Annotated in this window: 51 protein-coding genes, 2 pseudogenes and 1 other annotated feature (1 of these 54 only partly in view); of the genes and pseudogenes, 46 read left to right on the top strand and 7 right to left on the bottom strand. The window is 37.6% G+C overall.

All coding sequences use genetic code 11. The features are described from left to right. Positions 1-98: 98 nt before the first annotated feature. On the bottom strand, positions 99-689 hold the full coding sequence (locus ACRX5O_RS15740) for a guanylate kinase (RefSeq protein ID WP_433906806.1): 591 nt from the start codon (positions 687-689) through the stop codon (positions 99-101). Positions 690-1,200: 511 nt separating this feature from the next. On the opposite strand from ACRX5O_RS15740, the gene ACRX5O_RS15735 reads away from it, so the two are divergent. The 6 genes from ACRX5O_RS15735 (at position 1,201) to ACRX5O_RS15710 (ending at position 7,361) form a co-directional block, all read left to right on the top strand. Further along, on the top strand, positions 1,201-2,250 hold the full coding sequence (locus ACRX5O_RS15735) for an NAD(P)/FAD-dependent oxidoreductase (protein ID WP_433906805.1): 1,050 nt from the start codon (positions 1,201-1,203) through the stop codon (positions 2,248-2,250). Between the two features lie 137 nt (positions 2,251-2,387). Further along, positions 2,388-3,836: a 4-hydroxyphenylacetate 3-monooxygenase, oxygenase component gene (gene hpaB, locus ACRX5O_RS15730; protein ID WP_433906804.1), complete on the top strand. Its 1,449-nt coding sequence runs from the start codon at positions 2,388-2,390 to the stop codon at positions 3,834-3,836. Positions 3,837-4,080: 244 nt separating this feature from the next. Then, positions 4,081-4,428 carry a PadR family transcriptional regulator gene (locus ACRX5O_RS15725; RefSeq protein WP_251517842.1) on the top strand — a complete coding sequence of 116 codons (348 nt, stop codon included), beginning with the start codon at positions 4,081-4,083 and terminating at the stop codon, positions 4,426-4,428. Beyond that, the gene (locus tag ACRX5O_RS15720) at positions 4,409-5,044 is read left to right on the top strand and encodes an HAAS signaling domain-containing protein (protein ID WP_433906803.1); all 636 of its coding nucleotides are present in this window, start codon (positions 4,409-4,411) and stop codon (positions 5,042-5,044) included. Before ACRX5O_RS15725 ends, ACRX5O_RS15720 begins: the two co-directional genes overlap by 20 nt. Before the next feature lie 69 nt (positions 5,045-5,113). Beyond that, positions 5,114-6,580 (top strand): DUF4153 domain-containing protein, encoded by a 1,467-nt coding sequence (locus ACRX5O_RS15715; RefSeq protein WP_433906802.1) that lies wholly within the window; start codon positions 5,114-5,116, stop codon positions 6,578-6,580. A 145-nt stretch (positions 6,581-6,725) separates the two neighbouring features. Continuing rightward, entirely contained in the window at positions 6,726-7,361 is a 636-nt protein-coding gene (locus ACRX5O_RS15710; RefSeq protein ID WP_433906801.1) for an FMN-dependent NADH-azoreductase, read from the top strand. A 37-nt stretch (positions 7,362-7,398) separates the two neighbouring features. Here the strand turns inward: ACRX5O_RS15710 and ACRX5O_RS15705 are convergent, their stop codons facing one another. After that, entirely contained in the window at positions 7,399-7,944 is a 546-nt protein-coding gene (locus tag ACRX5O_RS15705; RefSeq protein WP_433906800.1) for a GNAT family N-acetyltransferase, read from the bottom strand. Positions 7,945-8,171: 227 nt separating this feature from the next. Here ACRX5O_RS15705 and ACRX5O_RS15700 point away from each other — a divergent pair. The 7 genes and pseudogenes from ACRX5O_RS15700 to ACRX5O_RS15670 form a co-directional block, all read left to right on the top strand. Next, positions 8,172-8,678 (top strand): annotated as a pseudogene (locus tag ACRX5O_RS15700) (GNAT family N-acetyltransferase); the annotation flags it as partial. Positions 8,679-8,687: 9 nt separating this feature from the next. Next, positions 8,688-9,164, top strand: a complete 477-nt coding sequence (locus ACRX5O_RS15695; protein WP_433906817.1) for a GNAT family N-acetyltransferase — start codon at positions 8,688-8,690, stop codon at positions 9,162-9,164. A 197-nt stretch (positions 9,165-9,361) separates the two neighbouring features. After that, positions 9,362-11,473: a putative bifunctional diguanylate cyclase/phosphodiesterase gene (locus ACRX5O_RS15690; protein WP_433906799.1), complete on the top strand. Its 2,112-nt coding sequence runs from the start codon at positions 9,362-9,364 to the stop codon at positions 11,471-11,473. A gap of 102 nt (positions 11,474-11,575) precedes the next feature. Continuing rightward, positions 11,576-12,181, top strand: coding sequence for a DUF3267 domain-containing protein (locus tag ACRX5O_RS15685; protein WP_433906798.1), 606 nt, complete (start codon positions 11,576-11,578; stop codon positions 12,179-12,181). Positions 12,182-12,275: 94 nt separating this feature from the next. Next, positions 12,276-13,895, top strand: coding sequence for an ABC1 kinase family protein (locus tag ACRX5O_RS15680; RefSeq protein ID WP_433906797.1), 1,620 nt, complete (start codon positions 12,276-12,278; stop codon positions 13,893-13,895). Between the two features lie 67 nt (positions 13,896-13,962). Beyond that, positions 13,963-14,312, top strand: a pseudogene (locus ACRX5O_RS15675) (PTS sugar transporter subunit IIB). Next, complete coding sequence (locus tag ACRX5O_RS15670) at positions 14,309-14,674, top strand: nuclear transport factor 2 family protein (RefSeq protein ID WP_433906796.1); 366 nt, start codon at positions 14,309-14,311, stop codon at positions 14,672-14,674. The pseudogene ACRX5O_RS15675 and the gene ACRX5O_RS15670 overlap by 4 nt, the downstream one beginning before the upstream one ends. Positions 14,675-14,704: 30 nt before the next feature. On the opposite strand, the gene ACRX5O_RS15665 is transcribed toward ACRX5O_RS15670, so the two are convergent. Together ACRX5O_RS15665 and ACRX5O_RS15660 are read right to left on the bottom strand one after the other, a co-directional pair. Then, complete coding sequence (locus ACRX5O_RS15665; RefSeq protein ID WP_433906795.1) at positions 14,705-15,379, bottom strand: hypothetical protein; 675 nt, start codon at positions 15,377-15,379, stop codon at positions 14,705-14,707. Between the two features lie 80 nt (positions 15,380-15,459). Next, positions 15,460-15,651: a DUF5370 family protein gene (locus ACRX5O_RS15660; protein ID WP_433906794.1), complete on the bottom strand. Its 192-nt coding sequence runs from the start codon at positions 15,649-15,651 to the stop codon at positions 15,460-15,462. Positions 15,652-15,757: 106 nt separating this feature from the next. On the opposite strand from ACRX5O_RS15660, the gene ACRX5O_RS15655 reads away from it, so the two are divergent. The 10 genes from ACRX5O_RS15655 (at position 15,758) to ACRX5O_RS15610 (ending at position 24,569) form a co-directional block, all read left to right on the top strand. Next, positions 15,758-15,964, top strand: a complete 207-nt coding sequence (locus tag ACRX5O_RS15655; protein WP_433906793.1) for a hypothetical protein — start codon at positions 15,758-15,760, stop codon at positions 15,962-15,964. Between the two features lie 112 nt (positions 15,965-16,076). Beyond that, a complete protein-coding gene (locus ACRX5O_RS15650) occupies positions 16,077-16,394 on the top strand; it encodes a putative quinol monooxygenase (RefSeq protein WP_433906792.1) in 318 nt (105 codons plus the stop codon). Positions 16,395-16,592: 198 nt separating this feature from the next. Continuing rightward, positions 16,593-17,339 (top strand): hypothetical protein, encoded by a 747-nt coding sequence (locus ACRX5O_RS15645; protein ID WP_433906791.1) that lies wholly within the window; start codon positions 16,593-16,595, stop codon positions 17,337-17,339. Between the two features lie 105 nt (positions 17,340-17,444). Next, positions 17,445-17,759: an MGMT family protein gene (locus ACRX5O_RS15640; protein WP_433906790.1), complete on the top strand. Its 315-nt coding sequence runs from the start codon at positions 17,445-17,447 to the stop codon at positions 17,757-17,759. Positions 17,760-17,836: 77 nt separating this feature from the next. Continuing rightward, the gene (locus ACRX5O_RS15635) at positions 17,837-18,358 is read left to right on the top strand and encodes a MarR family winged helix-turn-helix transcriptional regulator (RefSeq protein WP_433906789.1); all 522 of its coding nucleotides are present in this window, start codon (positions 17,837-17,839) and stop codon (positions 18,356-18,358) included. A 4-nt stretch (positions 18,359-18,362) separates the two neighbouring features. Then, positions 18,363-18,568 (top strand) — a binding site (T-box leader). A gap of 44 nt (positions 18,569-18,612) precedes the next feature. Next, positions 18,613-19,863, top strand: a complete 1,251-nt coding sequence (gene tyrS, locus ACRX5O_RS15630) for a tyrosine--tRNA ligase (protein WP_433906788.1) — start codon at positions 18,613-18,615, stop codon at positions 19,861-19,863. 8 nt (positions 19,864-19,871) lie between these two features. After that, positions 19,872-20,711 (top strand): Cof-type HAD-IIB family hydrolase, encoded by an 840-nt coding sequence (locus ACRX5O_RS15625; RefSeq protein WP_433906816.1) that lies wholly within the window; start codon positions 19,872-19,874, stop codon positions 20,709-20,711. Positions 20,712-20,809: 98 nt separating this feature from the next. Further along, a complete protein-coding gene (locus ACRX5O_RS15620) occupies positions 20,810-21,376 on the top strand; it encodes a hypothetical protein (protein WP_433906787.1) in 567 nt (188 codons plus the stop codon). 213 nt (positions 21,377-21,589) lie between these two features. Then, a complete protein-coding gene (locus ACRX5O_RS15615) occupies positions 21,590-22,771 on the top strand; it encodes an acetyl-CoA C-acetyltransferase (RefSeq protein ID WP_433906786.1) in 1,182 nt (393 codons plus the stop codon). 106 nt (positions 22,772-22,877) lie between these two features. Beyond that, on the top strand, positions 22,878-24,569 hold the full coding sequence (locus ACRX5O_RS15610; protein WP_433906785.1) for a methyl-accepting chemotaxis protein: 1,692 nt from the start codon (positions 22,878-22,880) through the stop codon (positions 24,567-24,569). 40 nt (positions 24,570-24,609) lie between these two features. Here the strand turns inward: ACRX5O_RS15610 and ACRX5O_RS15605 are convergent, their stop codons facing one another. Next, on the bottom strand, positions 24,610-26,211 hold the full coding sequence (locus ACRX5O_RS15605) for an ATP-binding protein (RefSeq protein ID WP_433906784.1): 1,602 nt from the start codon (positions 26,209-26,211) through the stop codon (positions 24,610-24,612). A 234-nt stretch (positions 26,212-26,445) separates the two neighbouring features. Between ACRX5O_RS15605 and ACRX5O_RS15600 the strand changes: the two genes are divergently transcribed. The 19 genes from ACRX5O_RS15600 to ACRX5O_RS15510 all read left to right on the top strand — a co-directional run bounded on the left by ACRX5O_RS15600 (position 26,446) and on the right by ACRX5O_RS15510 (position 38,954). Continuing rightward, the gene (locus tag ACRX5O_RS15600; protein WP_433906783.1) at positions 26,446-27,612 is read left to right on the top strand and encodes a TraB/GumN family protein; all 1,167 of its coding nucleotides are present in this window, start codon (positions 26,446-26,448) and stop codon (positions 27,610-27,612) included. A 363-nt stretch (positions 27,613-27,975) separates the two neighbouring features. Next, on the top strand, positions 27,976-28,428 hold the full coding sequence (locus ACRX5O_RS15595) for a GNAT family N-acetyltransferase (RefSeq protein WP_433906782.1): 453 nt from the start codon (positions 27,976-27,978) through the stop codon (positions 28,426-28,428). 20 nt (positions 28,429-28,448) lie between these two features. Beyond that, positions 28,449-28,742, top strand: a complete 294-nt coding sequence (locus ACRX5O_RS15590) for an antibiotic biosynthesis monooxygenase family protein (protein ID WP_433906781.1) — start codon at positions 28,449-28,451, stop codon at positions 28,740-28,742. A gap of 14 nt (positions 28,743-28,756) precedes the next feature. Further along, positions 28,757-29,044 (top strand): hypothetical protein, encoded by a 288-nt coding sequence (locus ACRX5O_RS15585; RefSeq protein ID WP_433906780.1) that lies wholly within the window; start codon positions 28,757-28,759, stop codon positions 29,042-29,044. Positions 29,045-29,139: 95 nt separating this feature from the next. After that, positions 29,140-29,970, top strand: a complete 831-nt coding sequence (locus ACRX5O_RS15580; RefSeq protein ID WP_433906815.1) for a pentapeptide repeat-containing protein — start codon at positions 29,140-29,142, stop codon at positions 29,968-29,970. A 105-nt stretch (positions 29,971-30,075) separates the two neighbouring features. Continuing rightward, a complete protein-coding gene (locus ACRX5O_RS15575; RefSeq protein WP_433906779.1) occupies positions 30,076-30,639 on the top strand; it encodes a histidine phosphatase family protein in 564 nt (187 codons plus the stop codon). Positions 30,640-30,761: 122 nt separating this feature from the next. Beyond that, positions 30,762-31,115 (top strand): MerR family transcriptional regulator, encoded by a 354-nt coding sequence (locus tag ACRX5O_RS15570; protein WP_433906778.1) that lies wholly within the window; start codon positions 30,762-30,764, stop codon positions 31,113-31,115. A gap of 14 nt (positions 31,116-31,129) precedes the next feature. Continuing rightward, the gene (locus ACRX5O_RS15565) at positions 31,130-31,444 is read left to right on the top strand and encodes a thioredoxin family protein (RefSeq protein ID WP_433906777.1); all 315 of its coding nucleotides are present in this window, start codon (positions 31,130-31,132) and stop codon (positions 31,442-31,444) included. A gap of 78 nt (positions 31,445-31,522) precedes the next feature. After that, complete coding sequence (locus tag ACRX5O_RS15560; RefSeq protein WP_433906776.1) at positions 31,523-32,050, top strand: dihydrofolate reductase family protein; 528 nt, start codon at positions 31,523-31,525, stop codon at positions 32,048-32,050. Between the two features lie 12 nt (positions 32,051-32,062). Then, entirely contained in the window at positions 32,063-32,767 is a 705-nt protein-coding gene (locus ACRX5O_RS15555; protein ID WP_433906775.1) for a YjjG family noncanonical pyrimidine nucleotidase, read from the top strand. A gap of 136 nt (positions 32,768-32,903) precedes the next feature. Next, positions 32,904-33,701 carry an SRPBCC domain-containing protein gene (locus ACRX5O_RS15550; protein ID WP_433906774.1) on the top strand — a complete coding sequence of 266 codons (798 nt, stop codon included), beginning with the start codon at positions 32,904-32,906 and terminating at the stop codon, positions 33,699-33,701. Between the two features lie 31 nt (positions 33,702-33,732). After that, positions 33,733-34,173, top strand: coding sequence for an SRPBCC family protein (locus ACRX5O_RS15545; protein ID WP_433906773.1), 441 nt, complete (start codon positions 33,733-33,735; stop codon positions 34,171-34,173). 95 nt (positions 34,174-34,268) lie between these two features. After that, positions 34,269-34,346, top strand: a complete 78-nt coding sequence (locus ACRX5O_RS15540) for a YjcZ family sporulation protein (RefSeq protein ID WP_084362022.1) — start codon at positions 34,269-34,271, stop codon at positions 34,344-34,346. A gap of 159 nt (positions 34,347-34,505) precedes the next feature. After that, positions 34,506-35,525, top strand: a complete 1,020-nt coding sequence (locus tag ACRX5O_RS15535) for an ROK family transcriptional regulator (RefSeq protein ID WP_433906772.1) — start codon at positions 34,506-34,508, stop codon at positions 35,523-35,525. Between the two features lie 24 nt (positions 35,526-35,549). Then, positions 35,550-36,770, top strand: a complete 1,221-nt coding sequence (locus ACRX5O_RS15530; protein WP_433906771.1) for an MFS transporter — start codon at positions 35,550-35,552, stop codon at positions 36,768-36,770. A gap of 23 nt (positions 36,771-36,793) precedes the next feature. Beyond that, on the top strand, positions 36,794-37,174 hold the full coding sequence (locus tag ACRX5O_RS15525; protein WP_433906770.1) for a VOC family protein: 381 nt from the start codon (positions 36,794-36,796) through the stop codon (positions 37,172-37,174). A gap of 190 nt (positions 37,175-37,364) precedes the next feature. Continuing rightward, positions 37,365-38,051, top strand: coding sequence for a hypothetical protein (locus ACRX5O_RS15520; RefSeq protein WP_433906769.1), 687 nt, complete (start codon positions 37,365-37,367; stop codon positions 38,049-38,051). Positions 38,052-38,143: 92 nt separating this feature from the next. Then, complete coding sequence (locus ACRX5O_RS15515) at positions 38,144-38,320, top strand: hypothetical protein (RefSeq protein ID WP_433906768.1); 177 nt, start codon at positions 38,144-38,146, stop codon at positions 38,318-38,320. 28 nt (positions 38,321-38,348) lie between these two features. Continuing rightward, positions 38,349-38,954, top strand: a complete 606-nt coding sequence (locus tag ACRX5O_RS15510) for a dienelactone hydrolase family protein (protein ID WP_433906767.1) — start codon at positions 38,349-38,351, stop codon at positions 38,952-38,954. A 42-nt stretch (positions 38,955-38,996) separates the two neighbouring features. On the opposite strand, the gene ACRX5O_RS15505 is transcribed toward ACRX5O_RS15510, so the two are convergent. Together ACRX5O_RS15505 and ACRX5O_RS15500 are read right to left on the bottom strand one after the other, a co-directional pair. Further along, positions 38,997-39,257, bottom strand: a complete 261-nt coding sequence (locus tag ACRX5O_RS15505) for a hypothetical protein (RefSeq protein WP_433906766.1) — start codon at positions 39,255-39,257, stop codon at positions 38,997-38,999. A 154-nt stretch (positions 39,258-39,411) separates the two neighbouring features. Continuing rightward, a complete protein-coding gene (locus ACRX5O_RS15500) occupies positions 39,412-40,833 on the bottom strand; it encodes a sigma-54 interaction domain-containing protein (RefSeq protein WP_433906765.1) in 1,422 nt (473 codons plus the stop codon). A 212-nt stretch (positions 40,834-41,045) separates the two neighbouring features. Between ACRX5O_RS15500 and pruA the strand changes: the two genes are divergently transcribed. The 4 genes from pruA to ACRX5O_RS15480 form a co-directional block, all read left to right on the top strand. Then, the gene (gene pruA / locus ACRX5O_RS15495) at positions 41,046-42,590 is read left to right on the top strand and encodes an L-glutamate gamma-semialdehyde dehydrogenase (RefSeq protein WP_433906764.1); all 1,545 of its coding nucleotides are present in this window, start codon (positions 41,046-41,048) and stop codon (positions 42,588-42,590) included. Between the two features lie 17 nt (positions 42,591-42,607). Next, the gene (locus tag ACRX5O_RS15490) at positions 42,608-43,813 is read left to right on the top strand and encodes an ornithine--oxo-acid transaminase (protein ID WP_433906763.1); all 1,206 of its coding nucleotides are present in this window, start codon (positions 42,608-42,610) and stop codon (positions 43,811-43,813) included. 45 nt (positions 43,814-43,858) lie between these two features. Continuing rightward, positions 43,859-45,151 (top strand): Glu/Leu/Phe/Val family dehydrogenase, encoded by a 1,293-nt coding sequence (locus ACRX5O_RS15485; protein WP_433906762.1) that lies wholly within the window; start codon positions 43,859-43,861, stop codon positions 45,149-45,151. 83 nt (positions 45,152-45,234) lie between these two features. Beyond that, positions 45,235-45,384: the 5' portion of a biotin/lipoyl attachment domain-containing protein gene (locus ACRX5O_RS15480; protein ID WP_433906761.1), read on the top strand. Its footprint extends 108 nt past the window's final position; only the first 150 of its 258 coding nucleotides appear in the window; it begins with the start codon at positions 45,235-45,237; its stop codon lies beyond the right edge, outside the window.

Here is a 45,384-nt window from a genome sequence, read left to right as displayed (position 1 = left end):
GTCTCTTTTTATAAGACATAGAAAAACCCGAATAACGTCCCTTTTTAAAAGGTGTCCATTATTCGGGTTATAGTTCATATTTCAATCGTCCTTTTCTTTTAATAATCTGTCACAACGAAGTCTCTATCAAGGAAAGCTTCAATTACTTCACTAATGCGGAAAGAAGTTTGTGGTGAATCATAGTTTTCAAATGCATGCTCACAGCTATTTTTATAAGCCATAGTTTCGTCATAATGAGACATATGGCGGTTAATAACTTCCTCATTGTCCTGACGTTCCTTTTGACGGGAAATAACCGTATCACGATCTGCATAAATGAAGAACCGCATAACACGGTCACCATACATTTCCTTCAATTTTTCAGTACCTTCAGGATTGAGTGTCAAATAAACCAGATTATGCGATTCAAAGGCTTTAACAATATCTTCTTCACGTATTCCGTAATGGAAACCATCAATTTCTACGCTCTCAAGAAATTCTCCATTGTCCTCCATTTTCTTGAAGGTAGCTTCATCAATAAAATGATAATCTTCTCCATTTTGTTCGTAATGACGTGGTGAACGAGTGGTATAAGAAAGAACTGTTTCCATGTCAAAAGCAGTAGCAACCATTTTAGCAATCGTTTTTCTTCCTGAACCATCAGGACCTGTGTAAATAAATAATTTTTCTTTATCTTTAATTTCGTACATAGATTACCTCCTGAAAAATATATTTAAAATGTTTAAAACAAAGTAAGAGGATTCAAATAAATACCTATATCATACTATTATAACAGAAAAATCCCTAATAAGTTGATAACAAATATTTGAATTACATACATTAGAAGACGAATCTAGGAGGCATTTGGTTTCATCATATATAATAATTATGTAAAATATTCTGATAACTTAAGAATGCCAAATTAGGGAGAAAAACGCAAGAGATTTCCCCGTTTTTGTAAGATAATTTGACAGAAGAGAGAATTGTGAGTACTATCTTTGACACAAATGGTAGCCATTAATGTGATTAGCGAGATCAAGGGAGAACGCTATGTGCATCACGATGTATTAAAAGCATAATTTAAAAGGGCAAAAAAGTGTGTTACTTCACTTTCTGCCCTTTTTTTGAATATTTTGATTGTCATAACGTTAAAAAGGTCGTATAGTTGTAGTTAATGAGAATGATAATCAATAACAATTGGTTATATAGGAGTGTGTGACAATGGAGAAAATGGATCTTTTTGATGTAACAATAATTGGAGGTGGGCCGGCAGGGCTGTACTCTACTTTTTATAGTGGTTTAAGGGAAATGAAGACGAAACTAATTGAATTTCAGCCCCAATTAGGTGGAAAGATTCATGTATATCCAGAAAAAATGATTTGGGATGTTGGGGGGATGACACCAGTTCCTGGAGCAAAACTCATCGAGCAACTGGTTGAACAAGGACTTACTTTTAACCCTACCGTGGTACTTAACGAAAAGGTTGTTTCTATCTCACGGACTGAAGATGGGATTTTTGTTCTTGAAGGGTCTTCAGGCGATTTTCATTATTCGAAAACGGTGATTGTTGCCGTTGGCAGTGGAATCCTTAAACCGCAAAAGCTGAACATAGAAGGAGCCGAACGGTTTGAGGTATCGAATTTGAACTATACCGTGAAATCATTAAAGCAATTTAAGGATAAAACCGTAATAATTTCAGGTGGGGGAAATTCTGCGCTCGATTGGGCAAATGAGCTAGAACCTATTGCGAAGAAAGTCTACATTACATACCGAAAAGACAAAATGTCAGGTCATGAAGCACAAGTGTCCCAATTACAAAATAGCTCTGTGACTTGTTTAAGTAACACGTCCATAACGAAATTAATAGCTACTAACAATCAGGAGATGATTGAAAAGGTAGAGATTACTAATAACGTGACTGGGGAAGTCACTCTGTTATCTGTTGATGTGGTAGTGATTAATCACGGTTATGAACAGGATACGGGCCTTTTGAAAAACAGCCATTTACATATCAATATGCTCGAGGATTTTTATATTGAAGGGAACTCTTGTAGTGAAACCTCGGTTCCTGGATTATTTGCGGCAGGTGATATTCTTAAGTTTGATGGGAAACTGAATTTAATTGCGGGAGCCTTCCAAGATGCTGCAAACGCTGTGAATAAAGCAAAGAAATATATCGAACCAGATGCTCATCAAGCAGCAATGGTTTCTTCACACAATGATGTGTTCAAGCAGCGTAATCGGGAGCTAGTGAAACAATTGGTTAGATAGTTAAGAAATATTATTGTGTGCGAAGAAGGTTAACGAAATGGTTAACCTTCTTTTTTTTTATAATATTGATATGGAAAAGCAATATCTCAAGGTTTATACATATGTATTTATAAACCTTTTGAACGGAGGTGTGTTTTTTGCCTGCAATAAATGGTCAGGATTTTTTGAAAAGAATTCGGCAACTTCAACCTGAGATATGGCTTGAAGGGAATAGAATTACAGATATTTGTAATCACGAGGCGTTTAAAGGCATTTTACAAAGTAAAGCAGCACTGTTTGACTTGCAGATGAACAAAGATCACATGGATTTGATGACCTACGTTTCTCCAGTAAGTGGAGAACGGGTAGGAACGTCATTCATGCAGCCGAGAACAAAAGAAGATCTTGAAAAGAGGAGGCTTTCTACTCAAGCATGGGCGAAGTTGTCTGGAGGAATGATGGGAAGGTCACCAGATTATATGAATTCCTGCCTGATGGCTCTTGGAACGGCCTGGGATCATTTTCAAGATTCGCGTTTAATAGGAAAACATATATTACAAATGTATGAGCGTGCTAGAGAAAATGATTTAACGCTTGCTCATACATTTGTGAACCCACAAGTGAATCGATCCATGCTTTATTTTGAAGATGAAGAACATCCGATTTCCGCAAAAGTGGTAAAGGAAACGAGCGATGGAATTATTATTAAGGGTGCTAGATTGTTAGCTACTCAAGGTGGAATCACAGATGAGTTGCTCGTCTTACCAATCGGGGGAAAGTATATCGGAGAATCATATATTTACGCATTTAGTATCCCAAGTAACACCCCAAATTTACGATTTATTTGTAGAGAATCTTTTCGTTATCGCTCTTCCGCATTTGATCATCCACTAAGTGCTAGATTTGAAGAAATGGATACCATAGTTGTATTTGACGATGTTTTGGTCCCCTGGGAACGGGTATTTTTATACAACGATTACTCCATTTCTATGGAACTAGCAAGTGAAACAAGGTATTTTACTTTTTTACTTCACCAAGCAACTGCTCGCCAGGTGGTGAAAACAGAGTTTCTTTTGGGACTCGCACAGTTGATTGTGGATTCGATTGATATAGGAAGCTATACGCATGTTCAAGGAAAGGTAAGCGAGATCATATCCGCACTAGAGACATTAAAAGCTTTATTACTGAGTTCGGAGATGAATGCGAAGCTTGATAAGAGAGGGAGGATGGTTCCTGATGTTAATCCATTATCGGCGGCCATTACCACCTTTCCACGATTGTATCCTAGATTCATTGAAATTTTAGAAACGTTAGGAGCAAGTGGTTTAATATCGATTCCAACTGAAAAAGACTTTGAATCTCCCATACGTGGAGATCTGGACCAATATCTACAAGGTGCGTCTTGCGAAGCCAAAGAACGAACCCAATTGTTTCGTTTAGCATGGGATGTCTGTTTGAGTGCATTTGGGGGAAGACAAAAACAATACGAAAGATTCTTTTTTGGAGATCCGGTTCGATTAGAATCTGGGCTATATAATAGCTACTCTAAGGAATCTGCTGTGAATTTAGCAAAATCCCTACTAAATAGTAATCAGAAAAAGGAATAACAGTAGCAAGCATCTGCTTTTATTGGTAGATGCTTTTTTACTAGTGAAAAAACAGTCGGTTTTTAGTAAAAGTTTATGTTGACATGAAAATCTTAAGGATGGATACAACGAAGTCTAAGCATACTAAAGCGTTTTCTTATGGAGGTATTAATGTGAATAATTTTTTTTATCAAGAATACCTTTACAGGAAGAAAAGTTAGATGTAGAATTTCTATATACCTAAAAAAACTAGGTAGGTGAGAAGATGTTTAATCGTGAATTGGTTAAAGGTAGTACTTCGCTTTTGTTACTTCAGCTTTTAGAAGAGCGAGATATGTATGGCTACGAGCTTGTTAAAGAACTAGAAAGCAGAAGCGGAAATGAGTTTTCAGTGAAAGAGGGCACTTTATATCCGGCACTACATAAGCTTGAAAAGCAGGAATATATTGAGTGCTACTGGAAAGAACAGGAGAAAGGTCCAGCTCGAAAATATTACAAAATTACAGAAGCGGGAAAAGAGATGCTGCTGGAAAAAACACGTGAGTGGAATGATTTTGTTTCAGTAATGAACAAGATGATGGGGAGAAAAAAACATGGAACGGCTGAAGAGTGAGTTTTTAGAAAGCCTGGAAGAAAGCCTCGGAAACCACAAGGAGAAGGAAACCATTATAGCTGAATATGAAATGCATCTGGATGAGCTTTTATTAAGTTTATACAAAATGGAGTATGACGAGATTCGGGAAGAAGTCTACTCAAGATTTGGCACACCAGAAGAGATTGCTGCGATATGGAAAGAAGAGCTTTCTTTTACTCCGAGCAATATGAAGTGGTTGTTTATTGCTGTGAATATTCTTTTCTTTGTAGGTGGGGCCGTTCTTACAGTTGCTCATAATCTTCTTGATTGGAAGTGGCTGACAAATTTATGGTCTAATCTTACGTCCTTTCCTATCATCATTGCTTTCATTTATATGTTCTTTTGGGCACTTCTAGGATATGAGATTGGGAGGGGCTTTGGTCATAAAGGGAAAAGGGTTATGAAAAAGACCTTTATTTTAGCATTAATACCGAATGTAACTTTAATGGTCTTAACGGTCTTCCATCTTATTCCACGTGAATGGTTTCATCCACTATTAACTGAAACCTTTATCGGCGTCTGTATTTTTTTAACACTTCTACTTTATCCAGTATGCATCATCAGCTATCGCTGGGGGAAAAAAGCGTCAATCTGAGCTTTTTTTTGCCATAGTACATAGTAAAACTATGTATATAGAAAAACGATATAAATGGAGGAAACCGTGATGAATGAAAAACTGTTGAAAAACGATTGGATCTTTTTGGCTCTATGTTTCATTATAGGAATCGTTGGGGAAGAGGCTTTTTTAAAAGATCAAATTGGAATATCCTATTTTGTTTTTATCATTTTGTTCTATACGGTATTTTTCTGGAGATTTCGTAAGTTTCCGTTTTCACACCAAAGGGTTGGATATTTCGTATTAATCTGTATTTGGTTATTAACAGCTGGATACTATCTTTATGACACACAGCTTTTTTACGCTTTAAATATTGTTGTCATCCCAGCTCTTGTGATCTTTCATTTGTCTCTAGTAACATCCTCTAAAAATAGAGTTTGGCATAATTTGTATTTCTTCCTTTACACGTTTCTACGTGTAATTGATGGCTTGCGCTATCATGTGTTCTTTACCAAATACATTACAAACCTATCAAAGAAGGGGAATCAAAGGAACACTGAAGTATGGAAAAAAATAATACTAGGTATTACCTTATCCGTTCCCGTTTTGTTTATTGTTTTAAATCTTCTCATCTCTGCAGATGCCCAGTTTGAACGATTGGTAATGGAGATTCCGTATTTATTTAGCATTAATGTGGAGTTAGTTATTAGAACCATCATTGTACTTGTTTATACATTTGGCTTCTTCGGATTTATGCAAGCCCTATTTATAATGAACAATAAAATCATACAAAAAGAAGGACCATTAAAGCCCTTATCGATGGACGGAGTCGTTACACTGACCGTATTACTTTTGTTAGATTTCGTGTATATCGCTTTTGTTGCCGTACAATTTACGTACTTTTTTAGTGGCTCTTTAGAGGATGGATATACGTATGCCGAATATGCACGGCGCGGTTTTTTTGAATTGCTCTTTGTAACCATGATCAACCTATCTGTTACAACAGGTTCTATTCAACTTTCGAGAACAGTATACGGTACGTTAAAGAAGTTCATTCGTATCGCTTTGTCTGTTTTAGTTCTTTCAAGTGTTGTTCTTCTTATCTCGGCGTTTATGCGTATGATGATGTACGAAGAGGCGTATGGCTTTACTTTTATAAGAGTACTTGCTCATTCGTTTATGATCTTTTTAACGGTGGTATTTGCTTATACACTGGTGAAAATTTGGCTTGAGAAACTTTCTTTGTTTCATTTTTATTTCATTGCGGCCCTCGTCTATTATGTAGGTATCAATGTTGTAAATATAGACCAGTTTGTTGTCGAACAAAATATTAAGAGGTACGAAACTACCGGAAAAATTGACATTTATTATTTAAATAATCTCTCAGACACAGGAACACTTGGACTTATTGATCTTTATCAAAGTGGAGCCAATATACCAGGATTAGAAGAGTTGCTTAAGCAGAGAAAAGCAGAACGATTTTATTTTAAAAATACCTCTTGGCAGTCCTATAACTTAATCCGAATGAAGACGTATAATGAGCTAGGAAAGTTAAATATTTTAGATGAAAAGTAACTAATCACAAGAGTATTATGGAAGGAAAGGGGCATTCGAAGGAGCGTCCCTTTTTAAATTTGAAAAATTTCAGTTAGATGCATACAAAAGTCGTTTTCTCACAAACTAGAATGCACAACAAAGGAAAGAAAGGAAAGATGAGAAAATGACAAAAGTTCTATACATTACTGCACATCCACACGATGACACACAGTCTTATAGTATGGCTGTAGGTAAAGCATTTATTGACACGTACAAACAAAAGAATTCAGATCATGAAGTCTTACACTTAGACCTTTACAAAGAGGATATTCCTCATATTGATGTTGACGTGTTCAGTGGCTGGGGAAAACTACAGTCAGGAAAAGGGTTTGACGAGCTTTCTTCAGAGGAAAAGGCGAAGGTGGCGCGCCTTGGAGAACTATGTGATCAATTTATCTCTTTTGACAAGTATGTATTTGTTACTCCACTTTGGAATTTCTCATTTCCTCCAGTGATGAAGGCGTATCTTGATGCAGTTTCTGTTGCGGGGAAAACATTTAAATACACAGCCGAAGGCCCAATAGGCTTATTAACGGATAAAAAAGCGTTACATATTCAGGCGCGTGGTGGGATATACTCCGAAGGGCCTGCTGCAGACCTCGAAATGGGGCACCGTTATTTAAGTGTTATTATGCAATTTTACGGAGTGCCATCGTTTGAAGGATTATTTGTAGAAGGTCATAATGCAATGCCAGATAAAGCACAAGAAATCAAAGAGAATGCTATTGCAAGAGCAAAGGATTTAGCTCATACATTTTAAAACAAAGAGCCAGCGAAAATTCGTTGGCTCTTTTGATCTATTGTTTTAGATTTTGTTGTTCCCATTCTGATTTTAAAATTCCCATCATAATACGATCGGAATAATGGCCGTCTCGATAAATGGCAGAACGAATTCTTCCTTCTTCGATAAAACCTACTTTTTCATATGCGCGGATTGCACGACTGTTATAGCCAATGACGTCCAAACCGACTCGATGTAAATTTAATTCATGAAATGCATAACGAAGGATTAGCTGTAATGCCTCACTACCATAACCTTTATTTTGATAGTTCGTATCTCCTATTCCAATAGCTAAAGAACCGACCCGATTATTCCATTCAATGGAGTGGATGACCACAAAGCCGATTAATGTGTCATCCTCTATCGTTCGTAAACGAAAATACGCTGAATTATGGCTTCGTTCTTTATCCTCTTCAAGTTCCGCAATCGAATGCGGGTATGCGATATCCGTATCAAGATTGCGTAAATAGTCTGAGTTTTCCTCCCAAGACGCCATAATCGCTGCATCCTCTGCTCGGACCGTAGTAAGTTTTAATAATTTCCCCATAAATAAATTCGTCATACTGTTCTCCCTTTTTTTGTATTTATATGAAGGAATCACATCATGCTACGCAATAAAATCTTGCCTCCTAAAATCTAGATAACTTAATTTTAATGTTCTTCTTTGTATTCAGCAATCACTTCTTATAAAAGTTTATTAGCTCTATGATTAGGAAGAAGGAAATATTTCCATATATATCGAATGTTTAGTCTAGGAGATTTACATCATGTTTTATAGGAGTGGCAACGATGGTCATAGAAACAGAACGGTTAATTATCAGAGGTTTTGATAAAAACGACTACCTTGCAGTTTACGAATATACATCAAATCCTGATGTGATGAGGTATATTCCAGAAGGGGTTTTCACTAAGGAAGATGCCAAGCAGTTTGTGGAGAAAAATATGGGGGAGAAGGTTGAGAAGTACCCGGTAATTTTAAAAGAAAGTAATACTCTGATCGGACATATTGTATTTCATCGTTACTTTGGCGAACATACTTATGAAATTGGATGGGTGTTTCATCCGGATTATTATAACAAAGGTTTTGCCTCAGAGGCTGCGAAGGCGGTTTTGCAATATGGGTTTGAGGAATTAAAGTTACATCGAATCATCGCTACATGTCAGCCTGAAAATATTGGTTCCTACCGTGTAATGGAAAAAATCGGGATGAGACGGGAAGGATATTTTAAAAAATGTATCCCTGATGGTGATAGCTGGTGGGATGAGTATTACTATGCCATTCTTGAAGAAGAGTGGAGGGTGCAAATGAGTCAAACAATGAATATCAGTATTCATCTTTACGAACCTAAATATAGGGAAGGGTTGCTTTCCTTTGAACTTCCTAACGATCAAGAGAAGTTCACTGCCTTGCCGAGTAAAGCGCTAGATGTACAAGAGGGACAATTTTCGATTGTGATTGTGGAAGATAACATTCCAGTTGGTTTTTTTATGTTGCATTCGACTTCACGTGTTAAGGAATATTCAAACAACCCCAATGCCATGCTTTTAACGGCATTCTCCATTGATTACATAAAACAGGGGAGGGGCTATGCAAAACAGGGATTGCGTTTGCTAAAGAAATATATACAAAATCAATTTCCAAACTGTGACGAAATCGTTCTAGGGGTTAATCACCAAAATATCCCCGCACAAAAACTGTATGTAGGAGTGGGATTTCATGATACGGGTAGAAGAGTGATTGGTTCGCTCGGAGAACAGTTTGTAATGAGCCTACATATATAGTAGAGACATATCACGTCCTACAACCGTAAAAATGGATACGTTCCGACAACGGAACCGATGGAATACTTTCCTAGCTAAGAGCTGCTATTTAGGTAGCTCTTTTTTATATTGAGGGATATTTTTCCGCTGTTGCACTTAATAAATTGCAGGGTAATACCGATATAAAGAGTATTAGTCGGTGAAAGTAGGAAAATAGTATGACTTCCCTAGAATTAGACTTTAATATTAATATACTATTGTTTCTTTTTGTGAACTTACTAGCTATTTTGACAGTGGTACTGCTTTCAAGGAAACTAGTAATAAGAAAATTGTCTGAACCCCCTAAGCAGTTTGGGAAAGCTCCCACCTTATTATTTGTGTTATTATCAATGGTCCTTTTGGTTTTCGGATGTGTACTAGATAGTACTTTACGAGAAAAAGAGTATAACGAGTACTATGACATGGCCAAAAATATGGGAACTATTTTTAGTCGTGATCTAAGAAATGAAGGTCATGCTACTTTGTATCAATCAGATACAGTTAGGAGTAAGGAATATACGCGGATCCATAAAAAAATGACAGAATGGCAAAATCATATAAAAGAAGTCCAATCTGTTTATACGATGAGAATGAATGAAAATGGTCAAATATACTTTGTAGTCGCCCCTGCGACTGATTATAACAAGGATGGTAGGTTTCGTGGAGAAATTGAAAAAAATATACCTATGGGGACCATTTATACGAAAGATATTCCTGAATTAAAACGTGCTTTTGATGGAGAATTTTCGATGGAGAAGGAACCTACAAACGATAAATGGGGTTACAGTATTGGTGCCTTTATTCCTGTTTTTAATGGGAAAGGAGAGGTGGAATCTGTTCTAGGAATTGATTTTGATGGATATCAATTTGTGGAACGCAAAGCAAATGAAAGATGGAAAGTTTTAAGTCTTGTCGTATTGATTTTCATTGTCTTTGTATTAATTTATGTACTCACTCTTTTATCTTCAGCAGAAAGAATTCTTACAAATAAACATAAAAACGAGCTTCGTAAAATGGCTTATTACGATGAACTTACGGGATTACCTAATCGAAATTATCTAAAAAACATTCTACCTTTAGTTGAGTGGGGGGAAGAGAAAGTAGTTGCAGTGATACTCTTCGGGTTTGAAGGATTGGATGCCATAGATGATCTACTTGGGAATTCGAAATGCGATAATGTGTATGTAGCTTCGATAAGAAGAATCCAAGCAAGTTTGAAAGAACATATGAAGTTGGTCAGATGGAGCGAAAGGGAGCATTTAATCATTGTAAAGGACCACGCTTCTGAACAGGAGATTGTTAGTTTTGCAGAATCGTTGGTTAAACAATTTTCAACCCCTATTCATGTGGGAAGTAGAGATTTTTATATCTCGCCGAAGTTTGGCATTTGCTTTTATCCTAATGATGGGTTCGATTGGAACGCACTTGTAAAAAATGCGAATTTAGCCAAAATGTATGTTCCTTCAGAAAATGACAAAAGAGTCATGATATATAATAGCCATCTTCTTACAGAATCCAATGAAAAGAGAGACATTGAGCTTGAGCTTCACCACGCTGTAATTGCAGAACAATTCGAAGTGTTTTATCAACCTCAGCTTTCCTTAATTTCTGGGAAACCTATTGGGATGGAAGCTCTCATTCGTTGGAACCACCCAACGAAAGGGATTATTTCACCCTTGAAGTTTATTCAGCTTGCGGAGGAATTACATTTAATTAATCAGATTGGGTTATGGGTATTGAAAAAGGCTTGTACGCAAACGGTACAGATAAATGAGTTGTATGGACTTGATTTACGGGTATCTGTTAATTTATCCTCGGTACAACTTCAGCATCCTCAATTCTTGCAAGATATTAAAAAAATTCTTAAAGAAACGGGATTGGAACCGAGGTTATTAGACTTAGAAATCACAGAAGGCAGCCTGTTTAATTTTGAAAAATCGAGTCAAATACTTGAAGATATTAAGAAATTAGGAATTCATATTAGCTTAGATGATTTCGGAGCGGGCTATAGCTCACTAAGTTATCTAAAGAAGTTAAGCATCCATCGTCTAAAAATCGATCGGATATTTCTATTAAATATACCGAAAGAGGAAGATACCCTCATGACATCGATCGTTACCCTGGGTCATAACCTGAACCTAAAGGTACTGGCAGAGGGCGCAGAAACGATCGAGCAGGTGAATTTTCTAAAGACAATTGAGTGTGATGAAGTGCAAGGCTATTATTTTGCAAAGCCTTTACCTTATCATGAGTTTATTGCTTATCTTGAGAAACAGTTAAATAAAGACTAACACGCGATTAATAAGGAAAATCGCGTGTTTTTTTGATTAGAAAAATGAAACCAGCGTAACAGTGGATCCGTATACATGTACAACAAGTAAAGGAGGGTCTAGATGAAAATCAGTCGGAAGTACCCATCTTTTGATGAAACTATAGAGAGAGAGTTGCTTACCAAAAGCTGGATTGCTCTACGAGAACCGAAAAATGTATGGAGTTCTATTTTACTATCATTGCCGTTCATGTTCTTAACTGGTTGGATAACGATTGCGATCGTAAATCTATTTTATCCTTTAACTCTCAAGGAATTTGGAATGACAGATAACGGAGTAGAAATAACCTTCAACCTATTTTATGTTGTAGCTCTATGGCTTTTGGTTGTAATCCATGAGATATTACATTTAGTATTTATCCCTAATTTTCTTAAATCGAAAAAAACATATATAGGACTTAGTTGGTTTGGCGGTTTTGTACTAACAGAAGAGAAAATGAGTAAAATCAGGTTTATTATCATCTCGATTGCTCCTTACATATTCCTTTCTATCTTATTACCAGTGGTGCTAGGATGGTTAGGATTTTTATCAACGCCTATTAAAATCATAATTCTAATAAACTCATTTGCTTCTTCGGTTGATATGCTCGTTCTCTTTCTTATCTTATTTCAAGTACCTAAGAATGCAGTAATAGTAAACTGTGGACCAAGAACGTATTGGAAGTTGTAGGAGGAGGCATGGAGATGTTTGAGGTTTTTAAAATAAATAATCTATCTCTGACATGCTTTCTTTTTTTACTCTTAAAGGGAAACGAGGATTCGGAATGAAAGTTAAAAGTAAGTTCATTCGTATGACAAAGGTGTTGTCTCTAGCATTTACTATTTTTCTACAAATCTACTGGTACAAGCTACGAAGAAAGCCTGAGTCAGAGTGGGAAAAACTGTGGGGGAAAATCGGTGAGAGGTTTCGGAAAACTCTGTTCGAATTAGAAGGACTATTGATTAAAATTGGACAAATATTAAGCATTCGTTCAGATTTACTTCCACATGCTTTTATCAAACAGATGGAGGACCTGACTGATCATGTGCCGCCATCAAAATGGGAGGATATAGAGCACATTCTTGAAAAAGAGTGGGGAGGCTCTATTTACCAGTATGTAGAATATATAGAAAAAGAGGCGATCGCATCTGCCTCTATCGGCGAAGTGTACCAAGCGTTATTAAAAAATGGAACCAAAGTGGCTGTAAAAGTTCAGCGTCCAAACATTCAATCTATCGTTCAAATAGATTTTCGGACACTGCGAATCATCATTTGGTTTGCTGACCATTTTGTACCCGTACCTAAAGGATTTATTAATTTTCAAATGTTATATAAGGAATTAAAAGAAGTGATTGAGAGGGAACTAGACTTTGCAAAAGAGTTGGAGGCCCTGCAATCATTTAATATTCGATTCAAGGATCATGATACTGTTAAAATACCTAATGTATTTCCAGAGCTTTGTACGAACAAGGTGCTTGTCATGGAATGGGTAGAAGGAATAAAGCTAACGGATGTCGAAGGACTAGAACAAGTAGAAATTAGTCGAAAAGAAATCGCACAAGAACTTATTGAACTCTTCCTTCCACAATGGTTAGAACCAGGTTATTTTCATGCCGATCCCCATCCGGGAAATGTTATGGTTAGTCAAGAAGGAAGAATTATTTTATTAGATTTTGGAATGGTAGGACAAATCAGTAAAAAAGATGCCTCCTATTTTCAATCACTCATTGAGGCATTCTTAGCCAAGAATTACAAAAAAGCAGTAGAGTGTTTGGCACAATTAGGATTTTTGCTTCCAGATGCGGATCCACGAACAATGGAGAGACTTTTATCTGAGCTATTGTCCTTTCAAATGGGCGAATTGAAAAATATGGACCTGCTTGCTTTAAAATTAGAAATGAACGACATGATTCAAGCCCTTCCAATTCAGGTGCCAACAAGATTCGTGTTTTTAGGACGGTCTGTTGGGACGATAGAGGGGATTTTACGAAACGTGGCGCCAGAAGAAGAACCACTCGATCTTGGGAAGCCTGTGTTCATGGAATGGCTTAGAAACCAAAGTAATAAATGGACCTTGATCTGGCAGTGGTTACAATCACAACCGATCTTTAAAATACTTCACTCAGCCAATGAATTTCTTCAATCACCGCAAAAGCTTGAGCAACAAAAGGAAACCGAACAAAGAAGAGAATTTTTATTTATCACTCAAGAAAATCATAAAAAACAAATGTTTCAGCTTTTGTTAGTCGGTTTAATGGGTGTAGGGTTTGGGTTGTATGTAATGAACCCTTTCATTTGGAAAATAGGAGTGGGATTATCGGCAGCCTCCTTTGTAGGCTATTGGGTGGCGAGCTATAAGCAGAAAAAATGGATGAAATACATGCCGGAGAGGAAGCGGGGATGAGTATTGGGGAGTGTGCTAAGTTGGTGATCTCATTTTATACTATAAAAAGAAAAGAGGCTTAATAATAATGAGACATATCCTTTTATGCTGTGGTGGGGGATATTCCTCAAGTTTATTAGTAAAAAAAATGCAGGAAGTAGCGAAGCAATACGGAGAGGATGCCTATCATATTTGGGCAATTGGTGTTGGAGAGGTTGAGCGGCATTTAGAACATTTACGAAAAGCAGATGTATTACTCGTTGCTCCGCAGGTACGTTATTTACTTCCTGACTTTCAAAAATTAGCACAAAAAGAGGGGTTTCGCTTCCGATAGATATGATTCAACCCATGCACTACGGAACTTGTAATGGTGAAGCCGTTTTAACATTCGCAAATGAATTAATTAATAAAAATTTCTCAAAAGGGGATTTGAGATGAATTTAAAAGAGCATTTAAGACAGTTAGAGGAGAGTCATACCAATCTTGAAATCCGAAGAAGTAAGAAAAAACTAGATGAAATATTAGCAGATGATTTTTTTGAAATTGGCAGTTCGGGTACCATGTTTACGAAAAAAGAATGTCTGGTGACGGGTGTCGTATTAACAGAAATGACGCTCCACAATTACGAAATTCATCCTTTAGCAAATGATGTCGTATTATCCACCTATTTTATAAAAGATACAACAAGAAACCGGAATACCCTTAGAAGTTCCATTTGGAAACTGATAGATGGCAGATGGCAGCTTTATTTTCACCAAGGGACGATTACGGATCAAGAACCCGATGAGTTAAAAAAATAGATCACTCAAATCGAGTGATCTACCTGCAGTTTACCGGTCATAGTTAAAGTCAGATAAGGAATCCATATGGCTCGCGATCATGGCGATAATCGTACTCGCTTCCTCTTTAGAGAAGATAAAATTGGTTTCGTCTCTAATTAACTCGTCGTCATCTGTCCAAATTCGGTTTACTCTGCGGAGAACACCGTCCCCTGTTTCTTGGACAATACCGAATTGGTAGGAAACTTCAATTTCATCTTCGTACATAAAGGCCGTCACTTCTGGCGTTTCCCACTCGACATCAACTTGTTCTAGTATATCATCGCTTTCATCTTCATCGTCCATGAGAACATAATCAACTTCAACATCGTCATCGTCGTCCACTTCGTAGTAATCATCATCATCGAAATCATCATCATTCATAAAGTCATGCAAACTTTCATGAACCGCATCTATTATGTCCTCAATATCAGCAAGGATTGTTTTTGACGTTTGCCCAAGCTCTACATCAATCGAATCAATGTAGAACTCTTCGTTATGTGGATCGAAATAAAGGGTACAAAAATACTCGCGATCATCGTCCTCAGTTTCTACGTAAAACTCCATTCGTGGATGTTTTGCACCACGATCAACAGACATATGCCCCACTTGATCATACTTATCACAGATTGACTCTAGATGATCTTGCAATTCGCCACTTACTCGGTCAAACCATTCTAAAGACATAGAAAATCCCTCCCTTTCAAGGTTATCGTTCATATTATTACCTACTTTTTCATTAAGGAACGTACCATAAAAAACCAATATTAAATATGGTGGCTTTCACAATAAATATCGACGATCTTTTCTATTTCATCGTGGTTCGGAAATTTCCCGTGAAAATTAAAGGTAATTTCTTCTTTAAAATCACCATGATGATACACTTGAATCGATCCCTTTTGTTGAATCACGCTAAATTCGGTCTCAAACGTCCAGCCATTTCTTTCAATTGCTCCCAAACTTTATTCCCTCCTAGGCCTTTTAACAATAGTATTTACCTAACTGAATTTTTTCGTACATAGTTCTGATTCTTTAAAGCATCCTATCATTAGGAGGTGTTTGAACGTGGAACCAAGAAAACCTGGAAGCGATAAACTACCCGATTTTGAACAACTAGATGATCGTGTAATCGCAAAACATACAGAAGCACCTATGCTAGTCATTAAAACGAATTTAGATCCTGAGGATTCTACAGTAGATAATCCTTATTATAAAAATAAAGACCTAACAGATACGAAAGACTTTAGAGACTACTTTGAAGAGAAAAAGTAATGTACACCAACGCTTCTTCTAATAGGGAGAAGTGTTTTTTTCTGTAAAGAAGGACAATTACATGCCTTTCAAGAATGTATTATATGGATTTCCATAAAAAGGAGCTGGTTTTATGAGTAATTATGGTTTGTTTGGTAAGTTTACCGTCAAAGAAGGGGAACGTGACTCAATGGTAAGGATTTTGCTAGAAGCTGCTCAGTCAATGAATGATTTAGACGAATGTCAAGTGTACTTAGTAAGTACATCTGATTCAGAGCCAAACTCAGTTTTTGTGTACGAAGAGTGGAAAAATGAAGATGCTCACCAAGCTTCTCTTGGGCTTGAATCAACACAAACCTTAATCAAACAAGCGAAGCCAATTATTACGGGCATGGAACGAATAAGTACATTAAAGCCAATGGGTGGAAAATCTTCTCAAGTGAAATCATAATGAAAAAAATTTAAATATCTATTCACAAGCCGCATATTTAATCAAAAGATCTTCTATTTAGTAAGGTCTTTTTTTGTGTGAAAAATATGTAACATTAACAAAAAAATCCCGTCTACCTTAATAGTGGAAACAGATACAGCAAACATCATAGCGTTGGATAAACCACCCATTTATTGTTAGGAAAGGGTGCAAGGCGGAATGTTAAAAACTAGATTATTATTACTTATTGGGATCGGACTCTTTATGGTGTTGCTATTTCTAACACCAAGTTTCTTACCTGCAAAAGCCGTCCCGGTATTGGATCTTTCTGCAAAGGCAGAGGAAAAGGTAGCAAAAGAAGTAAAAGAAAAAAAGAAAATCACAAGTGTTGAATGGAAAGGAAATATATATCGGGACCTTGAAACACATTACTATCTTTTTTCTACCACTAAAAAAGGCACGATTAATGTAATTTGGGGACCGAATACAGTTGGTTCGGATTTTATCATTACTGATCCAAATTGGGGAGCCATGTATGGTAATGGAGATGTATTACCAGCAGGTGACTATATGTTTGTTGTCACTTCCAATCCTGCTGAATCACCGGAAGACCCGTCACTTCTTGCTTACAAATTTACGCTTAAAGGGCTATCGTTCAAAGAAGCACCAAATACTACTCTTCCTAAATTAACAATCGATAATCCTGTTAATTTGGTAACGCATCTACCTGAAGGAGATCATACCATCACCTTTAAAGGTAGTTCAGATGCTGATTTCTTACTATTTGGTGCTTCTGGATTTGGGGATGAAGTGACGGAGACCTTAACTAGTTCATTTGAAAAGAATCTTGTATTTAATGAAAATAGTCCAGCCTATAATTTTTTTAGAATATCTGCTACCAATGATTCTGGGAATGCTGTTAATCGTTATTTTGAAGTATTGTATGAGGGTGGTATAAGAGAATAAAGACTGGGAGCTGAGGTGCTATTTAAGTAGCCCTCAGCTTTTTTTATATAGGTCTGATTTAAGTAATGTTATAATTATTAGATGGAAAGAAAGGGGATATTTCACATGCAGCCATTTACACAGCAAGTAGTAATGATTATTAAAAATATCCCCGAAGGAAAAGTAATGACATTTGGTCAAATTGCCAGACTTGCCGGTAGTCCAAGAGCTGCTCGTCAGGTTGTTCGCATCCTTCACTCGATGAGTAAAAAGCATTGTTTACCTTGGCATCGTGTCTTAAATGCTAAAGGGCATATCTCTATCCAGGATGATTCTTCTTATCATGATCAAGTCTTATCCTTGCAAAGCGAGGGAGTGAAAGTAAGCGAAACGGGGATGGTTTGTTTAGATAAATATCAGTGGTACCCAGAAGGGAAATAGATTAGCAATTAGTTGTTGCTATTTCTCTATCTTTTTGATAATATCGTTTCATAGCTAACGATTATGAAAATTAAGAGGTGAGAAATATTCACTCATTTAACGAAAATGGTAATTTACTTCCTGAAGAGATTGACACTATTAATCTTCTTACAAAATTGCCAATTCATTCACTAAATATAGAAGCAATTGCAGTAGTGACTAATATATATCGTATTGCACAGGGCTTAAGAAATAAGATGGAAAGAGATGTCTTATCTGAATATGGATTATCGTGGACGTCGTTTTCGATTCTTTATGATTTGTGGATTTGGGAATCTGTAGAGACAAAAAAACTAGCTGAGTCTGCTGGAGTATCAAAGGCAACGATTAGCAATATTACGAATACGCTAGAACGAAAAGAGCTCTGCTATCGTAAAGTCGATAAAAGAGACCGTAGAATTACGTATGTTGTTTTAACCGAAAAGGGGAAAAAAGTGATGGAAGAGCTTTATCCACGATTTCATGTGGGAGAAGTAGATATAGTCTCAAGTTTGTCTGAAGCTGAGCAACGAAGTATTTCTTCACTATTGAGAAGAGTTATAAAGGAAAATAAATTTTAGTATAGTAAAAGTGATGACGGGAAACCGAGTAGTAGTTATCTCCCTGTAACAGAGAGTCGGTGGTTGGTGTGAATCGACACAAAGATAACATGAAATACATTCCCTGAGCTGTCTTTGCCGAGCAAAGAACGGACGATCCGTTATTCGTTAAGTGGGAGAACTAGATTCTTCAATTAGGGTGGTACCGCGTGCAAAAACCACGTCCCTTTTTTTAGGGATGTGGTTTTTTTATTTATATAAAGGAGGAAGTAGAGATGACAAAGTTATTGCAGGAACTAACGATGGAACAAAAGCAAGAAGTGAAAAGGCAGATGGCAATTTATACTCAAGGAGTACAAGAAATCATCCCGACCGAAGAGCTTGAAGCGAAAATAGCCAAATCAGTAAAAGAAAATAAGCCTTTAAAAATTAAGCTTGGATTAGACCCATCTGCACCTGATGTTCATCTTGGACATACGGTAGTGTTAAATAAGATAAGGCAGTTTCAAGAGAATGGTCATATCATTCAAGTAATTATTGGTGATTTTACTGGGAAAATTGGTGACCCTACTGGAAAATCAGTGGCAAGAAAACAATTATCAGATGAAGAAGTGAAGCATAATGCCAAAACATACTTCGAACAGTTTGCCAAAATTATAGATATGTCTAAGGTCGAACTTCATTACAATTCTACCTGGTTATCCAAGCTAAACTTTGAGGATGTTATCCAATTGGCGGGAAAAATTACGGTTGCTAGGCTGCTAGAAAGAGACGACTTTGAAGAACGAATTGCCTTTGGAAAGCCCATCTCCTTGCATGAGTTTTTCTACCCATTAATGCAAGGGTACGATTCTGTAGTGTTAGAATGTGATATTGAACTAGGTGGGACGGATCAACATTTTAATATTTTAATGGGCAGACATTTCCAAGAGAAGTTTGGGAATGAAAAGCAAGTGGCCATGTTAATGCCTCTATTAGAGGGGCTTGATGGCGTGGAGAAAATGTCTAAATCTAAGAAAAATTACATTGGTATTGATGAGAGTCCAAAAGAGATGTATGGAAAAGCGATGTCGATTCCAGATGAGTTAATGATTAAATACTTGGATTTGGTAACCGATATACCGCCTGAACAGGTTCAAGTCATGAAAGAGGAAATAAATAATGGGGATTTACATCCTAGAGATGCAAAAATGTTACTAGCCAAAACAATTGTACGCATGTACCATGGAATAGAACAAGCTGAATTAGCAGAACAAAATTTTATTTCAGTTTTTCAAAAAGGCTCAATGCCAAATGATATCCCAACCGTGAAATGGGAAGGGGAAACGAAGACGTCCTTGATTGGGCTTTTGTTAGCACTAAAAATGTTGAATTCGAAAAGTGAAGCAAGACGAATGATAGAGAACAAGGGTGTTAGAGTAAATGGAGAAAAGGTAGAAGATATCCATTCTCATTTAACCATTACTGACGGTTTAATTATTCAAGTCGGTAAACGGAAATTCGTCCAATTACAATTAAACAAGTAAAGGTGATCATATTGAAAAAAGTAATTTTTATGGATATCGATGGAACACTTGTAAATGAACACGGAGTAGTTCCTGAATCAGCGAAAATGGCCATTCAACAGGCGAGAAAAAATGGACATCAAGTATTTATTTGTACCGGCCGTTCAAAGGCAGAGTTATTTCATGATATCATGGAAATCGGGTTTGATGGGATTATTGGTGCTGCTGGAGGTTACATTGAAGTAGATGAAAAAGTCTTAATTCATGAGCGAGTTTCTACGGAAGATGTAATACATTTGGTTGAGTTTTTCAATAAACATCAAATAGATTTTTATCTTGAGTCAAATGGGGGCTTATTTGCAAGTAAGAATTGTAAGAAGCATATACAAGGGATTATTAATAACTTTTTAGCAGAAAATCCAAATGCCGAAGAAGAGGTCAAAAAGGGAATTCAGCCTTTTCATGATTGCTTAATTGATAATGAGGATTTAATTCGTGATGATATAAATAAAATTTCTTTTTTAGGCTCTAACGTTCCCATTGAAAAAATCAAGCAAGAATTCTCATCAAAATTTACTGTAATACCAAGTACGGTTCCGCTTTTTGGAGAGAATAGTGGAGAATTATCTGTACCTGGAATTCATAAGGCGGTGGCGATTGAGAAATTGCTTGAACATTTACAAGTTGATCGGGAGCACACATACGCGTATGGAGATGGTATGAACGATTTAGAGATGCTGCAGTTTGTACAATTAGGCATTGCGATGGGCAATGCGAAAAAAGCATTAAAAGATGCTGCCGATGATATCACAGATACGCATGATAACGATGGCATTTATAATAGTTTTAAAAAATATCAATTAATTTAAATCATTGTTAGCTACCACTATGGTAGCTTTTTTCATGTGTTAATGATTTTCGGCTTTTTGGGAAAACTATGAAAAAAGTGAAGAGAAGGATGGTTGTTTTGAATACTCATCAAAGTGAGTTCTTTGAGAAATTAATTTCAAATCAAGAGAAGGTCACGAGAGAATTTACAGATTACTGGCAAACCTATTCCGATTTTGGGGCATGGCAATTTTGGGTTATCCTGTTAATGCTCATCCTACCGTTAATTCTATTATATTTTACAATCGACCGAACGAAGATATTTGTCGTTTGTTTCTTCGGTTTTGCGACTCATGTATTGTTTGCTTATGTAGAGATTTTTGGAGTAAGAAGTGGTCTTTGGGGTTATCCCTATCAATTAGTGCCATACCTTCCTAGCATCTCTCTTGATGCATCCATTATCCCAATTGGAGCCATGCTCGTTTTCCAGTGGACGTTAAATAAGAACAAGAACTTCTATTTATATGGAACTCTTACAGCAGCAGTCTTTGGCTTTGCTTTTAAACCTTTATTAACTAGTCTAGATTTGTTTCAAATGTATAAGTGGGTTAATATTCCGCTTGTCTTTTTATTGTATGTAGTAATATTTTTTATTGCCTATCTTGCTACCAAGCTATTTATGCGGATGCAAGAAAAAAGTGTGTAACGGATGTAGTTGAAGCTACTTCCGTTTTTTTCTGTACTTAAATGGGTTGATATAATAGGTAAACCTTTGATACATTATTTTTGTATTGAATATTCAGAATACTCAGTTGGTGTACAAAATAAGATAGTGTTTAAAAGCGTTTACCATCATTCGGTGTTCATAGGCAGAAAAAAGAATCAGACAGGAAACCAAAATGCGGGGAGGGAACCAAAAATGACAGATGTATATATCGTAGATGGCGCACGTACGGCTTTTACGAAATTTGGTGGTGTGTTTTCACAAATGGGTGCTACGGAGCTAGGGACAGCGAGTGCTATTGGAGCACTTCGTCGTTCGAAGGTGGAGCCGAGTCAGATAGATCATGTAATTTATGGAAATGTAATTCATACTGGTAAAAATGCATCCTATTTATCAAGACATGTCGGATTACACAGTGGAGTTCCTCAAGAGGTTCCAGCGCTCACCTTAAATCGATTGTGCGGTTCGGGGCTTCAATCCGTTGTAACAGCAGCACAGCATATTTTAGTAGGTGATGCAAACATCGTTCTTGCAGGAGGAGCAGAAAATATGTCGCAATCTCCCTACTCTAATTTCTCACAGCGTTTTGGCGGATCTAAAATGGGGAATCTCCAATTTGACGACATGCTGCTGGAAACATTGACAGACCAGTATACAGGATGCGGTATGGGGATGACTGCTGAAAAGCTGGCCCAAATGTATGAGATTGCAAGAGAAGAGCAGGATCAATTTGCCGCAGAATCACATCAGCGAGCGGCAAATTCTGCCAGAATGGGAATTTTGGAAGAAGAAATTGTACCTGTTGAGGTGAAAACAAGAAGGAGTATTCAGGTTGTTAAGGCAGATGAACATATTAAGCCTGATGCAAATATAGAGGCACTTCAAGTTCTTAAATCTGCTTTTAAAAAAGATGGAACCGTTACAGCCGGAAATGCCTCAGGAATTAATGACGGTGCAGCATCTCTTGTTATTGCTAGTAAAAAATCCATTCAAGAAAACCGCCTAAAACCTGTTGCAAGAATTGTTTCCTGGGCCGTGGCAGGAGTAGATCCAACGATAATGGGTATTGGTCCGGTTCCGGCAATTACTCAAGCATTACAACGTGCCAACCTTAGTCTTGCTGATATGGATCTAATCGAGGTGAACGAAGCATTTGCGGCTCAATATTTAGCGGTGGAAAAAGCACTGGAATTAAACCGAGAGAAAACAAACGTGAATGGTGGAGCGATTGCGCTAGGTCATCCGGTCGGTGCAAGTGGAGCAAGGATTTTACTATCTGCGGCTTATGAACTAAGAAGGAGAAATGGTCAGTTTGCTGTTGTTAGCTTATGTATCGGTGGTGGCCAAGGAATTGCAATGGTAATAGAGCATAGATAATGGAAGCGTAGATATCTACGCTTTTTTGTTTCTTCTATTAAATAGCTAAAGATGTTAGAAACAATGTCGATATAATCCCTAGAAATATATTCTGGAGGGACTATGCTTGAAGATACAGAGTAAATTAATTGTTGTAGTTACTATTCTATTCCTATCGCTAATCGTTACAGGGACTTTATCTGTTTTTCAAATACATTCTACTAAAAGTGCGTACCTTGAAATGCAGGAAGACCAAGAAGTTCAATTTTTATTGAAGTCTCTTCAGTATCGATTTACAGGAATATCTAATGATGAAAGAGCCTTCCTTCTAACAGGTGATATGGAGTTAGTTGATGGGATTGCAAAGAAAGTAGAAGAAATAGAGAGTTGTTTTTCTATATTATCATCAATGAATAGCTTAGCATCTGAGGATAAAGAGGAAATTCAAGAGATTCAATCGAATCTACAAACCTATTTTGAAAAAAATCAAGAAATGGTCGAGTACTATACAAGTGGTGAGCAAGAAAAAGCATTAAAGATCCACATGGAAGAGGAAAGAAGTATTCGAAAAGAACTAGTAGATCCAAGTATAGATACCTTTCTCACAAAAATAAATAAAGAAATAGAAGCTGATAAAAAGATAGTAAATGAGGATCAAAAAACAGGTTCGTTGATCCAATACATTGTAATTGGTCTATCTATTATCTTTGGAGTAATAGTAGCATTCTTCATTATTAGATCAATTGTGAAGCCTTTAAATGAGATGACTAAACGGTTGAAGGATATTGCAGAAGGTGAAGGCGATCTCACACATGTTATTCATTTAAAATCCAAAGATGAGCTAGGTGTGATGGCTATTTCGTTCAATCAGATGGTAGGGAAATTACGCGATTTAATGAAACAAGTAAGTGACAATGCAGATCAGGTGGCAGCAGCAGCTGAGCAACTAAACGTTAGCTCGCAGGAAACAACAAAAGCAACGGAACAGATTGCTTCCACGGTAGAACAAGTTGCAGCAGGAACAGATCAACAAGTACTAACAGTTAAAGATACCTCGATTAAAATGAGCGATCTATCATCAAGATTAAGCTCCATTGCTTCAAAAACTGAATGGGTTGCCAGCAATGCGTTATCAACGGCAACAGGAGCTGTTGAAGGGAACAAAGCAATTGAAGGTATTGCTGGAAAAATGGATGATATTCATTCAACTGTAGAGCAATTATCACAAGAGGTTAGAAAACTAGGAGAACGATCTGGTCAAATCAGTGAGATTGTTAAAGTAATCACTGGAATCGCTGAGCAAACGAATCTTTTAGCATTAAACGCTGCCATTGAAGCAGCGAGAGCAGGAGAAAATGGAAGAGGTTTTGCCGTTGTTTCAGATGAAGTTCGGAAATTAGCAGAACAATCGGCAGCTTCCGCAAGTCAAATTTCTCAACTAATTGGCATCATTCAATCTGACACTAATCAAACATTACGTTCTATGGATGAAACAACAATTAAAGTAAATGAAGGTACATCATATATTCAACATGCTGGACAGTCGTTTAAAGAAATAGAACAATCGGTATCTGAAGTTTCTTCTGAGATCCTTAAAATGGCACGTTCAGTTCAAGAAATATCAAAGGAGACGGAACAAATGGTTGTTGCCATTGAAAAAGTAGGGGACACTTCAGAAATGACAGCGGCTGGAACCCAGAGTATGGCGGCATCAACAGAAGAGCAGCTGGCAGCAATGGATGAAATTAGCTCTTCTTCTGATTCATTAGCAAAAATGGCAGAAGATCTTCAACAATTAATAGGGAAATTTAAAGTGTAACTTAAAACAGCAGCTTCCAAGTAATGGAGGCTGCTGTTTATTAGGTTTCCTTATGATTGGGGAGTTCAATCACAAAAGTTGTTCCTGAATTCTCCATACTCTTAGCAGTCATTTGACCATTGTGGTTCTCGATTATTTTTAGCGAGACCGATAGGCCTAATCCTGTCCCCATATCCTTTGTTGAAAAAAATGGTTCGAAGATATTCGTCAAAACGGAGGGAGGAATGCCTTTCCCATTATCACTGAACTTTATTTGGATATGCTCATCTTTTATATCGGTACAGATTCTTACAGCTAGTGGAGTGTCGCCTTCTGCCTGTAAAGAATTTTGAAATAAATTAATAAATACCTGAAGTAACTCTTCGCGATTGCATAAGATGAAAAGATTCTCCGTATGTGGTGGTATATTAAAATCCAGATTTACATTGTGCAACAAAGCTTCACTTTTAAGAAAATTCCATAAGTAGTTTGTAAAGAAATGCTTAATTTGGATACGTTCAAACATTTTTTCGGAAGGCTTTGCAATACTTAGAAAGTCTGTAATAATTTTATTCGCTCGATCGATTTCCGGAATGAGTAGGTTGGAAAATAATTGACCGATATCACTCCCCACCTCTTTTTCAAGAAATTGGAGGTACCCACGTACAGTTGTTAGAGGATTCCTTATTTCATGCGCGATTCCAGCCGCAATTCGCCCTGCTAGTACTTGTTTTTCAGCCGTCTTTATCTTTTCCTCCATAAAAAAGCGATCTGTCATGTCACGTAGTTGTCCGTACGCTCCAATGACCTTCTCACCCTCATAAATCGGTTGTGCATCAAAAAGACAAATAATTGGGTCTCCTAAAGTACTTTGAAAAATGACTTCTTTACTATCATAAATTTCCTCCATAGTAAGGACATTCTTGAAATAGTCTCCTATAGTGGGAAGTTCATTAATTCTTGTAAAAGGTTTATGGAAAATTTGCTTAGCAAAATCAGTAAACTCTAAAATCATCCCATTTGCATTAGTAATAATGATTCCGTTTCTAGCTCCATTTATCAATACTTGATTAAAGATATTAAGCTTACGATTTTGTTTTCTTAAAAGCAATTCTCTCTCAATAGAATCCACTAATTGGGTAAGCATTGGCAAAAATAAGGGATTGTGAAAAGCAACAGGGACCATGATATTTACACTACCTAATAGATTATCCTCATCTGTGTAATGAAAAGGAGCGCCATAGCACGCCATTTTATGAAGAAAGGTGTGGTAATGGTCCTCTCCCACTAACTGAACGGGATGCTGGTGTTCTAACGCCAAACTAACTACATTCGTTCCTGTATCTTCTTGTCTAAATAAACTTCCCAAGTGAATACCAAATTGATCAATAGTAGACTTTATGAGGTCGTCACCTGCCAGGTCTAATAAGTAACCTTCTGAATCCGAAATAGCGATGAAAATTGGCGTTTCTTGTAAAGTAAAAATCAGTTTTTCTGAAAAGAAACGAACAACGGACAGTATTTCTCTATACGCTTCTTGTCTTTTTTGAACCTCTAATTTGGATAAAGTTACCCTGGGACGAACGATCTCATTTGGATCCATCCCGATTTCTTTACACTTCAGCTTTGAAAGTGTGATATAACGTGGTTCCTTTTCGTTCATCGAATAGCACCTCAAAAATAATAAATGCAAATTGTATTATAACATGAAATATGCATCTTTTATCCTAGTGATTTTAGAAGGGGATAGAAAAACCATGATAAAAGCGTAGATAAAGATAGCTAGTGTAAAAGGCGCAATCGGTGGCGCGTTCATGTTATAATGGACAAAAAGAACATAGACATCATTATTAGGTTAGTAGACAAATTACGTGATGGTTTTTAAAGGAAGGTATCTATGGTAGAAGAAAACATTACAAGAATGCATCTTGACGGAAAAGAATACATACTTATTGGGACCGCCCATGTGTCGAAGCATAGTGCAGAGCAGGTGAAGGAGGTTATTGAAGCTGAGAAACCTGATGCTGTGTGTGTAGAGTTGGATAAGCAAAGATATCAATCGATTACGGATGGAAACAAGTGGAGGGAAATGGATATCATACAAGTGATTAAGGAAAAGAAAGCCTCCTTATTGTTAATGAATTTAGCTATTTCTTCCTTTCAAAATCGGATGGCTAATCAATTTGGCATAAAAGCAGGGCAGGAAATGATTCAAGGAATTGAATCAGCGAAAGAAACAGGCGCAACACTTGTACTCGCCGATCGGAATATCCAAATTACCTTTGCTAGAATTTGGGGTGGAATTGGCCTTAAAGGAAAAGCGCTTCTTTTAAGCCAAGTGATCGCAGGTATTTTTAGCAAGGAAAGTATTACGGAAGAAGAATTGGAAAAAATGAAAAGTCAGGATACGCTTCAAGCGATCCTTAATGAATTTACGGAAACCTTTCCGCGATTAAAGAAACCTCTTATTGATGAACGAGATCAATATCTTGCACAAAAAATAAAAGAGGCGCCAGGGGAGAAAATTGTTGCCGTACTTGGAGCAGCACATGTACCAGGAATCAAGGAAGAAATTAAAAAAGAACAGGACTTAACAAAGCTAACATCTGTCCCCCCTAAATCAAAATGGCCAAAAATCATTGGCTGGAGTATTCCTGTGATGATCTTAGCAATCATTGCGTATACGTTTATCGCCAATCCGCAAGCAGGGTTATCTCAAACATTCAGTTGGATTTTGTGGCATGGTGGGTTATCGGCATTAGGAGCAGCAATTGCACTCGGACATCCATTGACGGTTTTAACCGCCTTTTTGGCAGCTCCGATTACATCCTTAAACCCAGTTCTCGCATCAGGCTGGTTTGCCGGACTTGCCCAAGCTTATGTCAGACGCCCAAGTGTTAAAGATTTTGAAACGCTGTCTGAAGACGTGTTTAGTGTAAAAGGATTCTGGAAAAACAAAGTTAGCCGAATATTGCTAATCGTTGTATTATCAAACCTTGGAAGTACACTTGGAACAGTCATTGGCGGAGCAGATGTAATCCGAGTTTTCTTCGAGAACTTATAATTTAGGAAGATGAAGACCCAAAGGGGGTCTTCATCTTTTTTATTATTTAGGGCGGGAGCAATTGTTACGGTTTCGTTACTTAGATATCCAGAATTTAGTGGATAGGGGGAAGTAATTAAGATATGGTTCCTTGGATATCCAGAATTTAGGTTGTTAGAGGAAATAAATTAGGATTTGGTTCCTTGAATATCCAGAAATTAGTGAGTTGAAGGAACTAAAACAGCATTTAGAACATGGGATTTCTCAGTAATTAGTAAAATTGGTAAGCTATTTATCTGGACAGGAAAGAACAGAATTCTTTCCATTTTTAAAAGAATAATGGTGTATAATGGAAAGTACCATGACAGCAGGTGAGAATTATATATGAAAATACGAAAGCTTAACACAGGGGAATCAGTCCCATTCGATTTGTTGCTTGAAGCTGATCCTTCTCGAAAAATAGTAGAAGAGTATATCAGAAGGGGAGATTGCTATCTAGCTGAAGACGCCAACATAGTAGTTGGCGTGTACGTTCTACTCCCTACTAGACCTGAAACCGTTGAGCTAGTGAATCTTTCCGTTTTGGAGAGTAAACAAGGGAAAGGGCTTGGCAAAAAGCTTGTTTTGCATGCCATTCAGATAGCGAAAGATCGTGGATTTCAACGATTAGAAATTGGTACCGGTAATTCAAGCATTGGACAGCTGGCTCTTTATCAAAAATGTGGCTTTCGGATTGTGGGTGTAGATATCGACTTTTTTAGTAAGAACTACCCAGAGGAAATCTACGAAAATGGTATTCATTGTAGAGATATGATTCGACTATCAAGAGACTTGTAAGAAGAAAGGGGAAGTTTTTTATGATTTTAGAAGCGGTTATGCTTCAGGTTAGAGAGGGGCTTGAAGAGGAATACGAGGAGGCATTTCGTCAAGCATCTGGAATTATTTCCAGTATGAGAGGCTATCTGTCACATGAGTTACAGCGCTGTTTGGAAGTGAAGGGCAAGTATTTGTTACTTGTGAAGTGGGATACATTAGAGGATCACACAATTGGATTTCGTGGGTCAGCAGAGTATCAGGAGTGGAAACTTTTATTACATCATTTCTATGACCCGTTTCCGACAGTAGAGCATTTTAGTAAGGTTAAACTTTAACACGGAGGCGTACTATGAGGGTCCTATTAGAACTAGTGAGAATCATATTATTGTTCGGTTTTATTGGGAGCTTGTTAGGGATGCTATTTACATATATTTATGAACTTCTAGGAGTAAAGATAGCTAATAAAGAGTGGATGGTTTCTCTTTCTATCTTTATTCTCTTATTTGTTTTATATCGGAATAGATGGCAGTTTAGTGGATGGTATAAGGGGAAGGGAAGAGAAAAGCTTCCCAAGAAAGTTACCAATGTACTTGTTTCAGGTGCAAGTTTACTCCTCATTTTAGTTCCCTTTTTTTAACCTATAATAGGTTCATTACGCGAAAAGAGGGTTGAATAGGAATATGATTGTTGTTTATATTTGGAAGAGGAGTGTACAGGTTGTCTCATCAAACTATGACAAACAAAGAACTTTTAATAAACTATAAAGCTGATTGTGAAAATTGTTTTGGTTTATGCTGTGTCGCTTTGCCATTTATCAAATCAGCTGATTTTGCTGTAGATAAAGATGGAGGGGTACCTTGCAATAATCTTCAAGAAAATTATCGCTGCGGAATTCATGAGGGTTTGCGGGGGAAGGGATATAAAGGCTGCACTGTGTATGAATGTTTTGGAGCTGGACAAAAGGTTTCTCAATTTACCTACAAGGGAAGAGATTGGCGGGAAGACAAGAATACAGCAAAGGAAATGTTTCGTGTTTTTCCAATCATGCAGCAGCTTCACGAGATGTTGTATTACCTACAGGAAGCACTTAGTATAGGAGATACTCGTTCCATTCATAATGAGATACAAAAGGTACTAGACGAGACGGAAGCCCTTACGAAACTTAATCCGATTGTGCTGATGGATCTTAATGTATCCAATCATCGTGTGGTTGTAAATGAATGCCTTTTAAAATCAAGTGAGCTTGTTCGTCATAAAGTGAAAAAAGATAAAAATCATCAGAAAAAAGTTGGAAAAGGCATGGATTTAATAGGTGTCAAGTTAAAAAGTGCAAACTTAAAAGGGATGAGTTGGAGGGGCGCATTTCTAATTGCTGCGGACCTTCGAGAAAGTGATTTACGGTATTGTGACTTTATTGGTTCGGATTTGAGAGATGCCAATTTACATGGCGCTAATTTACAAGGAAGTATCTTTCTTACACAAGCACAAGTAAATGCCGCGGAAGGCGACAAAAATACTAAATTACCATCTCACTTAAAAATACCAGAACATTGGTTAACATAGGTTTAGATATCTTATTAAGGAATGTACAAATGATTTATATCAGGGTGGGCAGTGTAGGTCTCATTTACATTCTTTTTTATTTATTTTTCAGTGGGAGATATATTGATGGAGATTTCTTTAATAAGGCATGGAAGATCAAAATGGGTACATAATGATTGGATAACAGTTAAACAATTTGAAGACTGGGTAACTAGGTATGATGATCATGGGGTTTATGAAGAAGAAACTTACCCGAAGGAAACGCAAAAAAAATGGGCAACAGCCAGCATGGTCTATACAAGTGATTTATATAGGTCCAGGGAGTCTGCAAAATTATTAATTCCCACAGTGGACCTTGTTTCCGATTCTTTGTTCAGAGAAATAGAGTTGCCAACAATATCAGGATTTTTCTCGAAAGTAAAATTGCAGCCGAACGGATGGGCAATCTTGATGAGGTGCTTGTGGGTTGCGGGTTATTCTAGAAACTGTGAATCCTTTGCGGATGCAAAAATTCGAGCCAAACAAGCTGCAGAGGAACTAGTCCATACGGCTGAAAAATCCCAATCTGTGGTATTGGTCGGTCATGGATTTTTTAATATATTAATAGCGAAAGAACTTTTACAAATGGGATGGACAGGCGCGAAAAGACCTGCCACGAAGCATTGGCAAGTTACTACATATACTAAATGAATCTTATTGAAGGAGTTAATCAAACAGGTTGACTCTTTTTTATTTTTCAAAAAACTCTTGACCCTCACATTAGTGTTACGGTTTAAAATGGAAGTATCAAGCGTATGAAAGGAGTCTCCTCAATGAAAATCGGTGAGTTATCTAAATTAACGGGGGTGAGTATCCGTTCCCTAAGGTATTATGAGGAGCAGGGGATTTTAAGTCCGACGAGATTATCGAATGGCTATCGCATTTACAATGAAACAGCCATTGACCAAGTCCATACAATCAAGTTTTATTTGGATTTAGGACTGTCCATAGAGCAGATTTCTGGGTTTTTACACTGTGTTCTTAAAAATAAAGAAACCTTTTGTAAAGAAGTACTGCCGATTTACGAGCAAAAATTGGAGGAAATTGAAAAGCAGATTGAGGTGCTTCAAATGATTCGATTAAATTTAAATGATCGTGTAGCAGCGATAAAAGAAGAAGACCAATAAGGGAGGTACAAATAATGTTAGAACTAGGTCAAGAAGCATTTCATAAACAAGTAGAAAAAAAGGGAGTTGTATTAGTGGATTTTGGCGCTCCATGGTGCCCTCCGTGCCGTGTGCAAGAACCAATTTTAGAGGAACTTGAGGTGGAATATGGAAGTCGTGTGATGATTGCGAAGGTTGATGCTGATGAAGAACCTGAACTAGCATCCCGTTTTGGAATTTTGGGATTGCCAACGCTATTAGTATTCAAGGATGGGGAGCTGATCGATACGTTGCGTGGTCTTCATAGTAGAGAACAAATTAGTACAATCATTGATCGTTTCATAATATAACAAATATGATAAAATGTTATTTATGGAAATAAAATGGCTACCTTCATGGTGGCTTTTTTACTGTTAGGGGGAAAATGGATGAGTCGAAAGGTTGTTCTTTTCATAGCGACGAGCTTGGATGGATATATTGCCACTAATGATGAATCGCTGGATTGGCTTTTTCAAGTAGAAGGCGAAGGAGACAATGGATACTCAGAATTTTATGAAACAGTAGACACAATCCTTATGGGAAGAAGGACCTTTGACTGGGTGATGAACCAGGTAAATGGACAATTTCCGTACGAAGGAAAAGAGAGTTTTGTATTTTCAAGAAATCAACCGGGGAACAATCAACATGTGAAGTTTGTTGCGGATGACGTTGTTCCTTTTATAAATAAGCTTAAAGAACAGCAAGGGAAGTCTATTTGGTTAGTTGGTGGAGGAGACTTGATTCATTCGTTTTTAAAAGAGAAGCTTGTGGATGAGTTAACGATTACCGTAGCTCCGGTTTTACTTGGGGCAGGGATTCCGTTATTTAAGGAATACGAGCTTGAACAGAAACTTGAGTTAAAGGGAATTAAAAGATTCAATCAATTTGTTGAATTGCATTATATTGTTAAAAGATAGGAAGGAAATAATGTGAAAATATATAAGTATGTATTTTTTGATATAGATGATACGTTATTAGATTTTCAAGCTACGGAGAAGGAAGCGTTACGCGCTCTCTTTGCAGAACAAAATATGGACTTAACGGCAGAAGACGAACGCAGGTATAAAGAGATAAACCAGGGTTTGTGGAATGCTTATGAAAACGGACAGATCGATCGAGACGAGGTACTCAACACGAGATTTTCGGCTTTCTTTATGCAATACGATTTAGAAGTAGATGGAAGTTTATTAGAAAGAAAGTATCGCAGTTATTTAGAGCAAGGACATCAGCTTATTGACGGTGCGATGGACTTAGTTATGCACTTGCAGTCTCGATATGAACTGTACATTGTCACAAATGGCGTGTCCAAAACGCAGGATAGAAGAATTAGAGATTCTGGTTTATATTCATATTTTAAGAATGTTTTTGTCTCAGAAGACACAGGGTTTCAAAAGCCAATGAAGGAATTCTTTGATTATGTGTTTGACAGAATTCCAGACTATATTCCAGGACAGGGTTTGATTATAGGGGATTCTTTATCTGCAGATATTAAAGGTGGACAGATCTCTGGTCTAGATACCTGTTGGTTTAACCCGTTACGAAAAGAAAATCAATCAGGGATTAGTCCTACTTATGAGATTCAACAGTTAAAGGAGATACATGAGATTTTACCAAGTTTGGTGAAAACCTCATAGGAATAATAATGGAAGAGCCGACTTGATATTAAGCTCTTCCTTTCTTTTATTCAACATGTTACTATATAGTCACATATGATAAGTGACAAAAAGGTAACATATTATATTTAAAACCAATCTGGAAAGGATCATTGTGATGGATGATGAACTTTCGGCTCTTTTTAAAGCACTGGGCCACCCAACCCGAAGACGCATTCTTGATATATTGAAGCAATCCCCAAAAACGACGGGGGAACTAAATGATTTTTTTCCCGAAGTCTCAAGATATGCGATTATGAAGCATTTATCAGCCTTGCAAGAAGGCAATCTTGTAATTGTTCGACGCGAGGGGAAATACAGGTTTAATTATCTTAATGTCATTCCTTTAGAGGAAATGAACGAAAGATGGGTAGCGAAATATATGAAGAAGGATGCCCGATCACTTCTGAATTTAAAATCATTAGCTGAACAAACAGGAGGAGAACTAGAAATGGATCATTCAAAACAAGCACAAGTGTTTCGTATTGAGCAAGAAGTAGTCATAAACGCACCACGGCAAGAGGTTTTTAAAGCTTTGACCGAGAAGGCAGAAGACTGGTGGGAGTTTCGGTTAGCTCCAAAAGGTGTGCGCTCAACATTTTCTTTTGATGCAGTACCAGGAGGACAATTTATTGAAAGATGGGGAGAAAATGATGGAGCAGTATGGGGAAATGTGTATTATGTAAATGCTCCAGAGGAAATTCGACTACATGGTCATTTAGGCATGCAAGGGGCAGTTAATAGTGCATATACCTATCGATTGACTGAAAAAGATGGTGTTACAACCCTTCAATTATCTCATACTGCTTCAGGCGTTATTGAAGAAGAATGGGAGGAATCACATAATCATGGATGGAAACATCTTCTTGGCACGTTATTAAAGAAATATGTTGAAGAAAATAATAACGTACAATAGATGATCCAATCTGAACTGGAGGAACATAATCATGGTAGACGTGTTTACAGAAATCATCATAAATCGTCCGTTAGAAAAAGTATCAACGTACGCATCCAATCCGGAAAATGCTCCAGAATGGTATGTGAATATTCAGTCGGCGGAATGGAAAACTGAAAAAACTGTAAAGAAAGGATCTCAAATTGCATTTAAGGCAAATTTCCTCGGACGAGAGCTTGCTTATATTTATGAGATTACCGAATTCCAACCAGGGGAGAAGTTAGTCATGAAGACCTCTGCTGGTCCGTTTCCGATGGAGACAATATATACATGGAAGTCTATTGAAAGTGATGTTACTCGTATGACTCTTCGAAATCGGGGAAATCCCACTGGTTTCTCTAAACTTTTCTCTCCTTTTATGGCTGCGATGATGAAGAAAGCTAATATGAAGGATTTGAAAAAGATCAAAGAGATACTTGAGGACCAAGAATAGGAAGGTTTTACCAATAGTGATCATAGGCATTCGCCCTTCCGATCTCTTTCTATCATCATAGGATAGTATTGTAACACTGAGGGAGGTGTTAATGAATGTATAACAATAGTTTTGCGTTAATCGTTGTACTATTCATTTTGTTAATTATTGTTGGTACAGCATTTGTTGCCTAAATGGCATAGTGAATAGGTAAAGAGTCAGCCATAACTGGTTGACTCTTTTTTAGTTTAATAAAATTTTGTTATTGTGTGCACGATTTTAGTATGCTATTGTATCTTTGTAACTTATTAAAGAAGTTTAATAAGTGTCTTGAAACGGTGGTGAATGAATAGATGAGTGATTTAATAGCAACTCCAAAATCAATGAAAAACGTCATCTTAAGGGGAATCCGATCTGGATTACTTGAACTTGGGAGTGCAACAAAAGTTGAATTAAGCAATAAATTAGGAATTAGTTTTCCTACGATTAGCAAATTTCTCACGCAAATGGAAAAGGATGGAGAACTGTTGGTCGTTGGCCTTGATGATTCGAGTGGAGGAAGAAGGGCCAAACGCTACTCATACAATCCCGAGTATATGCTGGGCTTGGCGATTTTTTTAGAAAGTAATGAAACCCACTATACCGTTTTTAATTGTTTGGGTGAGGTAAAAGAACAAGGGAACACGTCAAGCGTACTAAAGAATAGCGATTTGAGTTTATTAACCAAATGTATTCAGGGCATCATTGCGGAGTATCCAAGAATTTCCTCCATTGCGATTGGCGTACCTGGATCGGTTGATAATGGTCGTATATTTTACATACCTGATTATGACCATTTACAGAACTTTGATTTAAAAGGGTATTATGAAAATCTTTTTTCTATCCCTGTTATAATCGAAAACGATATGAATGCAGCGGTACTTGGCTACTATAAATCGCTTGGGAATACGGACAATCAGTCTCTCGTATACTTGTATTTTGGCAAGAATGGACCAGGTGCCGGTGTTCTAATTAATGGAGACGTTGTGCGTGGGCGTTCCTTTTTCTCAGGGGAAGTATCCTTTGTTCCACAGTACGAAAAACAAAACTTCTTTCAAGCCTTAGAAAATCGAGCGGCATTTCTTGATGATCATACATTGGATGCGGTAAGTAGGTTAGTAGCTACATTTGTTGCCATAATAAACCCTCATATGGTCATTTTTTGTCATGGTGAAGTGAATGAAGAGGTTCTTGAAGAGATTAAAAAGAAAAGTTCGACCTATGTTCCAAGTGAGCATCTTCCTCAATTAACCGAAAGCAACTGGAAACACGACTATTTGTTTGGTTTACAGAATTTAGGGCTGGAGCTCATGATCACAAAAACAAGTAAGTAAACAGATAAGAGAGGAGAACTTCTAATGGCAACATTTTTCTTAGTGATCATTTATTTGGCTTTTATTAGCTTAGGTTTACCAGATTCCTTGTTAGGAGTTACATGGCCATTAATGCGAGCGGAATACGGAGCACCAATGGAAATGGCTGGATGGCTATTTATGGCGATTGCAGGTGCCACAATTGTATCGAGTCTATTTACAGGGAAAGTTCTTAATAGGTTCGGTACTGGTAAGGTGACTTTTATTAGCTGTCTTCTGACGGCTGTAGCGATACTTGGATTTAATTTTGCACCATCAATGATTTGGCTGTTTATATGTGCAATCCCACTTGGATTAGGAGCAGGTTGTGTGGATGCTGCTTTAAACAATTATGTGGCTGCCCACTATAAGGCACACCACATGAGTTGGCTTCACTGCTTTTGGGGAGTGGGGGCTACGCTTGGGCCAATTATTATGTCTTCGTACCTTACGGGAGATCAATCGTGGAGAAGTGGATATTTTGCCATTGCTGGCCTTCAGTTTGGATTAGTCGTTATTCTTTTCTTAACCTTGCCGTTATGGGAAAAGGTAGCTAGTAAATCGACCAACAAACTAAACACAGAAATAGATTCATCTATCAGTCATACTACAAAAAATGAAAAGCCTCTTAAAATTAAGGGTGTAAAGCTAGCCATGGCTACGTTTTTATTTTATTGCGGTGCTGAAGCAGGCGTAGGTCTTTGGGGAAGTAGTTATTTGGTAAACGTAAAAGATTTGTCAGTAGGAGTAGCGGCTCAGTGGGTTTCTTTATATTATGGAGGCATTACGATAGGCAGGTTCTTGACCGGATTTATTACGCTAAAGGTTGATAACAAAACGTTAATTCGCTCAGGTCAGCTGACAGCTCTTGCTGGTACGATCCTTTTGCTATTACCCATACCATCAATATTTTCTCTTGTAGGTTTAATATTAATTGGATTAGGCCTGGCACCCATTTTTCCATGTATGTTACATGAAACTCCAACACGATTTGGAAAGGAACATTCTCAGACGATTATGGGTTATCAAATGGCGCTTGCCTATACGGGAAGTACCTTTTTACCACCATTACTAGGATTGGTGGCTGCTCAAACAACGATTGGTATTTTTCCCTTTGTGATCGTACTCTTTGCAATTGGGATGCTTTTGGCTTCTGAAAGGTTAAATAGAATCATGATCGAAAGGAAGGCCTTATTGAAAAGAAATACTGAATCAACTGCTATGTAACCAATAGGGAGGAGTGGAGAGAATTGAAAATTGAGCATATAGCCATCTGGGTGAAAGATTTAGAAAAAATGAAAGCTTTTTATGAAAGATACTTTAAGGGAAAATCAAATGAAAAGTATCATAATGTGAAAAAAGGCTTTGAATCTTATTTTATTCAATACGAAAGTGGAGCGCGTTTAGAGATTATGCGCAAAGTAGGAGTGGATAAAGAAGATCAAGCTGACAGAATCGGTTGGGCACATGTCGCGTTTTCACTTGGCAGTAGAGAAAAGGTCAATGAACTTACGGTGAAGCTTCAAGAAGATGGGTATGTTCTCGTTGATGGACCACGTCTGACAGGTGATGGCTATTATGAGAGTGTAATAGTGGACCCTGAAGGGAATCTTATTGAATTAACCGTATAAAACTTACTAAAATATGGCTGCCTTTTAGGGTGGCTTTTTTTGTTTTATTATGTTGGCCTAGCTATCCTCTACCAATGATAATAAAAGATCATTATGACCTAGCTTTTTATTGGGGCATTTTTTTTATTTAGGCATATGATGAAATGCATGATTAATTATAAATAGATTACATGAGTAGGAGGTTGTATCTATGTACAACTACGGCAATCCTTATTACTATGCCTACAATTATCAACCAGTCCAACCGTATTATTATTATGAAGATCCATATGTTTCTACATTAAGACAACCAGTTGATTTAGGAAGAAGATGGGAAGTTGAAGAAGGTGGTTATAGAGGTGTATGGACAAGACGTGGAAACAGCAATGTGTTTGATGGCAGATGGACGAGAGCCGGACAAACGCCAATTACCGCTGTATTGAGAATGAATGTGGACGGCAATTTCGTCTGTATTTCAAGAAGAAATAGTAGCGACGGAAACAATTGTCAGTACGTAGGCAGAATTGAAGGAAACAGAGTAGTTGGCAGTAATGTGTGTAACAGAGGCGGTGGGTCTTGGAGCGGTACGATTTTAAGAGGGCCAGCAGAACCAGATTTAGGAAGAAGATGGGAAGTTGAAGAAGGTGGCTGGAGAGGAATTTGGACACGACGAGGAAATAGCAATGTATTTGACGGTAGATGGACTAGACAAGGTGCAACACCAGTTACAGCCGTGTTAAGAATGCAACAACAAGGAAACCAGGTTCGAATTGAACGTCGAAATAGCAGCGATGGAAACAACTGTACCTACACAGGTAGAATAGAAGGACGAAGAGCATCCGGAAACTTTACATGTGACCAAGGTGGAGGAAATTGGAGTGCTACGATCACTGGATAATGAAATTGAGAAGGGCTACTAATTAGTAGCCCTTTTATTGTATAAATTGATGCTCCTATTTGATAAAATGGAAATATAAGGAGGTTGGTGCTTTGATCTTGGTATTTCTAGCTTCTGTTTTCATTGTTATTACGTTGGCTTTCTGGATTGATTCCAAAAGAAAGAAAAACAAGAATAATCCTCACATTCCTACCAACCCGAACGCGAAACCTGGAGACAGCACTAACTATTTGATGGGGGATAATAAATATACGGGTGGGTCCCAATGATTGTGGTGAAACAAGTAGGAGTGGTAAATTGAATAAGTCTGACAAACTCATCATTGTAATCCATGAAATATATGGAGTTAACCAACATATTAAGACATACTGTAACCATTTTGCCAAGTTGGGGTATAAGGTTTTTTGCCCTAATCTTTTAAATAACGAACACCCCTTTCCGTATGACCATGAAGAAACAGCATATCAGCATTTTATGCATGAAATCGGTTTTTTAATGGCTAGGGACAAGATCAATAAGATGATAAAAGAAAATAGGGAAAAGTATAAAAAAATTTATCTTGTCGGATTTAGTGTGGGCGCAACCATTTCTTGGCTTTGTAGTGATGATGAAGGCGTTGATGGGATAATTGGTTATTATGGGTCGAGAATAAGAAATTACATGAATGTCTATCCAAAATGTCCTGTGTTACTATTTTTTCCTGAAAAAGAAGAAGCTTTTCATGTAGACGATTTAATTCCTAAATTAATAGAAAAGAACGTGGAAGTAAACAAATTCGAAGGAAAACATGGATTTAGTGATCCCTTCTCTATGAAATATAATAAACATTCTGCCGAAGAAGCATTTCAAAGTGTGATAGATTTTTTAGATCGTCTAGAGGTGCGCGATATACCCATCAATTGAATGGCCAAAAATACAGTGGAGAGGGAAAATCTCCACTGTATTTTATTCTGAAAAAGAAATAGGTGATCCCGTTGATGTGTGTTGATTCATCCATTCTAGAGAGACTTTTGAGACCGTTTGCCAATCAGGAATTTCTGATTTGTGCTGCTCGACCCAACTCATGCAGAATTGAGAGTCAATTCCGTTTTCTTCACATTGTTGTAAAAATGATTGGATACTGGATTCAGTACAATTTTCGAAAGAGCCGCAGGTGGTTTGAAAAATCTTCTCCATTTTCGTTTGTTGTGCATTTTCCTCGACCATAATAGTACCTCCTATCGATATTTGTTTGCCAACTTAAGTATCTCCATATGGCAAAAAAATATTTCAATAAACGGAATCCAGTTAGTGTAACGATTCCACTAGTATCTAGAAATTCCCTGTCCTAGACAGCATCTAAAGATTCCGATTGCTGTATTCAATTTGATTCAATATTTAACTTTTTCATTCGGTACTGTAAACTTTGTCGGCTTAGTCCAAGTAAGTTGGCTGACTTAGAAATATTAAAGTCGTTTTTCTTTAGGACATGTTCAATATATGATCGTTCAAACAACTCCATTTGGTCCTTTAACGGGACGGTGACATCATTGCTCTCTTTAATAAAATGGTCCACTGTTGATAAAGGGATCATCATTTCTTTCATTTGCATTTTGCTTCGATATTGGAAAGGTAAATGAGAGTATTGAATCTCTTCTTCATCCATAATAATGTTCATGGCAGCTTCAATGATATGTTCAAGTTCTCGAACATTTCCAAGCCAATCATATTCCATGAAGGATCTAGTCACTTCTTCAGATAAACCTTTCACATTCATTTGAAAACGTTCATTATACTTTTCGATAAAATGTTGAACAAGAAGGGGAATATCTTCCTTTCGATCCCTTAACGGAGGAACAAAGAGAGTGACAACTCCCAGTCGATAATACAAGTCTTTTCGTAAATGATCATTGGCAATCGCATCAATTGGGTCCTCATTAATATTGGCAATGACTCTTACATCTACCGCTGTATCCTTTGTATCACCTACACGACGAATCATTTTTTCCTGTAGAACTCTTAATAATTTGGCTTGAAGATTTAGATTTAAGGAGTTGATTTCATCCAGTAATAATGTACCGCCAATTGCTTGTTCAAATAACCCTGGTGAGTCAATAGCACCTGTGAACGCTCCACGCTTTGTTCCAAATAATAGACTTTCTATTAAATTATCAGGTAGGGCTGCACAGTTCTGTGAAATAAAAGGAGCCGAAAACCGGTTGCTAGCATTATGAATGCTTTGCGCAAACAGCTCCTTTCCCGTTCCGGTTTCGCCAACAATTAACACATAAGAAGAGGTTCGTGCAGCACGTTTCGCGAATTCAATCACTTCTTTTATCGCAGGACTAATGCCGATAATATGATCAAACGTAAACCGAGTCGTCCCTTTCGTGTTCATATTTCCTTTCATAAGGCGTTCTAGTTTCGTGACATCATTGGCAATTTCAACCGCTCCTTGAATTTCACCATCTTTAAAAATAGGGAATGTATTGTTGATAGTTGTAATTTCTCGACCTTTATTGTTGAAGTACGTCTGTTTTACATTTGTGGTTTCCTTGCCTTCTTGAAGCGCTTGTACAAGAGTACTAGATTGATCGTCTTTAAACATAAACACATCTAGTAGGTTTTTATCAATTACATCGTGTAAATCCATTGATTCCATCTGCATCATTTTCTTGTTATAAATTATGGTCTTTCCGGTTTCATCCACTGCGTGAACGCCAACCTCTACCTCGTCCAAAATTCTCTCATATAACTTATTTACATATTGAAGATACGATAATGATTTCTTTGAATTTTCCATGAGTGTTCTCCCTTGATTTAGTCCCATTACCAACTATTTAATCAAAACAAACTTCATAACGCAAAATATTTTTTGCTATTTGTGACAAAAAAACGAAAATAGTGCAAAAATTTATTGCATCTAATTAAAGTGAAACCTTTATGTGACGCAAAAATAAAAGTTGGCACAAAACTTGCATTAAACATTTTGAAGAATCAAAAGGGGGAAAAAGAATGAAACCTTATACACATGAACCATTTACCAAATTTTCAATTGAAGAAAATAAACATGCCTTTCAAGAAGCGCTAGCTTATGTCCAAACACAACTAGGAAAAGATTACCCAGTGATCATTGGAGATGAAGAAATTACAACAGAAGAGAAAATCGTTTCAATTAATCCAGCGAATAAGGAAGAGATGATTGGTACCGTATCTATGGCTAATCAAGAGCTAGCGGAGAAAGCGATGCAGGCTGCTCTGACAGCATTTGAAAGCTGGAAAAAGTGGAAACCTGAGCACCGTGCAAACATATTATTCCGTGCTGCTGCAATAATGCGCCGACGTAAACATGAATTTTCTAGTTATCTAGTAAAAGAAGCAGGGAAACCGTGGAACGAAGCGGATGCGGACACAGCAGAAGCCATTGATTTTCTTGAGTATTACGGGCGTCAAATGCTGAAGTTGAAGAACGGAATGGATGTGCAAAGTCGTGTAGGTGAGTACAATCAATTTCACTATATTCCACTTGGAGTAGGAGTCATTATTTCACCGTTTAATTTTCCGCTTGCAATTATGGCAGGAACTACGGTTGCAGCCATTGTCACAGGAAATACGGTGTTATTAAAACCAGCCAATTCAACACCAGTCATTGCTGCAAAATTTGTAGAGTTAATGTATGAGGCGGGATTGCCTAAGGGAGTGTTGAATTACGTACCTGGCAGTGGAGCGCAAATCGGAGATTATCTTGTTGATCATCCGAAAACTCGCTTTGTGTCGTTCACGGGTTCTCGTGAAGTGGGATGCCGAATCAACGAGCGTGCAGCTAAAGTTCATCCTGGACAAATTTGGATCAAGCGAGTGATCGCTGAAATGGGTGGAAAAGACACAGTGATCGTTGATAACGATGCAGATTTAGATCTTGCTGCTGCTTCTATTGTTTACTCGGCATTTGGCTTTTCAGGACAAAAATGCTCGGCAGGATCAAGAGCGGTAGTACACCAAGATGTGTATGAGGAAGTGCTAGAAAAAGCTGTTGCCTTAACAGGTCAGCTGACTGTCGGGAGTCCAGAATTACAAGAAACCTACATGGGACCTGTTATTGATGAAAAAGCATACAAAAAAATAATGGAGTATATCGAAATCGGCAAACAAGAGGGCATGCTAATGGCCGGTGGTGAAGGAGATGATTCTAAAGGTTTCTTCATTAAGCCAACAATCTTTGCCGATGTAGATGAAAAGGCCCGCTTGATGCAAGAAGAAATTTTTGGACCCGTTCTAGCATTCTGTAAAGCTCGTGACTTTGACCATATGATGGAGATCGCAAATAACACGGATTACGGACTAACTGGTGCCCTTATCTCTAATAATCGTGAGCATATCGAACGAGCTAGAGAAGAATTTCATGTTGGTAATCTTTATTTCAACCGAGGCTGTACAGGTGCCATCGTTGGCTATCAACCTTTTGGTGGATTTAATATGTCAGGCACAGACTCTAAAGCTGGTGGACCTGATTATTTACTATTGCATATGCAAGCAAAAACAACATCAGAAACTCTATAAAACAAGGAGGTAACACAATGAATCAAACAACTTCTAAAACTACTAATATTATTGAACAAACTCAAAAATTTGGAGCAAATAACTATCATCCGCTACCGATCGTTATTGAAAAAGCAGAAGGTGTATGGGTGGAAAATCCGGAAGGCGATCGTTATATGGATATGCTGAGTGCTTACTCAGCAGTGAATCAAGGGCATCGTCATCCGAAAATCATCCAAGCCCTGAAGGATCAAGCGGATAAAGTTACACTAACGTCACGTGCCTTTCATAATGATCAGTTAGGACCTTGGTATGAAAAGATTTGTAAGCTAACGAAGAAAGACATGGCACTGCCGATGAATACAGGGGCAGAAGCGGTAGAAACCGCCCTAAAAGCTGCTCGTCGCTGGGGCTACGATGTGAAAGGGATTGCTGAGAATCAAGCAGAAATCATTGCATGCACAGGTAACTTTCATGGAAGAACTCTTGGGGCAGTGTCCTTATCATCAGATCCGGAGTACAAGCGTGGCTTTGGTCCACTTTTACCAGGGATTACGTTAATTCCGTACGGGGATCTAGAAGCTCTAAAGGGAGCCATCACCCCAAATACTGCCGCATTCTTAATGGAACCAATTCAAGGAGAAGCGGGAATTCTTTTACCACCAGAAGGGTTCTTAAAGGCTGCATCTGACTTATGTAAAGAACATAATGTATTGTTTATTGCAGATGAAATTCAAGTTGGCCTAGCGCGTACAGGAAAAATGTTTGCATGTGATTGGGAGGAAGTGGACCCAGATATCCTTATTTTAGGAAAAGCACTTGGTGGGGGAGTATTCCCAATCTCTTGTGTGGTCGCAAACGCTGATGTTTTAGGAGTATTCAATCCAGGTTCACATGGATCTACATTTGGAGGAAATCCTCTTGCTTGTGCCGTTTCGCTCGCTTCTCTTAAAGTTATTGAGGAAGAAAATTTAGTAGAGCGTTCCCTAGAGTTAGGAGAGTATTTCCTGAATCAACTTAAAACGATCAACAATCCGAAGATAAAAGAAATTAGAGGGAAAGGGTTGTTTATCGGTGTGGAACTTACTGAAGCAGCTAGATCATATTGTGAGCAACTAAAGGAAGCTGGGTTGTTGTGTAAAGAAACCCATGAAACGGTGATTCGTTTTGCGCCACCATTAATCATAACAAAGGAAGAAATCGATTGGGCATTTGAAAAAATTCAAAACGTGTTAGGTTCTTAATGTCAATCGTTAACCAATATTACTAAATCGACGAGGGGTAGAACTATGCCTAATAATACTGTGGTAAATGCGATCGAAAAGGATCAACAAAAGGAACAAGAATCACTTAACTTGTTTTACTCAACGCAAACGGTTATTCAAAAAGCCTTAAATAAGCTAGGGTATACACACGAAATGTATGAATTGTTAAAAGATCCAATCAGAATGCTAACGGTTCGTATTCCGGTCCGTATGGATGATGGGACGGTTCAAATTTTTACGGGATATCGTTCACAGCACAATGATGCTGTGGGACCGACGAAAGGTGGCGTGCGTTTCCATCCGGAAGTAGATGAGGAAGAGGTAAAGGCACTATCGATCTGGATGAGCTTGAAATGTGGGATCACGGATCTTCCTTATGGAGGCGGGAAAGGTGGAATTATTTGTGATCCGCGAAAGATGTCCTTCAGAGAACTCGAGAGATTAAGTCGTGGGTATGTTCGGGCAATCAGCCAAATTGTTGGACCAACAAAGGATATTCCAGCACCAGATGTATACACAAATTCACAAATTATGGCGTGGATGATGGATGAATATAGCCGTTTACGTGAGTTTGATTCTCCCGGTTTTATCACAGGAAAACCAATCGTATTAGGTGGATCTAAGGGAAGAGAAACGGCAACTGCCCGAGGAGTAACGATTTGCGTGGAAGAAGCGGTAAAGAAAAAAGGCTTTGAATTACAAGGAGCAAGAGTGGTCATTCAAGGGTTTGGAAATGCAGGAAGCTATTTAGCAAAGTTTATGCACGATGCAGGGGCAAAGGTGATCGCAGTTTCAGATGTATATGGGGGAGTTCACGATCCAAATGGGCTCGATATCGATTATCTTCTCGATCGACGCGATAGTTTTGGAACCTTTTCTAAAATCTTTGAAAACACGATAAGTAATTCAGAATTATTAGAGCTTGACTGTGACATTTTAGTACCTGCAGCTATTTCAAATCAAATTACCGCTCAAAATGCAGCCAATATTAAAGCGAAAATTGTGGTGGAAGCAGCTAACGGTCCAACCACCCTTGAAGCAACAACCATCTTAACAGAACGCGGAATATTGTTAGTGCCAGATATATTGGCAAGTGCAGGAGGAGTTACGGTTTCTTACTTTGAATGGGTGCAAAATAATCAAGGCTATTATTGGTCAGAGGAAGAGGTCGATGAAAAACTATCTAAGGTGATGATCCATTCCTTTGAAAATATACATCAAACAGCTGCGCTCCATCGTGTAGATATGCGCTTAGCAGCATATATGGTAGGGATTAAAAAAGTGGCAGAAGCGGCTAGATTCCGTGGTTGGGTATAAGGTGAGCAGTTATAAATAAGGTTACTGAACCTTTATTAGGCAGCCCTGTAAGTAAAAAAGATTTGTAAAAGGAGTGAACCTAGTTGCTAGGTAAAGTATGTGAATTTATTTATAGTCCTTGTTCCGGTACGATAGAGAAGGTTCTTACAGGGGAAAGTAACCATGTGTATGAATGGGAAAAGTTATTTGTTATTAAAAAGAATAACGGCTGTACAGAAGAAATATCAATTGGA

Origin of the sequence: Robertmurraya mesotrionivorans (assembly GCF_050971805.1) — a bacterium.
Lineage (GTDB): Bacteria > Bacillota > Bacilli > Bacillales > Cytobacillaceae > Robertmurraya_A.
Note: the sequence above shows the minus strand (reverse complement) of the source record. Positions and strands in the feature narration are given on the sequence as shown.

What these genes read in the sequence shown, in the direction of transcription:
- ACRX5O_RS15740 (WP_433906806.1), bottom strand. Translation starts at nt 689, where the DNA reads ATGTACGAAATTAAAGATAAAGAAAAATTATTTATTTACACAGGTCCT.
- ACRX5O_RS15735 (WP_433906805.1), top strand. Translation starts at nt 1,201, where the DNA reads ATGGAGAAAATGGATCTTTTTGATGTAACAATAATTGGAGGTGGGCCG.
- ACRX5O_RS15725 (WP_251517842.1), top strand. Translation starts at nt 4,081, where the DNA reads ATGTTTAATCGTGAATTGGTTAAAGGTAGTACTTCGCTTTTGTTACTT.
- ACRX5O_RS15720 (WP_433906803.1), top strand. Translation starts at nt 4,409, where the DNA reads ATGGAACGGCTGAAGAGTGAGTTTTTAGAAAGCCTGGAAGAAAGCCTC.
- ACRX5O_RS15715 (WP_433906802.1), top strand. Translation starts at nt 5,114, where the DNA reads ATGAATGAAAAACTGTTGAAAAACGATTGGATCTTTTTGGCTCTATGT.
- ACRX5O_RS15710 (WP_433906801.1), top strand. Translation starts at nt 6,726, where the DNA reads ATGACAAAAGTTCTATACATTACTGCACATCCACACGATGACACACAG.
- ACRX5O_RS15705 (WP_433906800.1), bottom strand. Translation starts at nt 7,944, where the DNA reads ATGACGAATTTATTTATGGGGAAATTATTAAAACTTACTACGGTCCGA.
- ACRX5O_RS15695 (WP_433906817.1), top strand. Translation starts at nt 8,688, where the DNA reads ATGAGTCAAACAATGAATATCAGTATTCATCTTTACGAACCTAAATAT.
- ACRX5O_RS15690 (WP_433906799.1), top strand. Translation starts at nt 9,362, where the DNA reads ATGACTTCCCTAGAATTAGACTTTAATATTAATATACTATTGTTTCTT.
- ACRX5O_RS15685 (WP_433906798.1), top strand. Translation starts at nt 11,576, where the DNA reads ATGAAAATCAGTCGGAAGTACCCATCTTTTGATGAAACTATAGAGAGA.
- ACRX5O_RS15680 (WP_433906797.1), top strand. Translation starts at nt 12,276, where the DNA reads ATGAAAGTTAAAAGTAAGTTCATTCGTATGACAAAGGTGTTGTCTCTA.
- ACRX5O_RS15670 (WP_433906796.1), top strand. Translation starts at nt 14,309, where the DNA reads ATGAATTTAAAAGAGCATTTAAGACAGTTAGAGGAGAGTCATACCAAT.
- ACRX5O_RS15665 (WP_433906795.1), bottom strand. Translation starts at nt 15,379, where the DNA reads ATGTCTTTAGAATGGTTTGACCGAGTAAGTGGCGAATTGCAAGATCAT.
- ACRX5O_RS15650 (WP_433906792.1), top strand. Translation starts at nt 16,077, where the DNA reads ATGAGTAATTATGGTTTGTTTGGTAAGTTTACCGTCAAAGAAGGGGAA.
- ACRX5O_RS15645 (WP_433906791.1), top strand. Translation starts at nt 16,593, where the DNA reads ATGTTAAAAACTAGATTATTATTACTTATTGGGATCGGACTCTTTATG.
- ACRX5O_RS15640 (WP_433906790.1), top strand. Translation starts at nt 17,445, where the DNA reads ATGCAGCCATTTACACAGCAAGTAGTAATGATTATTAAAAATATCCCC.
- tyrS (WP_433906788.1), top strand. Translation starts at nt 18,613, where the DNA reads ATGACAAAGTTATTGCAGGAACTAACGATGGAACAAAAGCAAGAAGTG.
- ACRX5O_RS15615 (WP_433906786.1), top strand. Translation starts at nt 21,590, where the DNA reads ATGACAGATGTATATATCGTAGATGGCGCACGTACGGCTTTTACGAAA.
- ACRX5O_RS15605 (WP_433906784.1), bottom strand. Translation starts at nt 26,211, where the DNA reads ATGAACGAAAAGGAACCACGTTATATCACACTTTCAAAGCTGAAGTGT.
- ACRX5O_RS15600 (WP_433906783.1), top strand. Translation starts at nt 26,446, where the DNA reads ATGGTAGAAGAAAACATTACAAGAATGCATCTTGACGGAAAAGAATAC.
- ACRX5O_RS15595 (WP_433906782.1), top strand. Translation starts at nt 27,976, where the DNA reads ATGAAAATACGAAAGCTTAACACAGGGGAATCAGTCCCATTCGATTTG.
- ACRX5O_RS15590 (WP_433906781.1), top strand. Translation starts at nt 28,449, where the DNA reads ATGATTTTAGAAGCGGTTATGCTTCAGGTTAGAGAGGGGCTTGAAGAG.
- ACRX5O_RS15585 (WP_433906780.1), top strand. Translation starts at nt 28,757, where the DNA reads ATGAGGGTCCTATTAGAACTAGTGAGAATCATATTATTGTTCGGTTTT.
- ACRX5O_RS15580 (WP_433906815.1), top strand. Translation starts at nt 29,140, where the DNA reads ATGACAAACAAAGAACTTTTAATAAACTATAAAGCTGATTGTGAAAAT.
- ACRX5O_RS15575 (WP_433906779.1), top strand. Translation starts at nt 30,076, where the DNA reads ATGGAGATTTCTTTAATAAGGCATGGAAGATCAAAATGGGTACATAAT.
- ACRX5O_RS15570 (WP_433906778.1), top strand. Translation starts at nt 30,762, where the DNA reads ATGAAAATCGGTGAGTTATCTAAATTAACGGGGGTGAGTATCCGTTCC.
- ACRX5O_RS15565 (WP_433906777.1), top strand. Translation starts at nt 31,130, where the DNA reads ATGTTAGAACTAGGTCAAGAAGCATTTCATAAACAAGTAGAAAAAAAG.
- ACRX5O_RS15560 (WP_433906776.1), top strand. Translation starts at nt 31,523, where the DNA reads ATGAGTCGAAAGGTTGTTCTTTTCATAGCGACGAGCTTGGATGGATAT.
- ACRX5O_RS15550 (WP_433906774.1), top strand. Translation starts at nt 32,904, where the DNA reads ATGGATGATGAACTTTCGGCTCTTTTTAAAGCACTGGGCCACCCAACC.
- ACRX5O_RS15545 (WP_433906773.1), top strand. Translation starts at nt 33,733, where the DNA reads ATGGTAGACGTGTTTACAGAAATCATCATAAATCGTCCGTTAGAAAAA.
- ACRX5O_RS15540 (WP_084362022.1), top strand. Translation starts at nt 34,269, where the DNA reads ATGTATAACAATAGTTTTGCGTTAATCGTTGTACTATTCATTTTGTTA.
- ACRX5O_RS15535 (WP_433906772.1), top strand. Translation starts at nt 34,506, where the DNA reads ATGAGTGATTTAATAGCAACTCCAAAATCAATGAAAAACGTCATCTTA.
- ACRX5O_RS15530 (WP_433906771.1), top strand. Translation starts at nt 35,550, where the DNA reads ATGGCAACATTTTTCTTAGTGATCATTTATTTGGCTTTTATTAGCTTA.
- ACRX5O_RS15520 (WP_433906769.1), top strand. Translation starts at nt 37,365, where the DNA reads ATGTACAACTACGGCAATCCTTATTACTATGCCTACAATTATCAACCA.
- ACRX5O_RS15505 (WP_433906766.1), bottom strand. Translation starts at nt 39,257, where the DNA reads ATGGTCGAGGAAAATGCACAACAAACGAAAATGGAGAAGATTTTTCAA.
- ACRX5O_RS15500 (WP_433906765.1), bottom strand. Translation starts at nt 40,833, where the DNA reads ATGGAAAATTCAAAGAAATCATTATCGTATCTTCAATATGTAAATAAG.
- pruA (WP_433906764.1), top strand. Translation starts at nt 41,046, where the DNA reads ATGAAACCTTATACACATGAACCATTTACCAAATTTTCAATTGAAGAA.
- ACRX5O_RS15490 (WP_433906763.1), top strand. Translation starts at nt 42,608, where the DNA reads ATGAATCAAACAACTTCTAAAACTACTAATATTATTGAACAAACTCAA.
- ACRX5O_RS15485 (WP_433906762.1), top strand. Translation starts at nt 43,859, where the DNA reads ATGCCTAATAATACTGTGGTAAATGCGATCGAAAAGGATCAACAAAAG.